The following is a 47,153-nucleotide window of genomic DNA, read 5'->3' on the forward strand; positions in this document are numbered from 1 at the left end:
GATAGCCCTGGTCTTGCCGCGGTGGCGATGCCCTTCTTTGGGCGGCAACCGGCGATGCTTGACCGCACCTTCCCTATCCGTGATCCCCGCACGCTGCGCGATGAGGTTGAGCAACTGGTCAGGGCTACCTATCCCGGCGCGACCAATGTGACCATCCCCGATCCGGCCTTGGTCTATTTTGTGAGCGACGCGGCGGTTGAGCAGGAGATCATGGAGCCGGTGCTCGATTTTGGGGCGATCGAGGTGACGGTTGATGGGGAAACGATTGTTCTGCGGAATATTACCGTGCCTCTGATCGAAGGTGGCGAACAGGGCCTTGGTGCAACGGTGCAAATCACGGAACCAGCCAATGATAGCCGTTTCCGCCCTGGCACAGCAGTGACCTTCCGTGGTACGATTGCTGATGGCGCGGCCCCGTACACCTACCAGTGGTTCATTGATGACAATGAGCCACTGAGCGATCCCGCTGTACGTGAGGCCGCTGGCGAGGTGACGCTCTTGACCGACCAGTTGCCGGTGCAGGGACGTGATGGCCTGCCGTCAGGTTCAACGGTCATGCTGAGGGTGACGGATAGTGTCGGTATCGTCCGTGAAGCAACGGTCTTTGTCGCCCCTGAGGTGATTCCTGCAGTCTATCTGCCGCTGGTTGTCCGCGGTGGCACAGCGGCCAGTTCGATCGCCCCTGCGGCCAACCTGGCCCAAGTCGGCTACACCTTCGGCATCGAGGCCAACTGGGATTACCCGCCTTATGGGCCGGGTGGCTCGGATCTGCCAGGGGTGATCCCTGATGTCAATGGGTTCCGCAATGGCATGACGAGTTATGGCTACACTTCGCGCTTCTTCTGGAGCAATGGCAGCGCCTGGGAGCGTGACTGGCGTGATTGCAGCATTGGCAATGGGCTTGATTGCACATCAGGCGTTGATCGGGCGGCCTTTGTCTACTATGCCGGGCATGGTGGGGCCGGTGGCTTGGGGATGGCGTCGAACAAGGATAGCACCTGGTTTGACGGATCGAATGCGCGGTATCAGAACCTACGCTGGGTCGGGTTTGCCTCGTGCCAGACCTTGCGGGTACAGGGCTACAGTGCCGGCAACGAACCGATTCGTCGCTGGTTCAATGCTTTCCAGGGCGCGCATATGTTGCTTGGCTTCAACAGCAATATGCGTGATATTGCCTTTGGCGGGCGGTTTGTTGACAACATGCGCATGCCGCGTTTCTTTGGCATTGACTTCCCGTGGGCGCAGCAAACGATTGCGCAAGCGTGGGTCAATACCGCTTTTCAGATGAATGCAGGCAAACCGGCCTATATTTATGCCCGTAGCGCAAGCGCCAATCCAATTAACGACAAACTGCCGCGTCCTGGGCAGCCGATGCCCCCACGCCCATTCCCGGTACAATCGTACCACTGGGTCTGGTGGAACTTTTAGAAATACGCAGAACGCCCCTGCCAGCAAAGCTGGCAGGGGCGTTCTGCGTCTTAGGGTTAGCTGCGGTATAATGAATTAACACACTCTTAACATCACATCATCATTTGTTAATCTAGCGCAGGTAACCTGAAGATGCTTTCGTACCGTCTGGCCGATCTGAGTGGGCCATTTTTTGATCCTGAGAAACCGTTTCGCAACTGGTCGTCGTTCCCCTACGATCAGCTTGATCTGCCGACGGCCCCGTATGTTGACCTACATCAACTCGATCAGGGGGTCGCACGGGCGTGTGCGCAACTTGATGTCTTGCACGCACAGGGCTACAATGGGGTTGTGGTGGATAACCTGGCCCACCTGGTTGCGTTTGATGGCCCTGGTGAACCAGTGTATGCTGCTGATAGCCCGGTGCGACGGCGTGCGCTTGTCTATCGCCGCGCCTTTGCATCGCTTGCCGAACATGCAGCCGCCCTTGGCATGCACTTTTTTGTGACCACCGATATGCAGTGGAGCACGCCGGAGTTGCGGCAGGCGGTTGGTGTCCTCGACGCTGGCAATCCACGTCTCGTGGCGCTTAATCAGCGTGCGCTCGCCGAGCTTTTTGCGGCTCTCCCGCAGGTGAGCGGGCTTGTGGTGCGCGTGGGCGAAGCGGGCGGGGCGCACAATCAGGGTGATACCTATACTGGCCATATGATCTATACAACGTCGGCGGCTTTGCGTATGCTGATCGAGCAGTTGTTGCCCGTGTGTGAAGAGTCCGGCAAGCAGTTGATCATCCGTACCTGGAGTGTCGGTATTGGCGAACTGGGTGATCTGATCTGTTCGCCTGCCCGTTATGCTGCGACGTTTGGTGGCCTCACTTCCCCCAACCTGCTTGTTTCGATCAAGCATGGGCCAGCCGACTTTTTTCGTCTGCTGCCAGCCAACCCGACACTGGGCTTGCCAGGCCCACGCCAACTGATCGAATTCCAGAATCGCCGTGAGTATGAACTCTTTGGTCTGGTGCCGAGTTCAATTGTCACCTTGCACGGTATGGCGCTAGCGCGTGCGGCGCGTGATCCACAGTGTGCTGGCTTCTGGGCGTGGAATAGTACCGGCGGCTGGGGCGGCGGGCAGGCTTCGCTGGGACAGAGCGGCTGGAACCTCTGGACTGAATTGAATAGTGCGGTAACGGCGGCGCTTGCCGATCAAGCCGCATTTGCGAGCGAAACCTTTGTCCGTGACTGGCTCCATACTCGTCTTGGGTTGGTGTGTAGCCCTGCTTTTGTTGATGTCGCTGCGGATCTCTATCGCGACTCGGCTCAGTTTCTTGAACAGGGTTGGTATATGAGCCACTTGCCACAGGCGGTCAACCGGCTTGGCGGGGTCTATCTTTCGCCTTTGCTCTGGGTCTGGTGGATGCGTCCGACGGCCTCACTCCCGATCTGGGCGTATTTAGCCGGCGCTGTGGCTTCGCCGCAGACGGTGCTCGAGGCGAGTGCGCGAGCGGTGGCGCGAGCAAGAAAGTATGCGGAACGTTTGGCAGAACTTGCGACTGAGGCCGCAGAGGTTCAGTTTGTCGTTGACAGTGCCCGTTATCTCGCCGATGTGCTGGCGCTGGCCTATGCGATCCGCGCATGCATGTTTGCTTTGTTGCAGCAGGCTCAGGCGGTAGAGCCGCGTTTGCGTAGCGATCTGCGCAAGGAAGTTGCGCAACTGATGGAGCAGATTGCTATGCACCAGGCAACCTGGCGGCAGCGACGTGATTTTCCAGCGTTGGAGCTTGAGGAAGTCGAGCGCTTTCTTGCCGAACTCCGTACGCATCCCCGGCGGTTAGAGCTGCAGGCCCGCTTTGCCCTGGCGGCCGTTGGTCTGATACGCCACGAACGCAAACGCGCACTTGCCGGCGCTGCGGGGCTCGTTGGGGCGACCGGTGTTGCCCTCGTTATGCTTGGGCATCGCCATGGTCGGCTTGGCCTCGCCAGCTTAGCGACAGGCTTGGCTTTGCTTGCGCCGTTGCGTCACCAGGCCTTTCAGGCATTGCTCCCCTGGTTCAGCGAGCGCTTCAACGTGTTACCGTCGATCTTCTTTGAAACTGGCCCGGCTCTGGGTGAGTGGGTCGAGGGATAATCACGTATGGCGAGGGCTGTCAGCCTTCGCCACACGCGATCAGCTTGCGTTCAGTCTTCTGTCGAAACATCTTCACCAAGGCTGGTGCGGATCAGGCGACCCAGGCGTTCGTGGGCCCGGTGTTGCAATGATTTGACTGCGCCAATGCTACGCCCTAGCTGGTTGGCGGTCTCTTCGAGTGAGAGGCCGTAGCTATGGCGGAGTAAGATGACCTGGCGCTGGGCTTCGCTGAGGTGAACGAGCGCTTCTTGGAGCGCTGCTTCATGGATGCGATCGGCAAGTTTCGTTTCGGGTCCTTCACTGATCGCGCACCATTCGCTGAGTGGGGTTTGTTTGCGCCTTTTGTTACGCCGCAGGGTGTCAACGGTGCGGGCGTGCGCAATGCTGTAGAGCCATGATCCGATTGACCATCCCCGGTCTTCGTAGCGTTCGATGCTCTCGAGCATGCGTAAAAAGACATCGGACTGGATGTCGCGGGCGACTTCGGCGTCACCAATGCGATAGTAAACATAGCGATAGATCCCGGGTGCAAAGCGTTCGTAAATGGTTGATAAGGCTTCGGGGTCGGCGGATCGCGCACGACGAACAAGATCCTCGGGGAGTGCTGTTGTGTTCATGGTCGTCTCTCTCGCCATTTGTAAGGATGCAAGGCTTGCATTGATGCGTATCGGGGAGTACAAGTCTTGTCCGACCTGAACTCCCGTATGCGAGATGCTGACGACGCTGGCAGCAGTGATCAATGGATGCACTGCTGAGTATAGCGAGGGGGGGGTTATGTTGGGGTTATGGATTTGTAATGAGTTAGTTCTGCGCCATGGGCGCTTTACGCGCCGGTGGCGTCTTCTTCAGCCTCAAGCTCGATCAAGTTGACCCCACCAGTGACGCTTGCTCCTTGCGCAAAGGGGAGACGGCGCACGATCCCGCTGTAGGGGGCCACCACCGTGTGTTCCATTTTCATCGCTTCGAGGATCATCAGGGCCTGACCCTCGGCGACCTGTTCGCCTTCGCTGACGAGCAGTTTGATCAGCGTGCCGGGCATTGGTGCGGTGAGTCCGGCGGCATCGTGGCCACCCCCCGGTCGCGTAGCGCTATCGGCACTGAGGGGCGCAGGTTGGGTGAGCCGGTAACTGTTGCCGCGCCAGCCGATCAAGAGGTTGCCACTGTGGTCGTGCGCAAATAAAAAGCGCTCGAATTTTTCTCCGAATTCGAGTACGCATTCGGTTGCGCCCTGGATCACGCGGCGTACCGGGTGGCTTGTTCCTTGGACGCTGATTGTCCAGTCATTTCCACGGTGCTGCGTATACGCAACCAGGGCGTGGTCGCCGCTCTGGAAGCGCACTGGCACACCGGCGTTGCCCATGCGCCAGTGCAGCGCAAAGGGATCGTGGCGAAGCGGCGTTGCCGAGGTGGGCTGAGAAGGATGCTGTGCAAGGATCGCTCCGGCCAGCACGACTTCCAACGGCGGCTCGGCAGGCTGTTCGATCTCCAGGGGATAATCGCTCAGAAAACCGGTATGGGTTGCGCCCGTCGCAAAAGCAGGATGGGCCGCAAGCGCACGAAGCAGGGCAAGATTGGTGGTCAGTCCGAGCACTACGGTTGACTCAAGGGCAGCCCGGAGGCGCTCGACGGCTGCGGTGCGGTCTTCGCCCGCGACGATCAGCTTGGCGATCATCGGGTCGTAATGCACGGTCACCTCATCGCCGCTACTCAAGCCGGCGTCGACGCGGATGCCCGGGCCAGTTGGTGGCGCAAAAAGCGCCAGTTGTCCAATGGCGGGCAAATACGAGACCGGATCTTCGGCATAGAGGCGTACCTCGATCGCGTGGCCGCGCATCGCGATCTCGCTCTGGGTCAAGGTGAGCGGTTCGCCCCTGGCGATAGCAATCTGCCAGCGCACCAGATCGAGCCCGGTCACCAATTCAGTCACAGGGTGTTCAACCTGCAAGCGCGTATTCATCTCGAGAAAATAGAACTGACCCTCGGGATCAAGGACAAACTCGACGGTACCAGCATTGACATACCCGGCGGCCCGTGCGACGCGCACGGCTGCCTCGCCCATCGTTGCGCGCAGGGCAGGACTCAGGGCGGGTGACGGAGCCTCTTCGAGGATCTTCTGATGGCGGCGCTGGATCGAGCATTCGCGCTCGCCGAGGTGCAGCACCGTCCCATAGGCATCGGCGAGCACCTGGATCTCGACGTGGCGCGGGCGTACGATGAGGCGTTCGAGCAGCACGGCATCATCGCCAAAAGCCGCGCGGGACTCGCGGCGAGCGCCGGCGAGCGCGTCGGTGAAGCCGGCGAGATCAGTGACGACCCGCATGCCCTTGCCGCCGCCACCGGCACTCGCCTTGATCAGCAGCGGCGTGCCAATGCGTTTGGCCTCGGCCAGTAAGCGTTCATCAGACTGATCCGGCCCATCGTAGCCTGGAACGACCGGCACACCGGCGGCCGTGGCGAGGTGACGGGCCCCAATCTTGCCACCCATGGCCTCGATCGCCTCGGGGGGCGGGCCAACAAAGATCAACCCCGCCTCGCGGCACATCCGGGCAAACGCCGCATTCTCGGCAAGAAAGCCATAGCCGGGATGGATCGCCTCGGCCCCGGTTGCCTGGGCCGCCGCAATGATCGCCTCGCCACGCAGATAGCTCTGGGTCGCGGCAGGTGGCCCAAGGCAGACGGCGGCATCGGCAAGGCGCACATGCATTGCGCTTGCATCAGCCTCTGAATAGACCGCCACCGGGCTAATGCCCAGTTCACGACAGGCCCGCAGAATGCGTACGGCAATTTCACCGCGGTTGGCAATCAACATCCGTTGCATCGTTTTTCTCTTGCCCATCCAGCGACGCTGGCTGGTCTTATCATCCTGTGCGACAAACAAGCCAGCGTAGCTGGCTTGTTTGTCGCACAAGGAAACATTCCCGTGGGCCGCAGGCCCCCTACGTCAGCTTTGGCAAGACATGCTCGCCGAAGGCCCGAATCCAGGCCTCCTGGTTGCGCCCGACGTTGTGGACATAGATCTTATCAAAGCCGAGATCGAGGAAGCCTTGCAGGTGGGCACGATGCTCGTCAAGGTTGGACGAGATGAGCACCCGTCCTTTGAAGTTTTCGGGGCGCACGAGACGCGCCATAGCCGCAAAATCTTCCGGACTGCGGACATCCTGTTTGGGAAAATTCATGCCACCATTCGGCCATTCAACCATGGCTGATTCCATTGCCTCTTCGTCGGTCTCGGCCCACGAGACGTGCAGTTGCAAGAGCTTGGGCATCCTGGCCGGATCTTTGCCTGCCTCTTTGGCCCCGGCGGCAAAGTTATCGAGAATGCCGCGCAGCTTGTCGTGGTTGGCCCCGGGCGTAATCAGACCATCACAGGTCTTGCCGGCCCACTTGAGCGTCTGAGGGCCAGTCGCGGCGACATAGATTGGCACCGGCTGTTCAGGCAGCGTCCAGAGCTGCACCTTATTCATCTGGAAGTAGCGTCCGCGATAACGGATTGACTTGCCGCTGAGTAATTTCTGCATCAACTCGGTCGCTTCTTGGAGCATCTCAAAGCGGATCAACGGCTCGGGCCATTCGCCGCCAACGACATTTTCATTGAGCAACTCGCCACTTCCGAGGCCAAGCCAGAAGCGACCAGGGAACATCGCGGCGAGGGTCGCGGCAGCATTGGCAATGACCGCCGGGTGGGTACGAAAACTCGGGCAGGTCACACCGGGGCCAAAGTCGCCCTTCGTGACCATGCCAAGTGCGCCCATCCAACTATAGGCATAGGCGTTGTGGCCCTGGGCAGGAACCCAGGGCTGAAAATGGTCAGCTGCCATTACGCCTTCAAAGCCATAACACTCGGCGAGCTTGCAATGCTCGATCAACTCAGTTGGGTGAAACTGCTCAAGGGCAGCAGAGAGGCCAATTTTTGCCAAAATGATTTTCCTTTCTTCAGGGCGTTGCCGCCAACCACGGTTGCTTGCGCTGAAAAAAAGCCAAGTACGCTGGCTTTTTTCCAGCGCAAGCAAGATTCTCGGGGACCGCAGGCCCCCTTACCCTTCACCGTTGAGGCAACGCAACGCTGTGTCGCAGAGAATCGCCACGCCCTGAGGCAGGCAGGCTTCATCAATATCAAAGCGAGGATTGTGATGGGGGAAGGCGGTCGCTTCATTGCTGCTCGACCCCAGGAAAAAGTAACATCCCGGGACTTTCGCCAGAACGGCCGAGAAATCTTCGCCCCCAGTGGTGCGGAAGGTCGTATTGATCTTCTCTTCGCCGAGCACGGCGGCGGCGGCTTGATAGGTGACAGCAGTTGGAGCAGGTGCATTGACGGTGGCATCCACCCCAAAGCGGATCTGCACGTCAGCGGTGGCCCCCAGGGTGTGCGCAATGCCTTCGGCGACCTCGCGGACACGGCGGTGCAGCAATTCCTGGATTTCGGGGTTGAAGCTCCGGATCGTTCCGCGCAATTCGGCGCTTTCGGCGATGACATTACCGGCCTCACCGGCTTGAAAAGCCCCGATAGTGACGACCCCCGTCTCTTCGGGGTTGAGATTGCGGGCGACGATCGTCTGGAGGGCGACCACAATCTGGGCCCCGACGAGCACCGCGTCGACCGTCTGATGTGGTTGGGCCCCGTGACCGCCTTTCCCGTGGACAATGATCCGGAAGGGATCTGATGCCGCCATCAACGCACCGTCGCGGACGACCGCAGTGCCGAGCGGATGGCCTGACGATACATGCAGGCCAAGCGCGATATCGGGAACCGGGCCTTCGAGCAGCCCGTCGGCAATCATCGCTACGGCGCCACCCAGGCCCTCTTCGGCGGGCTGGAACATCAGCTTGATCGTGCCTGGCAACTGGTCGCGGTGGCGGGCAAAGAGCGTGGCAACGCCGATGCCAACAGCGACGTGGGCGTCGTGACCGCATGCGTGCATCACGCCCGGTGTTTGCGAACGATAGGGGACATCATTTGCCTCATTGATGGGCAAGGCGTCCATATCAAAACGTAGGAGCACGGTGCGTTCGCCTGGCAGATCGCCCTGCAGGATGCCAACAACCCCCGTCTGACCAACGCCTGTCTGGACTTCGTAGCCCAGTTCATCAAGCTTTGCGGCGACGATCTTGGCAGTACGAAATTCTTGAAAGCCCAACTCGGGATGCATATGCAGGTCGCGTCGAATAGCAACCAGTTCATCATGCAGCGCTTCGGCCTCGTTCAAAAACGGAACGGACATACGGCTCCTCCAGAGACTATAGATGCACACAATTGGACAGATCAAGTATACCATGATCCCTCACACCTGCTGCTTCCCGTTATTCCCTCGGTTCCAGCACCTGATGGAGTAGGTTCAACAGCCGTTCAGCGGTGAAGGGTTTTTGGAGAAAAGCGATCGGACTATCATCGTGAAAATAGCTGGTCATCTCTTCGGTTGTGTAGCCACTCATTAACACCACTGGTAATGTGGGCCAGCGCTGACGTAACTGGTAAAAGACCTCTTGCCCACTCATCTGGGGCATGGTGAGATCGAGCAGGACAGCGCCAAGCGGTTGGGGCAGTTGATCGCAAATAGCGAGCCCCTGGATCCCATCGTTGGCGCTGAGCGTCCGATAGCCGCCCCGCTCAAGAATCCGGATCACGATGCTGCGTACATCACGTTCATCGTCAATCACCAGTATCAGTGGGCGATTAGGCGGTGGCGTTGGCGGCTTGCTTGGCCCTGATGGTCTCGAGCGCGTCTTGAGGAAGGTCGTCCCCGCCTGATCGACAGGCAGCAGGATGGTAAAACTACTCCCCTTGCCCGGTGTGCTCTTAACCGTCAACGCACCCCGGTGCCCGCGCACAATGCCCATTACCGCAGCTAAGCCGAGGCCGCGCCCAGCAAACTTCGTTGTAAAAAACGGGTCAAAAATACGTGACAAACTCGCTGATTCCATGCCAATCCCTGTATCAGTGACCATCAGACAAACATACGTACCCGCGGTTACCTCTGGGAACGTATGGAATGTCGCAAGATCGACCAACGTCAGTTCTCGCAAGAAGGTACTAATTGTCACCGTACCTCCAAGCTCGGCGAGGGACTCGGCGGCATTGACAATCAGATTCATCACTACCTGGCGAATCTGCGCGGCATCGGCTGCGATAAGGGGCAGATCTGGGGTCAGTTCCTGGTGCAAGAGCGCCTTTTTGTTGACTGAAATGCGGAGGAGACCGATCATCTCAGCGACAACCGCATTGAGATCAAGTGGTTGCACATCGAAATGCCCGCGTCCGGCATAGGCCAGCATCTGACCAACCAGATCGGCCGCACGACGGGTCACAAGTTCAATCTCGCGGGCACTCTGGTAGATCTCGCTCTCTTGAGGGAGATCGAGGAGCAGCAGACTCGCATTGCCGAGGATCGCCGCAAGCAGATTGTTGAAATCGTGGGCAATGCCGCCGGCCATCACGCCGAGGCTTTCGAGGCGTTGGGCCTCAAACATCTTGCGTTCGACCGCGAGGCGGGCTTCTTCGGCGTGCCGACGGGCGGTAATATCTTGCCCTACCACTAGCAACTCAATCGGCTTGCCCCGCACATCTTGCCGCCAGGTCAGCGACCAGAAGAAGGTGCGTTCACTGTCATTATCCAGCGCGATCGTTGTTTCAAGCGAGAACGGCTGTGTCCCGGTAGTTGTTGTGCGGGCAAGTTCGGCAAACGCGACGCGGTCAGCAGGGGCCACAAATGTCCGCAAATAATCGCGTCCGAGCGCTGCTTCACGGGCCATCCCAAAGACCCGTTCAGCCTCGCGATTGAACTCGGTCACCCGCAACATCGGGTCAAGACAGACAATCACACTGCCAGCCGTTTCGACCAGTGAGCGAAAGCGGAGCGCGGCATCCTCGACGCGAGCAAAGAGGCGGGCATTCACGAGGGCGACACTGATCTGATCGGCCAGAAGAGTGAGTAACTTCAGGTCATCATCCGAGAGCGCCGGCTCCCCTGAGGATTCGATGCTAATAATGCCTGCGACCTGCTGATGTCCATAACGAATCGGTACAAAGATACCCTGGGTTATCCCTGATACGGCATGCAAAAAATCTGGATCGGTCGAAGCATCACGCACAAAATAGGCCTTGCCATCGCGGACAGTGCGTCCGATCACGCCCTCGTTGAGATGGATCACCGGTAGGACATGCTCGTAGCCGATCCATGTCTGCAAGTGTAACTCTTCACCTTCACGCAAATAGATGCTGACAAAGGTATACCCAAAGACCTGGCTAAGCTGGTTGACGACCGTTTCACAGATCTGATCAAGCCGGACTGACGTGGTAATCGCCTGGGCCACGCGCTGGATCGTTCCCAACTCAGCGAGGCGCCGCTGGGTATCACGATAGAGGATCGCGTTGTCGACAACGACCGCAGCACGTCGGGTCAATTCCGTTGCCAGGGCCTGAAGTGCGGGGGTGAATTTCCGTCGCGACTCGGCCATCGTAAACGTGATGGCTCCCCTGGTTTGACCACGGACATTGAGCGGAACGGTGAATGAGGCATACGGCTTGAGTTGTCGGATCAGTTCAAGATAGTCAGCATCAAACGTATGCTGGCCAAAGAAATGGGTGCTAAAGTCCTCAATCAGTTCGGGTTGTCCGGTCGAGATGACGCGGGGAAAGAGCCAGGGGGCATTGGCAGGCAATTGATAACAACTGATTGTATCGGCGAGCGCCTGCTGATCCGGGCTGGCGCAGACGAGGGCGAGGCGTCGAGGAACCGAGGATGGTTCGGCGAGCGCGACCGCGCACCAGTCGGCAAGCAAGGGGACGGCGAGATGGGCGATCCGGCTCAGAACTTGCTCGTAGTCGAGCGATGAGGTCAAGACAACGCCCGCAGCGGCCAGAAAACGGGCCTGTGCATCATCCCACTGGCCTTCATCTGTCTTCTCTTCAGACCATCCATCTTCCAGTGAAGGTGTTAATGGTGTCATCATGGCGTCCAGGGTATTGTAACCAGGTTTTACGTGAGACATGATACAATCCTATAGGCATGTCAATCACGTCTGCTCTTGATTAAGTATAAACGGAAAGTTTGCCCTGATACAGGGCATCATGGGCAAGAAGGGGGTCAATATGGCGCAAGTGGCACAGGATGCTGCCGCGACGTCACGTGAATCCGCAGCTGAACAGGTCAGTGTGTTAACAGGGCTTACGGCAGCAACCCGTCATATTGCCCTGCTGAGTGCAATGCTTGCGACGTGCGGCAGCCTCTATTTCAGTGAAGTGTTACGCTGGATACCTTGTGAACTCTGTTGGTATCAACGCATTTTGATGTATCCGCTTGCGGTTGTCTTGCTGGTGGGCATCCTGCGTGATGATCGGGGACTTGCCTGGTATGGGCTGCCGTTCTCGCTGTCAGGTATAGCGTTGTCGCTCTACCATTACCTGCAAGTGATCCAGCTTATTCCGCCAGCGGCGTGTGTTGGTCTTGTTCCATGTGGCATTGATTACCTAACCCCTATTTTGACCGGGCCGCTCTCTTTTATCAAGATTCCGTTCCTGGCTCTGGTCGCCTTTGGGCTGATCAGTGTTATGCTGGGCAACTATGCTCTTGCAGGGGCACCGGTGCCTTCTGCTCAGGGTCGTCGTGGCTCACGCGTTGCGGCGGTGGTCATTGTGGTCGTGACGATCCTGGTCTTTGTGGGCCTTGGTCTGCTTGTTGGGCTTTAGCGCCGTCGCCCTAAAAACTCCCGCTTGTGGTGGCGCAAGCGAGATGGGAGGAGAACAACACATGTGTGGTATTGTCGGCTACATCGGTTCACGTTCGGCCACGGAGGTCATTATTGGGGGGTTGCAGCGCCTTGAATACCGAGGGTATGACTCGGCAGGGATCGCGATTTATGATGTCGAGGCCGGGTTGCAATTGCGCCGCAGTGTGGGCAAGCTCAGCAATCTGGTTGCCCGGGTCACCCACGAGCCTGCCGTTGGAACCATTGGCTTGGGCCATACGCGTTGGGCGACCCACGGCGGTGTAACTGAGGCAAATGCCCATCCCCATCGTGATGCCAGTGGCTCAATTGTTGTCATCCAGAATGGCATCGTCGAAAATTATCTCGAACTCAAGTCGCGGCTACTTGAACAGGGCGTACCGTTCCAGTCGCAGACCGATACCGAGGTCATTGCGCATCTACTCGCGTATCACTACCAACGCGAAGGTTCGCTTGCCCCGGCCCTCCGCCAGACGATGCTTGAACTGCGTGGTGGCAATGCCGTCGTGGCCTTCTGTATCCATGAGCCTGATCGTTTTGTTGCCGCCCGTCTGGGCAATGCTGGCGGGGTTGTGCTCGGTTCCGCCCAAGGTGAGCATTTTGTAGCTTCTGATGTCCCGGCGATTCTTGACTATACCCGTGACCTGATCTTTCTCGAAGATCGCGACCTGGCCGTGGTCAGTCGCGATGGCATTGCGCTTAGTCGGTTAGATGGGAGCCAGGTGGCGCGCCCGACGGTGACGGTTCCCTGGGATCCCATTGCCGCCGCCCGTGGTGACTATAAGCATTTTATGGAGAAAGAGATCCACGAGCAGCCGCGTGCGCTGGTGGATGTGTTGCGTGGGCGGATCGATCACGAGGCTGGCCGCGTTGATTTAGAGGATCTCCGCCTTGGTGACGCCGATCTGCGGCGCGTTGAGCGCATCTACATCACCGCTTGTGGCACGGCATGGCACGCTGGCCTCGTCGCCAAGTTTATGATCGAGCGCCTTGCCCGCGTGCGGGTCGAGGTGGATTATGCCAGCGAGTTTCGTTACCGCGAGCCGGTGCTGGGCAAAGACTCCTTGCTACTGACTTTTACCCAGAGTGGTGAGACGGTGGATACTCTTGCTGCGATGGAGCAAGCGCGTGACCAGGGGGTGCCGAGCGTGGCGATTGTCAATGCGATTGGGAGCCAGGCGGCGCGGGTTGCCGACGGTGGCCCTATCTATCTGCATGCCGGCCCTGAAATTGGGGTTGCTTCGACTAAAGCCTTTACCTCGATGCTGGTCTCGGCCTATCTCTTTGCCGTGCGTCTGGCCCAGGCCCGTGGCACCATGACGCCCGATCAGATCCGCCCGCACCTGCAAGCCCTAGTGGAGCTACCGGGCAAGGCGGCCACGATCATCGAGCGGGTGATCCCCCAGTGTGAAGAACTGACGGAACACTATCACCGTGCCTCGAATGCGCTCTTCCTGGGGCGACAACAGAACTATCCAATTGCGCTTGAGGGTGCCCTCAAGCTCAAAGAGATCAGTTACATTCACGCCGAAGGCTATCCGGCTGGCGAGATGAAGCACGGCCCGATTGCCCTGATCGACGAAGATCTGCCGGTCGTCTGCATTGCGCCACGCGATGACATCTATCCCAAAATGGTCAGCAATATCGAGCAGGTGCAGGCACGCCATGGCCAGGTGATTGCCATTATCACCGATGGTGACGACTTCCTGCCGACCAGAGCGCGTCATACGCTCAGCGTCCCGCCGACGATCCCGCTGCTCCAGCCCGTCTTGACCGCGATCCCGCTGCAGATCTTTGCCTATACCATGGCTGTACGGCGCGGATGCGACGTTGATCAGCCGCGGAACCTCGCCAAGAGTGTGACGGTTGAATAGAGCGGGGCTTCAGCACACACAAACGCGGTATCCTGTCACCAGGATACCGCGTTATGGAATGGAGCGGGAGACGAGACTCGAACTCGCGACAGCCTGCTTGGGAAGCAGGTACTCTACCAACTGAGTTACTCCCGCACTTCGGATGGAAGTATAGCACCCACTGTTATGCTTGTCAATGTTTCAAGATGTCCGCTACCCAAAAGCCAGCGTAGCTGGCTTTTGGGTAGCGGACATCTTCATGCCATCAGGCGGTAGCCGACCCCCCACTCGGTGAGGAGCAAGCGGGGCTTGCGCGGATCTTGTTCAAGCTTGCGGCGCAGATGCCAGATATAGACCTTGAGATAATCGTTGTCGCGGCTAAATTCCTGCCCCCAGACTGCTCTCAGCAGGGTCTCGTGATCGACCACCATCCCGGCTTTTTCTGCCAGAATGATGAGCAGATGGTATTCGGTTGGTGTCAGATCAATTGGTTCACCGCGCACCATCACTTCACGCGCCTGCTGGTCAATGGTGATCTCCCCTTTGCCGGCGGTGAGGGGGCGGTATGAAGGAGGGACGCGACGCAAGAGGGCGCGGATCCGGGCGGCCAGTTCATCAATGTCAAAGGGCTTGGCTAGGTAATCATCGGCCCCATGATCCAGCCCAGTAATAATATCGTTACTCTGGACCTTGGCGGTCAGCATCAGAATCGGCAACTGGGAAAATTGCCGAATCTGGCGACAGGCTTCTATCCCATCCATTTCAGGCATCATGATATCGAGCAGAACCATATCGGGACGATGCTCGCGTACGGTGGCGATGCACTCTACGCCATTGGTTGCGGTCAGAACTTTGAAACCCTCGTATTCCAGATTGATCCGGATCAAATCTCGCAGATTCTGGTCATCGTCAACAACGAGGATGGTACGCTTTTCCATGCGCTACCTCTGATATTATGGCGTCTCAAGGGCTGACGCTTCCCCTTTGAGTTCGGTAAAACGACTAACAATGTCGTTATACTTTAGCTCACTGATATGGACATAACGAATCTGCCCCTCGGGATCGATAAAGAAACTAGTTGGCAAGGGAAAGACGCGATAGGCATTGGTGATGTCACCTTCAAGATCGAGCACAATAGGGAACGTCACCCCATATTGATCAAGAAAAGCCTGAACATCATCAGTATCCTGCCCCCGGCTCAATTCATCGCGCGTCAGGTTGACGCCGATGACCGCAAACCCCTGATCGCTAAGGTCGTTATGGGCTGCCTGCAAGGCGGGCAGTTCACGTTTGCAAGGCTCACACCAGGTTCCCCAGAAGTTGAGCAGAATGACCTTGCCACGATACGCTTCCAGGTTGAGCGTGCTTCCGTCGAGCGTTGGTGCATCGAAGCTAGGGGCGGTGCGCCGCATTTCTGCCATCGCCTGGGTTTCAGGTTGGCTTTCACCACCTGTCACGATCCAGATCGTTGCCACAAGCAGGATCGCTGCCACGACACCAGTGATCGCGAAGCCGATTTCGCGTGGGGTTAGCCCCCGGCGTTCTCCACTACCGGACGGTTGTTGCAGGCTTGCGTCGTAGGCCTGGCGCCGCTGCGGGTCACTCAAAACCCGATAGGCGCGTTCAAGTTCAGCGCTGCGCTCGGTCGCGATTTTGACCAGTTCAGGATCAAGTTCGGTCACTCGTTCGGGATTGTACCGTTCGCGCTGGTGCGCATACGCTTCGGCAATTGCGTCATCGCTCGCCCCGGGTTCGATACCCAAGAGCGTATAATACGTTACCATATCATATACTCCGCCTATCATTGTAGCATGAGCTTTTACCTTTTTGAACCCCCGCTTTGCGGTGGAGTCAAATGGCTCTTCGCGAGGGACACCCAGCCAACTCAGCTGGCTGGGTGTCCCTCACGAAGAGCCATGGCTGAGGTATGCGTCTGGCCTACGCCCTACCCTAACGGCTGTATTCCTGGATCAACTGGCGAGCCTGAAAAACGAGGTTTGGTTCGGCGTCAGGCATCACGACCAGCATCTGCCATTGGGCGAGGGCTTCGGTGATCTGTGGCGGCTCGTTGAAGGCATAACAGATGCCGGCACTGAGCAGGGCGCGCCCTTCGGTTGCATCAAGCTCAAGGGCTCTTTCGGCATGCGCAATGCCTTGCTCGACATAACTCATGTCACTGATATCTTGCCCGTAGTAACAGAAGCTAGCGGCCATATCGGCATAGGCCAGCGCACTCTGCGGGTCAAGTTCAGCAGCTTTTGCATAGGCATCGGCAGCCTCAAGCCAGCGTGGGAGGCGTTCGATATAGGCCTGGCGTGCAGTGGGGTCACCGCGTGCAAGTCGTTCGCGTACGACGACCACGCTGTCATACAGAGCATTGCCGAGTTCGATCCACGCATTGAAATTCTCGGGTACCCGTTCGGCAACCTGGCGTGCCGCTACAACCTGCCCCTCGAACTGGGCAATGACTGTGTCGAGGCTGGGGGTCGCCACGGCCGTTGGTGTCGTCAGACTCTCAAAGCCTTGCGGCCCTGCTGCCGGGGCCATGGCGTTATTCGAGTTGAGCAAGGTGATCACGAGTGTTGTCATCACAATGCCAAACGTCGCCAGACCGACGATCAATGAAGGCACAACCCAGATCGGCAGCCCACCAGCACTACGCTTGGTCGGGCGTCCCTTGCGCGTCTGGGGAGGCCGTGAGGTACGGCCGCCTTTGGGCTGAGCGTCGAAGCCTTCGGGGCGTTCACGACGCCCTGCCGGCGGCAAAGGCCGATAGTCAATGGCATTGTCATCGTCATCGCCTGCGGGCAGTTCAGGCTGATGTTGCGCCTGTTCGTGATCATAGGCCTCACGTCGTTGCGGATCGCGCAAAACAGCATAAGCTTGTTCGATCTCGTCGCGTCGCTGACGTGCCAGGGCCTGAATTTCATCAGCAGCCGCTTCAAGTTTGGCCGGATCATACCGCTCTCGTAGACGAAAATAGGCTGACTCAATGGCCTCGGGATCGGCTTTGGGGTGGACTTGCAGAGTCTCGTAGTAATCTTGCATTGATCTCTATGGCAAGGCGTTGCCTTGCGACTGATTTCTTTACACTTCCTTTTGCTGAGGCAAGTTGCCAACTTGCGCTGGAAGCTTGCCTCAGCAGAAGCTCTTCGCCTACTTGCCAACGCCACGTGAACCCAGACGCGGGGTCCAGGCTGGGAGGCCTTTGGGCAGGCGTACGCGCACACCCGCGAGCATTGCGCTACCTTCGAGGTACCGGCGCACCAGGGCGATGAAGCCACCGACAACGCTCATAATGACCCCCACCCACACCAGCAGGACGAGGGGCTTGACACTGACCGCAATCACTCCCTTGGCGGGAATAACGGGCAGATTTTCGAGCCCGGTGCCGCTCCCTTCAAGTAAGATGCGACGTGAGGCGGGATCAAGCGACACCACCGTCAACGACGCGCCGCCTGGCAATTCGGCAGGTACATAGATCAACTCTTGCTCGGCCGTCGTTGGATTGACCGCAACGCGGACATACGGCTCAACCTCAAGTTGCTCACCTTCATAGAGCACCGTCAACTGCGCCCCAACCTGCATATCGCCGGTTCCACTGCTCATCGCGGCGGTATCAAGATTGAACCCGTTGAAGGTGACGATATACGGGCCAATACTGGTTGTCTCACCCTGACCAAGCACCGGACGGCTTGCATCACGTTCGGGGTCATAGCCAGCTGGCGACACATAGAGGTCGTGCCAGAAGAAGCTATGGATTGATGGCTGCGTCGTCGTCAGGCCCATCTGCTGATTCTCATAGAGATAGGGCCGCGCAGTAAAGGTACGTGTGCCATCACTGACACTGAAATCGAGCACGCCACGCTGTTCTTCATCAAGCTGATAGCCATTGAAGATAAACTCGTACCCAAAGAGACGGGCGCTCTCACCGGGGGCGAGGCTCAAGCGAGTTTCGGGCGTGGCATAGGCACTCGATCCAATCATGCCGATTGCCATCACCGCAAAACCCATGTGGGCGAGATAGCCACCGATGCGCAACCAGCCGCCTTTAAGCGTCCGCAGCAGCATCACCAGATTGGTCCCGATCGCAAAGGTCGCCCCCGAAACATAGAAGAGCGACAGCAGATCGCGGACATCAATGAACATGGCGACAATCGCAGCAATCACTGCTGCCACGGCAGGCCAGCGCAGCGCCCGCAACAGATTGCGCATATTGCTATCACGCCACCCCATCAACGGGCCGAGGGTCATCAACACAATGATGATCAGCCCGAGGGGTGGGGTTGTCTGCTGATAGAAACTTGGGGCGAGGCTAAAGCGCCCATCCTCAAAGGGAAGGGCCTGTGGATTCATCAGCGTGCCATCATCAAGCTCGAAGGTTGCCCCCATCCAGCCCTGCAGGGTATGGCCAACCCCAGGGATCGCCGAAATCACCGGCATTGATGTACCGATGCCGATCACAAGGGCCACGAGGACAAACGAGAGAATAGCAAGCACAAAGAAGCTATCCCGCGAGAAGAATTTGTCACTCAGCGGGCGGGCCGGAATATCGCGCCATCGCCAGAAGAAGAGCGCGATGGAACCAACCGCAAGCAGCACCAGGAACGCCACCAGACCCTCAAAGATACCCTCGGCGACAAATGAATGCACCGAGAAATTGGCATAGACGCCACTGCGGGTAAGGAACGTTGCGTAAAAGACGGTCACATAGACCGTGAGCGCCAGGGCCAGATTGGTCTTGCGCAGGCCACCGTGGGTGCGTTGCTGCACCAAGCCGTGCATCAAGGCTGTGAGGATAATCCAGGGCACGAGCGACGAATTTTCAACCGGATCCCAGCCCCAGTAGCCCCCCCAGCCGAGCGTCTCGTAGGCCCAGTAGCCACCGAGCAAGAGTGCCAGGCCCAGAAACGACCATGCCGCGATTGCCCACGGCAGCGCCCGGGTAACCCAGGTATCATAATCGCGGCGCACCAGTGCCCCTACCGCAAACGCAAACGGAATCATGCTCAGGGCATAGCCGATAAAGAGCACAGGCGGGTGAATAATCATCCAGAAGTTGTGCAGCAACGGATTGAGTCCGCGCCCATCAACAGGAGTCAGAGGTAGCCCTGTGGTCGCATCAAGCAGTGGCTTGAATGGATTGAGAATCAGCACGAAGATCAGCAGACCTGCCTGGATCGCCTGAACAACCAGCAGCGTATAGGGTTCAAAATGTTTCGACCGGCGAACCAGCAGTGTAGCCGCAAGCGCCCCCCAGAGAATCCAGTTTAGGAAACTCCCTGGTTGCCCGGCCCAACTGGCGGCAACGGTGAAAAAGAAATCGAGGTCACGCGAACTATAGTTGTTGACATACTCGATATCGAAACGGCGCGCCACAAAGACGGTGATCAACAGGGTATAGACCATGGCCACGCTAGCCAGGGTTGCATAGACCCCAAAGCGTCCATAGGTCAGGGCAAGCCGATTGCCACGGATGACCAGTGCATAACTCACCACCGTCAGCAGGGCCATTGCCAGTGACGTGACAATCAAAAATGTGCCGAGAAGATACATACTGATCTTTCCAGATCTCAGAAGAGATAACGCCTACTGTTCCTGATACTTCGAGGGGCACTTGACCAGCAGTTGCTCGGACATAAAAGCCTGCTCAGCCGGGTCATACTGTCCAATCGCAACAATGCTAATGGCGTGCTCGAAATTGGCCGGTCGCGGCTCGTTCGAGATGACCTTGAGCAACTTGCCGTGCTCATCCTGAATCAGGAAGGTAAAACGCCCTTGCTCATCATACTCACCCGTACTACCCAGAAAACCCGAGAGTTGCACACTGCGGGTGGCCGCAACCGCTTCATCAATGCTCTGGGTATAGGAACGGAAGCCACTCTGGAAGCCAAAGGCACCATAGATGATGGCAATCACAATAATACCGAGACCCGCAATGTGGAGAGGCTTCAGTTCAAAACCACGCCGAGCAACGTGTGTCATTGATGTGGTAGACATAACCGTTCCTTACTTTTCGACAATCTCATGTTCGGGCGAACTCACACGTTTCACGGTTGCCCGTGGTGCCCTTGAGGCGGGCTGCTCACGCTGGCGTTCACGTTCCAGTTCGCGTTTAAGCACACGGGCCTGGGCATCAATGCGCCAGAGATACACAAAGATACCGAGCCAGACCGACAGGGCCACCGCCATCGCAACATAGATGGCAATCCCAGCCTCTAAAAAGGCTTCAGGGTTCATACACGACCTCCATCACGCTGAGCCAGAGCCCACTGAAGCCCCAGCAGATTGGCGCGTAGATTGAGCATCCAGAAAAAGAGCGCCGTAAAACCAGCAATCGAGGCAAGAAACGTAAAGAGGGTGATCCGATTATCGAGTACCCCCGTTCCGGGGGCTTCGATATTCAACAGCCCGCTGGTTATCGAAGGATCGACATATTCAAGGCCCAGTTGGTACCGTACGCCAGGAAACTCGGGGCGATCGGCCATCGTGCCGGTCGCCAGATTGAAACTGGGTCGCAGCGTTGTCTCACTACTCAAGCCTGGTTCGCTGACAATCACCTCGGCCGTCACCAGATCGCCTTCGCGTTCTAGCGCGATCAACTGGATCTTGCGGTCGCCGAGCAAACCAATCTTGCCCACATCGAGGGTAATGCCATCGCAGGTACTGCCCTGGATAAAGACACAGTTAGGGTGTAGGGTGCTATCAGCGATGCGAGGGGCGACAAAGATCAAGAAGGGTACGGTGACAAACGCAAAGAGTGAATAGACCGCACTGAGTTGGCGACGGCGCTGCACATCATCAATGGCGGAGCGGAGCGCAAAGAGGGCGGCGTAGATCAGCAACAGCACAAAAATAGAGGTCTGGCGTGGATCCCAGTTCCAGTAGATCCCCCAGACGACCTGCGAAAAGATCATGCCGGTCACGGTTGCGAGGGCGGTAAAGAGAAAGCCCCCCTCGGCGGCGGCGACGGCATAATCATCATAGGTAGGATTGCGCTTCCAGAGGTAGAGACCACTAAAAATTGCCGAAATGGCAAACGCCAGCACACTGACCCAGGCGGTTGGCACATGCATAATAATAATGCGTCCTGCATTGCCCAAGCCCTCGTACTGAGGAATCACCAGAAACATCACGATCGTCACGCCAGCCATCCAGAGCCCGATGAGCAGTTTGCCGACCTGGGCCATCTGCTGCACCATAGATGTACCTTTCCAGAACCAGAAATGTGTCATGCTGCGACATACCAGCGGTATGAATTGTCAAGCTTCTACTCAGAAGACATTATATCCACAAGAGGGTCATGTTCGCCAACATTGTAGCATGTTCCATAGGTCATGTATGAGACATGTATCACATACAATGGTATCGTTGTGAGATTAAAACCATCCTCTACGCTTCCCAGACAAAGCGAAAGAGCAACAATGACGCGACGAACATGGCGACGCTGTAGGCGATCAGGAATTGCAGGGCGGGCAAGGCGACTACTCCCCCACCGTCGGCAAGCGTGGCCGCGGTGCCTTGAATAGCGATAATGAGCGGAGGCACAAGGAGCGGAAAGGCAAGCACAGCAAAGAGGGCATTCTTGAAACTGGCCCGGGTGATAATAGCCGCAAGGATCGTGGTTGAAGTCGCAAGACTGAGGCCGCCCGCGGCGAGCATGCCGAGAAAGGCCAGGGGACTCCCAACTTGAACGCGCACAAGCACGATGAAGAGCAGGCTCGTGATGAGGCCAAGCAGGGCAAGCAGGGCAAGGTTGAGCAAGAATTTGCCCAGGTAGACGGCAATCGCTGGGGCGGCAAGCCGCAAGGCCGCGAGGGTGCGCGTCTCCTCTTCGTGAACAAAGCCCCGCGACAAGCCGCTGATGGCTGCAAAAAGGAGTGCAATCCAGAGGAGCGAGGCCTGGATCAAGAGGGCCTCTTCGGTGCGCCGTAACCCGATAAAGGTCGTCCCGATGCTCACCATCATGGCGGTACAGGCTGCAAAGAGAACCATCGCATTGATGGCATAACGGGTGCGCAGTTCGATCCGCAGATCTTTGACAAAGACCGCCCATGCTGCCTGCAGGAGGTCAACGATACGCTGCTGCGCTACTGGTTGCTGGGTGGTCAACGTCAGACCAGGATCTTGTTCGGTACTTGAATGCCCGGCCATCAGGTGCTCCCAAACTCTAACACAAGATCACCGTAGCGTAGTTCGCGGGGATCATTGGTGGCAATGACCACAATGCCGTGGCGGCGCTGGGCGTTGATCACGGTGTCAACCACCTCGGCCCCACGTTCATCAAGTGTGACGGTTGGCTCATCAAGCAAGAGGACGGGGGGGTGGTGGATCAGGGCGTACGCATAGCGCATGCGCTGGGTCATCCCCGATGAATAGGCCGCCAGGCGGTCATCGCTGCGCCCGGCCAGTCCAACCCGGGCGAGCACCTCATCAATTGCGTGATCATCAAGGCTGATCCGGCGTACGGCAGCGAAAAAGCGGAGGTTCTCGCGGGCGGTGAGATCCCGATAGAGCATCAGGTCGGGGGCTACCCAGCCGATGAGGTGCCCGGCATCACGTGGGTCAAACGCTTCATTGCCGGCCAGATAGGTGATCTGGCCGGCATCGGCCCGTTGCAAGCCAGCCAGCAGGCGCAAAAAGGTACTCTTGCCACTGCCGTTCTGTCCGCTGACCACCATCGTTTCGCCCGCGCACAACTCGACCGACACAGCGGCAAAGACATTGCGGGTACCATAGCTAGCGGCAACTTCTTCAACTATCAGTCGAATGTCCACACAGGGATTGTAGCACAGGTAGGGGAGTTCATTCTCACGTCAAAGGCCAGCGAAGCTGGCCTTTGACGTGAGATCTGTATGGGTGGGTAGGTGCTAGCGAGCGATTGCTTGGTGTTCGGTGCGCAAGCCCTGCCAGACGCGGTCAGGGCTCGGCGATTTTCCCGCGGTGAGGAAGCGAAGCAAGACTTCATTGAACTGTGCGGCTTCGTCGAGGAAGGGGAAGTGGCGACTACGGGGCATCGCGAGCACTTCGGCCATCGGGTTGTGGGCAAAGAGCTTGAGTTGATTTGGGTTCACGACATCGTCACGCTTGCCGTGGATGATCAAAGCTGGCACCCGCAGACGTTCGAGCTCGGGGCTGAGGTCGGTGCGCCACATCGAACTGATGGCGTAGCGCATCGTATCGGCATCAGATTTGATACTATCATCAACCATTTCGCCTACGGCAAACTGGTGTGTTTGCCCGAGGAAAAAGCGAAAGAGCCTACGGCGTACCCAGGGCAACCGGGCGGCCGCATCGGCGAAGAGGGGGCGATCCGTCAACTTGAGCAACCAGGCCAGTGAATTGCCGTCAATTGGTGCGCCAACCGTGGTCACGCGCAGAATGCGTTCGGGATGGTTCAGCGCGGTTTTGAGGGCCACCATTCCGCCCATTGAATGGCCCACCAGCATCACGCGTTCAATCCCTAGTTCATCGAGAAACCGAATCACCTGATCGGCATAGGCCTGAATGCTGGCCTGGGTCTGTTTGCGGCGGGAATCGCCGAACCCCCAGAAATCAAAGGAGTAGGTGCGAAACTGTTCGGCCACCACTTCCATCGTGGGGAACCAATAGCGCCAACTGCCGAGCCAGCCATGGAGAAAGAGCACAGGTTGCCCCCGGCCCAGGACTTCGTAGTGGACGACCTGGTTATCAATGACGATGATGCTCATGACGTTCTAACCTTGCTTAGTCGGCGCTGCTGCCTGCATGCGAGCGCAGGCTGCCGAGATCGTTGTCGCGTTCCGTCACCGAGGCGCGTAGCCGCCACTGGAGGGTGGTAATATCATCAGAAATTGAACGCAACTGGGCCATTTCTTGTTCGAGTTCGGTGAGTAACTGATGGGCCTGGTGCCCGATTCTGGCGTTGGGATGCAGATCCGAGAGTGCGCCGACCCGTTCCTGGATGGCGGCAAGCAAGCCCATCAGATTGGCCCACGCTTCATTGTCTTGCAATTGGGCATTGCGTTGACGGACACTACGATGCTCAAGCCACTGCTGGATCTGGAGTTGCAGCGTTCCGATCCGCTTTTCAAGGACGTGCAGTACCTCTTGATCGGCCAGCACCGTAATCCGCTGATCGGCATTGGCGGGTACGGTGATCAGGGTCTGCTCGAGTTGATCTTGCAGGTGGGCGATCGATGTGGTCAATTGCGCCTGGCGGCGTGCGACCGCCTCTTGCTCTTCGAGCAGATCAGTCAGCATGGTGCGCAGGGCCGCCGCCTCACGGGCGTTCCGTTGCGCCTGTTGCTGTAACAGATGGGGAACAAACCAGAGCATCAACATCAACAGGGTGATGATCGCGATGCTCAGGGTTACAAACAGAGCTTGCATGAGCGTGCCTCCTCAATCCTCTCTTTAGTATAAAAACGTTAAGCACGCTTAATCCAGAGCATTCCATGACAGCAGGATTACAGCTTGAGGTCGCAGGGTGAGAACGCCAGTTACGCTGGCGTTCTCACCCTGCGACCGCTCAGTGTTTTATTATTCGAGGGTTGCGCAGATGACGCGTTCGTGACTGGCGAGGTCGCGGTGGAGGCTGAGGCTGGCCTGGGGGAAGGCGTTGCGGATCAGGTCGCTGACGATCTGGCCTTGCCATGCGCCAATTTCGAGCAGGATGGCACCGTTGGGGCGTAGGTAGTTGGGGGCAGCGGCAAGGAGGCGGCGATAGACATCGGCCCCGTCGGTTTCGCCGCCGTCGAGGGCCAGGTGGGGTTCGTGAGCCCGGACGTTGGCGTCTACCTCGGCGAGGATGGTGTAGGGTGGGTTACTGATGAGCAGATCGACTGGTGCTGGTAGGGGTTCGAGCAGATCGCCCTGGAGCAAGATGATGCGTTCGCTGAGTTGGTACGTGCGCACGTTGCGGGCGGCAACGGTCAGCGCTTCGGCTGAGACATCGGTGGCGTAGATCAGGGCGTCAGGCAGGTGTTGTGCGAGCGCCACGGCGATGGCCCCGGTACCGGTGCCAATGTCGGCGATGGTCAGCGGTGTGGCGCGGTGAAGGCGGCGCGCTTCGGTGAGGGCGAGATCAACGAGCAGTTCAGTTTCGGGCCGTGGGACAAGGGTGTGTTCGTTGACAAAGAGATCGATGCCGTAAAATTCTTTGTGTCCTACGAGATAGGCTACGGGGAGTTGGGTGCCCCGCTGTGCAACAAGGCTGGCAAAAGCAGCACATTCAGCGGGCGTTGGCTCGTAGTCGCGTTCGGCAAGCAGTTGCGTCCGCGGCCAGGCGAGGACATGCGCCAGCAGGATCTGGGCATCCAGGCGTGCGGTTGGACTGACCGGTTCAAGCTGTGTCTGAGCCTGCCGGAGCAGGCTCAGCACGGTGATGGGCTGGGCTCTCATTGGTTAATCAATGCGGCGTTCGGTGAAATCACTGCCATCGAAGGAGAGCAGACGCTTTTTGTCGTCGATGATGGTTTCGAGGTGAATCGGGCGTGTCCAAATGCGGTGCAGGTTGCGCATCGTATCCCGCGCATAGTCCATCTTCAGATCGACACCTTCGTGACGATGGCGGAGATAGAGCTCGCCCCGGTTGTTGTAGTTGCCGTCTTCGACCATGATCGAGGGTTGCCCGAAGTTGGTGAGACGGAAAAGCAACTTCTCTTTGATCTCGCGGAATTCGCGTGAGGCGATTTCGTAGAGATCGGTGTCACGGTTGTAGCGGAAGGTAAAGAGCTTATTTTCGATGACAAACTCGGGGGTGAGAAATTCGTCGATGAAAGTGACGTCGTTATAGAGCTTGCGGATCTCGAAGATCTTCTGGCGACCGAGGCCAAGTCCACGATCCCAGGTGCGTTTGGTGGCAAGGTCGTCGCATTCGTCATATTCTTTGCCAAATTTGCCTTTATTCCAGCGATCTTCGATATCGCGCAGCAGTTCGAGGCCCACTTTGTAGGGGTTGAGCCGTCCTCCGCTGGTAGCGACGACCCCGCTATGGAGATCGGCGAACGAGATGATTTCAGAGGCGTCGGCAACGTGCTGGGTCATGATCGTCGAGTGCCAGTAGCTATTGTGGTTGATCAGACCTTGTGCGGCATACCGATGGGTGACTTCCACCGAGATGTCGTAGACATCAGCGCGGCCATGCGCAAGCGCGACTACGCTATCTGTCCAGGGCGCGGGGGCAAGCGTGGGCTGACTTGCGAGGTTTTTTTGCAGCGCCTGCCTTTTAGCGGGTTGGTCAAAGCCAATTTGGTCGGCAAACGTGCGGAGCGCTGCCCCCGCGATGCTGATCTGCCAGGTGCCATCGGGCTGTTGCTGGTTGCTGCTCAGGATGCCAACGTTGAGCAAGAGCAGTTGCACATGCTGGCTAAAGGTCGCCTCCCTGGTGAAGAGTACGGCACCTTGGGTGGCGACATCCCCGTTGGCGTCATAGAGACCCCGCAGGAAACTGGCGACCACCGGCTTCGGCGAGCGCATGACGGAGTCGGGGATCACCTGTGCGGCAAGAACCTGGTGCAACGCGGGCGCGGCTTCGCCCCCCTCCAGAACAATCTGCCACTGCTCGCCATCATCGTGGGTGACGAACCCAACGTCGGGGCACTGCGCTGCATACGAAAGCAGCGTCTGGACACATACCGCGTCACGGGTCGTCACCGTCAGGGGAGCGACGAGCGTGGTTGGCGGAGTCTGCCAACGGGGATGGTTTGGCGCGGCGAAGAGCGGCTCGTCGTCGGCCTCGTCAATTGAAGAACGCTGGAGCTGCAAGTTGTGGCCGGCGAGATAGCCAAGCAACGCCGCGAGCGGTTCATCGAGAACCGCAGGTGACGCAGGGCTGAGGGGAACATACGTCGAAGCCCAGAGATCCTGACCGCCGGCGAGTTGCACCTGGTCACCGGGTTGGAGTTGATCGAGGCGACGCCACGTGCCATCGGCGAGCAGCACACGATGGTTGACCGAGCCTTCGAGTTGGAAGCCGCGGCTGGTGGTCAGTTTGATCGTCGCATAATTGGCAAAGGTCGCCCAGTCGTAGATCCGTTGGGGGTGACTGCCATCGGCGGTACGCAGAGACAATTGACGCTGCACGACCTCGGCGAGGGGGAGCAACCCTTCTTCGGTGAAGAGCAACGCCGTACCGGTGAGGCAGGCCCAGCCCTCATTGAGAATCTTGGTCATGCCCTGCGGCGCGAAATAGTAGGCCTCATCGCGAACAATCTCGAGCACCGTATGTTGCCAGCGCTCGAGGGGCGCATAATTCATCAGAAAGAGCAGCACATCGCGCTGCGGATTTTCAGGAAAGCGACGCTGTTTCGCACGTTCCGCATCGAGTTTCTTGCGCTGATCTTCGAGGTACTCGGGGGGATTGATATACCCGCGCATATATTCGCGGTCAACTTTGAGACCCTCGACCACATCAGGTTCATCCTCACCGACAATGGGGCGATGGGACTGAGCTTCAGGGCGGCGGATATAGGGCGAATGGTAATCGATCAGATTTTCGAGCGAGAGACAGGTGTCAATAAAACTCTCAACGAGATCATAGCCCACGCGATCAATAATGCGCTGGATACGGGTTGCGTGATTTGCCATCGCATCAAGCATCTTGCGATTAGTATGGGCAAACCACATATTATGCTTGAAGAAATCGACGTGGCCGGTCACGTGGGCCATGACCATCTTCTGGGTCACATCCTCATTGCCTTCGAGCAGATAGGCATAGGAAGGATTGGTATTGATCACCATCTCATAGATCGTCGAGCCGGCCCAGACATGGCCCTTGAGCAACTGGTCAAAATCCATGCCAAAGCGCCAGTGGGGATAGCGGGTAGGAAAGCCGCCGAAGGCCGCAGTCTCATAGAGGGTACGATAATCGAGCACCTCATAGAGGATCGGGAAGAAATCGAGCCCATATGCGCGGGCGATGGCTTCGATCTCTTGGCGAGCCGCCTCGAGTTGGGTTGGCAGACGTGTACTCTTCATAAGCTATATATCACGTAAAGAAATCACTTGCCTTTACCGAGAAAATCCTTAATCGTATCGTAGACATCATCACGTTCAGTAATTTCAGAGATCACAATGCGGTCGTCGTTACTCAGATACTCTTCGAGATCGTGGGCAAAGCGCCCAGAGCCATAGAGCGACCGCACCTGCCCATAGCAGAAGAGATTGGCCTTGGGCAGCAACTCCTTCTTGAGCAACTCGATGCACTCGCGGGTATCGCCGCCGCCCCAATTATCGCCATCAGAGAAATGGAACGGATAGATATTCCATTCATTGGCGGGATAGCGCTCATCGATCAAGCGATTACAGAGCTTATAGGCCGACGAGATCTTGGTACCGCCGCCCTCGCGGATATGGTAGAACGTCTCCTGGTCAACCTCTTTCGCAGCGGCATCGTGGACGATATAGCGAATATCGATCTCTTTATACTGTGAGCGGAGCCACGTTTCAATCCAGAAGGCTGTAATCCGCACAAGTTCCTTCTGTTCCGAGCCCATCGAGCCAGAGACATCCATCATATAGATGATCACCGCATTGCTTTCGGGGATCATCACTTCTTTCCACGAGCGATAGCGCATATCATCGCGGATCGGTACAACGATCGGATCAACGCTATCATAATCACCGGACGAAATCTGGCGACGGAGGGCTTCGCGGTACGTTCGTTTGAAATGGCGCAGCGAATTAGGGCCAGTACGGCGGATGCCGCTATACTTATCCTTTTCGCTGATCAGATTCTTCTGGCCTTTGGGCTGAATATTGGGCAACTGCAACTCTTCGCCGAGGATTGCGGCGAGCTCCTCGAGCGGGACATCGACCTCGAGCACGTGCTGTCCCGGCTCAGAGCCGGCCTCGCCCTGGCCCTGCTGAGGATCGCCCTGCCCGATTGGATCGCCGACATCGCCCTCACCCTGGCCGACACCGCCGCCCTGTTTGGCCCCATAGCGAAACTGGGGCAAATCAATCTGGGGCACAGGAATCGAGACATAGCGTTTGCCCTGACGGCCGATCATCTCGCCGTGGGACATATACTTGCGCAGATCCTGCTTGATTTTCCCTCGGACAATCTGGCGAAAACGTCCGAGGTCACGGTCGACACGTTTCATTGACATAGGCGTACTGATGGGAGGCAGAACGACCAGCATCCTGGTTGTTTTGCCTGCTATGCGTTAAACACGATGTACAGGTTGACTCAGCGAGAGCAGTCCTATCTGGGTTACAGACAGGAGTGTCGGCTTTAGCCGGCTAAAGCCGGCACTCCTCAGGCACACGTCGTCTAGGACTGCTCTCGCTCACCTCACTAACCTGGCGTTATGTTAATAGGTTCCGCGGGTATCGCCACGGGCGAAAATCGAGGCCACATAGTTCAGGACATCGGTTGCACTCTGGTCATTATAGCCAAAGTCACGCACAAGGCGGGCCTTGACGACATCGATCTTCTCTTGCGTATCTTTATCGATCACCCGTGAGACAAGCGACGTCAGCTTGATGCTATCCTTCTGATCCTCAAAGAGCTTCAGTTCAAGGGCCTTATGGAGCCGCTCGTTGGTACGATAATCGAAGGTCTTGCCCTCGATCGCCAGGGCACCGATATAATTCATAATTTCGCGACGGAAATCGTCCTTGCGCGACTCGGGAATATCGATCTTTTCCTCGATACTGCGCATCAGGCGCTCATCAGGCTCTTCATACTGACCGGTATAGCGATTACGCACCTTCTCGCGCTGCGTATAGGCCTTAATATTATCAATATAGTTACCACAGAGCCGCTTGATCGCCTCTTCGTCAGCCGAGATCGCCCGTTGCACCTCATTCTTCACGATTTCGGTATACTCTTCGCGGACGACCGCGAGCAGATCGCGATAGTGCTTGCGGTCATCTTCCGAGCTAATCAGCGCGTGATTCTTGAGCCCACCTTCGAGCTCATTAATCACCATAAAGGGATTGATATAGCCCTCTTCCTGATTACTCACGAGCGCATTCGAGATTTTATCCTGGATATAGCGGGCCGAAATGCCTTCCATGCCCTCACGGATCGCCTCTTTGCGCAACTCCTTGATATTATCCTCGGTAAAACCGGGGAGGGACTTGCCGTTATAGAGCTTGAGCTTTTGCAAGAGCGTCAGATTGGGCTTTTTCGGCTCTTCGAGGCGGGTCAGCACGGCCCACATCGCAGCGACTTCAAGCGTATGGGGGGCGATATGAACCCGCACCTTCTTCTTATTGAAATCGCGCTCGTAGATGCGCACCTCATCGCGGAGGCGGGTGACATAGGGAATATCAATGCGCACCGTGCGATCCTTGAGCGCCTCCATGAACTCATTATTTTCGAGGCGGCGATACTCGGGCTCATTGGTATGGCCGATAATCACCTCATCAATATCGGTCTGGGCGAACTTCTTGGACTTAATGCGATGTTCCTGCGAAGCGCCGAGCAGATCATAGAGGAACGCCACATCGAGCTTCAGCATCTCGACGAACTCGATAATGCCGCGGTTGGCGATATTGAACTCACCATCGAAATTGAACGCACGAGGATCAGAATCGGAGCCATAGAGCGCGATTTTGCGATAATTGATATCGCCGGTGAGCTCGGTCGAGTCCTGATTCTTCTCATCCTTGGGTTGGAAGGTTCCGATCCCAACGCGATCCTGCTCGCTAAAGACAAGGCGGCGCACGCGGATATGGCGCACAACCTTGACCCAATCGCCATCATAGCGGCGCATCAGTTCACGGAAATGGAAGCGACAGACGGGGCAGAGATCGCCCGAGATACGGACATGATCTTCACTTGGGCGGCCCTCATTCATCCGAACGAGGAAGGCCTCGCGGTGATCAAGGGGAATGAGGTGGAGGGGCTCCTCGTGCATCGGGCACTTTTCCCACTCGGCCTCGGGCACCTGGCGAAAATCGAAACTCGCGTGGTCTTCGATCGTCCCGAGGTACCAATCGTAGGTAAAGAGGGCCCCATCATCGGTCTTGGAATAGTGTTCAAGGCCCTTTTTGATGCGGCGAACGATGGTCGACTTGGATGAACCGACCGGGCCGTGGAGTAAGAGCACCCGCTTTTCGGTGCCATAGCCTTTGGCGGCCCCCTTAAAGAAATTGACCAGCCGCATCAATGGGATCTCGAGGCCATAGATTGAATCATCGCCATCAAAGGTTGCATCAGAGAAGAACCGATAGCGAATCAAGCGTTTTTTGGCATCAATAAAGTCCTCGGTGCCATAGGACATAATCATATCGTAGATGCGTTGAAACGCATTACGGGTGACACGCGGTTCCTGGGCGACAAGATCCAGATACTCGCCAAAGCTTCCACGCCAATTCAGTTGTTGGAACTGCTTGCGATCCTGGATTTCGCCAAGAAATTCCATCAGCGAGCTACCGGTCACGGTTGTCATCGGTTATTCCTCCTGCTCAAGGCCCTTGTTCCCTTGTAATCCAGGCGCAGAGAGTGCCGCAACGGTCGTTACCCAGACGATCATCCGTCTGAGGAGAGCGTTGGGGCAAGCTCACGGCGCACGCCGTTGGCCTGGCGTCGGATCCTCGTGGAGCCAGCGGGCAGTTATGCTAACGTGCAGGGCATGCGATCTGCGCTGAGCGATCTCGCGGGTGCAGTGGTGGCGGGTAGCAGGGAGTACGTCTACGTAGTCCCTGTGCGACATCGCTATACAGCTTTCGATCTCTGGGAGTCTAAAAAGAGGAGATCCTGATTGGTCAGGTATTAGCATTATAACAACGCGCTAGAGGCGCGTCAAGGATAGTTTGGGCTGTTTCTTGCGTGGTTTGTCACAACATTCAGAAATATTTGTGCGACAATTGGCCAGTCATACTGTAGAAAGGGCACCCGCAAGGGGTGCCCCTACAGGGCCGGACCCGGTGTACGGGCACCCCTTGCGGGTGCCCTGGTGGGGTGCATGCACGGAAGATGCAATCGCCCTGACATCCTCGTTCGTGCGGCTTGACAGGTTGTGCATGCATATGGTAGCATACAGCCCGTTGGGTGATTAGCTCAGTTGGTTAGAGCGCCACGTTGACATCGTGGAGGTCAGTGGTTCAAATCCACTATCACCCACCAAAGCTCTGTTGCAAGCACCGCCCCATTGGGCGGGCTTTTTGTTTTCTGGCACGCACGAGTGCCGCTGTCGAGTGAGGCGACATATGCGGGTCTTGCTTACCGGGTTGACTGGTCCTGTTGGGAGTTTCCTCGCCGATTATCTGTTGACGCTCCCTGCGGTTGAGGTTCATGCTTTTAAGCGCTGGCGCAGCGATCCTCGGCCAATTGCCCATCTGCTTGAGCGGGTGACGATCCACGAGGGTGATATCGAGGATCCGTTTGCCATCGATCGCGCCATTGCCAAGGCTGCCCCCGAGCGCATCTTTCACCTGGCTGCCCAGAGTTATCCCAGTGCTTCGTGGGAGGCACCGATCCACACGTTGCGGGTCAATGTTGAGGGCACGGTCAATCTGCTCGAGGCAGTGCGGCGTCATGTGCCGACGGCGCGGGTGCATATCGCGGGGACGAGCGCCCAGTATGGCACGGTAGCGCCCGAGGCTATCCCTATTGGTGAGACGCACCCGATGCGTCCTGGTAGCCCGTATGGGGTGAGCAAGGTGGCGGCTGAGTTGACGGGGCTGCAATACCACGATAACTTTGGGTTGCACGTAGTGGTCACGCGCTCGTTCAATCATGTCGGGCCGCGCCAGGGTGACCGTTGTTCGATCCAGACCTTCTGTCGGCAAATGGCGGCGATTGAGCTTGGTCTGCAAGAGCCGATCCTGCGGGTGGGCAATCTTGAGCCACGCCGCGATTTTACGCATACCCGCGATGTTGCGCGTGCGCTCTGGCTGCTGCTTGAGCATGGGCAACCCGGTGAGGTCTATAATCTCTGTTCGGGGCAGGCGACGCGCATTGGCGATATTGTGCAGATGGTCGTGGAGCGCGGGCGGGTTCCGGTGGAGGTGCAGATTGACCCGGCGCGGCTGCGCCCGAGCGATGAACCGATCCTGCGTGGTGACAACCGCAAACTGTGTGCGGCAACGGGCTGGAAGCCTACCATTGGCATGGTCGAAATTGTCGAGGAATTGCTTGCCTACTGGCGCATGGAGTTGGCGCGGTGAGCGATGAAATTCTACCCGGAGGGCGGGGAACGCTCTTTCTGGTGGCGACGCCGATTGGCAACCTTGAGGATATCACGCTCAGGGCGTTGCGAATTTTGCGTGAGGTGCGCCTGATTGCCGCCGAAGATACGCGACATAGCCGAACCCTGCTCGATCATTATCAGATCAGCACGCCCTGCATCTCGTATCACGAACATAATAAACTCGCCCGGCTTGAGACGATCCTTGAAGCGTTGAGTCTGGGCAATGTTGCCCTTATTTCTGATGCGGGAACTCCGGCTATTTCCGATCCGGGTTTTGAACTGGTGCAGGCATGCCTGGCTGCCGGCTACACCATTGTGCCCATTCCCGGGCCGAGTGCGCCGATTGCGGCGCTGGTTGCCTCGGGATTAGCGACGCAACGCTTTGCGTTCCTTGGTTTTTTGCCCCGGCGCAGTGTTGAGCGGCGCACGCTTTTTGCGGATATGGCTGAGTTAACGCTGACCCTGATCTGCTTTGAAGCGCCGCACCGGTTGCTCGATAGCCTGGCCGATATGCAGGCGGTTTTTGGTGACCGGACGATCGTTGTAGCGAAGGATCTCACCAAGCGGTTTGAAGATCTGCGGCGCGGCACAGCGAGCGACCTGATCAGCCATTTCAGCACCCAGCGTCCGCGGGGCGAATACACGCTCGTGATCGAAGGCCGCCCCCCTGGGGAACACAAACGCGACCGCAACCGCCTCCAGGCGAGCGCCCATACCGGCGAACCGCCAACGGAGGCAGAGATCGCTGGGCGGCTGCGCCTCCTACGCGACCAGGGTTTCAGTGGCAGCAGTGCGGCCCGTGCGGTTGCCCGCGAACTCGGCCTGCAAAAGAGTGTGGTGTATGAGGTGTGGCTGAGCCTTGGTGCTGGCGAGTAGCCTGGGTACGCGGGCGGGACGCCCGCGTACCCAGGAATGCCAGAAAACTTTAGTGAATCAGACGTTGAAGAGAAAATGGCAGATATCGCCGTCCTGGACGATGTAGGTTTTGCCTTCCATGCGGACGGTACCCTGTTTTTTGGCTTCGGTCATCGAGCCAGCTTTGATAAGGTCGTCGTAGGCGACAACTTCGGCGCGAATAAAACCGCGCTGGATGTCAGAGTGGATCGCGCCAGCTGCTTCGACGGCTGGCGTCTGCTGGCGGATCGTCCAGGCACGCACCTCATCGGGGCCGGTCGTCAAAAAGCTGATCAGGCCAAGCAGGGTGTAACTCTGTTGAATAACGAGTTCGCGGGCGGGGGTCGTGATGCCCAGGTCTTCCATAAAAGTCTGCGCATCTTCGTCATCGAGTTGGGCCAGTTCGGCCTCAATTTTGCCACAGAGCGGCACAACGGCACTGCGCGGATGGGCATAGGTGACCGTGGGCGGCGCACTCAACTGATCTTCACCGACGTTGGGCACGAGCAAGAGTGGCTTGGCGGTGAGGAACTGATATCCACGGATGAGGCGCTCTTCTTCCTCGCTCATCTGCGCGGCGCGAATCGGTATCTCAGCCTCGAGGCCAGCTTGCAAGCGCAGTAGCAACTCGCGCTCGGTGATGCGTAGCTCTTTCTCGCGGGCGGCCATTTTTGTGATCTCGGCATTGAGGCGTTGCAAACGGCGCTCGATAATTGCGAGATCGGCAAACGCGAGCTCGAGATCGACGGCCTGCAGATCGCGCATCAGGTCAACTGAGCCTTCGGGGTGAGGCACCGCGCTATCTTCAAAGGTGCGGACGACGTGCAGCAGCGCATCAGCGGTGCCCAGGTAGTTGAGCAACGCAGGAGGCAAGCCCTCGCCCTCGCGGCGCGAACCACTGAGGCCGGCGACATCAACATACTGCACATCGGCAAAAGTGGTCTTTTTGGGCTTGAACATCCCTGTCAACACGGCGAGACGGTTATCAGGGACTTTGACGGTGGCCAGATTTGGTTCAAGTTGACCAGAGGCGTAGGCCGTTGTCTCGGCTGTTCCTCGCGTTAAGGCATTGAAGACGGTGGTTTTGCCACTATTTGGCAAGCCAATAATTGCGATTTTCATGTTTCTCTTCTCTGGTTGGTCACGGGTGTGTGTCCTGAGTTTGGGCAAGTATAGCGCCGGGGTGCGAAAGTTGCAACCCCGGTAGGGGTGATGCTTCGACGCAAAGACGCAAAGGCGCAAAGGCGCAAAGGCGCAAAGGGTGTTGAGAACGCCTTGGGATGGCAGATGTGTGACGAGTGGCTGTGCCAGAGGTGGAGCAGGAAGCGTGGTGCGTGCGACGCTGGGTGGGCCGAAGCACGCGCTATGGATTGCAGGCCGGTTGATGGGGGCTGCGGGGGGCGCGTGCTTCGGCCGTACGGGGGGGTGATTAATGTCGCTTTGGCTCAGGACGGGGTGTATAATGGAAGGGTGTTAGGGAAGTTTCCCGTGTGAAGGGTAACGCCTCATGGTCTATGCTACCCCCCAGATGAGTGATGCAATGCGCCCAGGCTTTGGGCAGCCACAGTTGATCTTTTTTTGCGAACTTGAGAGTGATGAGTTGTGGGTGTTGTTGCACGATGAGTTGCTGTTGGCTGAGTTGTCGGTGCATGGGTATGGTGTGGCGGTTGCGATGCGTCACTTTGATGAACCGACGGCCGCAGCGGTGCGGTTGCTGAATCAACATCGTATTCCTGCGATTGCGTGGTTGCTGCTTTCACCCGATGAGGGGTTCTGGTTCCATCTGCAAAATTATCCGCAGGCGGTCGAGCGGTATGCGGCATTTCGTGGTTGGGCGTTGAAGCACGGGTTGCATTTTCAGGCGATTGGGCTTGATATTGAGCCGCCGCGCAATGAGGTCGATCATATTCATCGCTGGGGCTTGCGTGATTTGACGCGACGGGCTTGGCTTGCGCGTGAGAATGTGCTTTTTGCTTCGGCACGCCTGGCTTATACTGAGTTGATTGCTCGAATTCATCACGATGGGGCTGAGGTGCATACGTATCAATTGCCGATTCTTGCTGATGATCGCCGCGCTGGAACGAGTCTGGCGCAGCGGGCGCTTGATATTGTTGATTTGCCTGCCGATGTCGAGGTGCTGATCTGCTATAGCAGTGCTCCGCTTGATACGCTTGGCAACGACCTTGGAGGGGCGCTAGTGGCAAGCTATGGCCCTGCTGCCGATAGCATTGCCGTTGGTGTGGTGCCGGGTACGTCGGGACGTGAGCGCTCAAGTGAAGCCCCGCCCCCGCTCTCGTGGGAAGCCCTTGAACGTGATCTCTTGCTTGCGGCACGCCATACCGATACAATCTATATCTACTCGCTCGAAGGCTGTGCGCAACGGGGGCTAATGGGGCGTCTTGCAACGATTAATTGGGATGCCGAGGCCCGGGTTGCCTTCTGGAAGCGGAGCCTTGTTGCGTCAGCGCGGAGTGGAATTTTGCTCTGGATGCTTGCGGCCCGGTTTAGTCGGGGGCTCTTTGCCTGGCTGGGCTGGAGTCTGTTTGCGGTGATGGTTGCGCGCCAGATGCGGCGGCGTACGCGGGGCTAGGGGTATTTATTTTGACGCAAAGGCGCAGGGGCGCAAAGGTTTTAGGGTAAGGGACTGGTTTTTTTGACGCAAAGGCGCGGGGGCGCAAAGGTTTTAGGGCATGTGCTTGACCTTCGCCTCGGAGTGCCGGCTTCAGTCGGCTGAGCGGGAAGCCGACTGAAGTCGGCACTCCGATGAGCGTAAATGGTAAAGTAGCCTAAATCCTTGTCTTAGGGAAGAAGGAAGAGATGCATGGCTGCTCAGGTTGAAGCGTTGTTGCGTGAAGAGATTGTGATGGTTGGGCGTCGGCTCTATGAGCGTGGGCTCATTGTGGCTGGCGATGGCAATATTTCGGCGCGTCTGCCCGATGGCTCGATCTTGATGACGCCTGCCGGTTTGTGCAAGGGTGAGTTGACGCCCGAGGATCTGGTGGTGATCAATCTTGAGGGCGAGTTGTTGCGGGCTGCTGCGGGTCGTCGGCAGTCGACCGAGCAGCATTTGCATCTGCACGTCTACCGGCGTCGCCCCGATGTGCTGGCCTGTGTCCATGCGCATCCGCCGATGGCGGTGGCCTTGACCCTCGTCGGGATTACGATGAGCGAACCGGTGCTGCCGGAGGCGATGCTGGCGCTCGGGCCGATTCCGACGGCACCCTATGCACGCACTGGCACCGTCGAGATGGGCGAGGCGATTGATCCCCTGGTTGCTGACCACGACTCGATGTTGTTGGCCCGCCACGGTGCCTTGACGCTGGCGCGTACCCCGACGGCGGCCTATTTTCAGATGGAGCAGATCGAACATTGCGCCCGCATTCTGCACGCGGCCCATCTGCTCGGCCCTCTTGAACCAATGCCTCATGAACGGATTGCTGAATTGTATCATTTGCGGGCGGCTCTTCGCATGCAAAATTAGTAGTGTTTCAACTGCACTTTCTGATATTCTCACGACTGTGTCATGCTGAGCGCAGCGAAGCATCTCTGCCGTGGGCACGCCTGAGACCCTTCGCTGCGCTCAGGGTGACAACAGATCGGGAAACTTCGTTGACAGACCAATTAGACTAGGAGAACAATGAAACTCTCACCTGAAAAAATCGAACAACTTTCAGCCGATCTTGTTGATGCGCTAGCCGATGTTGAGGGGGTGCTCTTTCAGGCGGGCGATAGTGAGTTGCGCATTGCGATCAAGCAGATCGTCACTGATGAGTTGCAGGTCGAAGAGCGGCTTGATGCCGAGATTCATGGTTTGCTGCAAGCCTACAAGTACGAGATTACGATGGGGCGCCTGAGCTACGATGATCTCTATCGTAAGCTCCGCCATAAGTTGATTAACGAACGCCGCCTGGTGTTGTAATGTCACTTGAATTTATTGAGAGTCCAACTGAGCAGACGACCGCCGGGACGGATGTGGTGATTGCGGCGCTGGCGCTGGGGTCGGCGACCTATCTTGTGCGCCATCGTACCTGGCGAGCGTATGTGTGGGGGGGGGCCTTTAGCGCCCTCGCTGCGGCTGGGGGGCTTGGGGCGGCTGCCCACGGGCTAAAAATTGGTCAGCGCACGCACGATCTGCTCTGGCGGTTGTTGGCGATCAGCTTTGGTTTGATGGTCGGCTGCTTTGCGTCGGCGGCGACGGCTGATGGCTTTGGTGAGCGGGCCGGTCGGCGGGTCTTGCCCTGGCTCTTGCTTGGCGCGTTCGGCTTTGACACCGTGACCCGTCGACTCTCCCGTGGGTTCATTGTCTTCATTGTCTACGAAGCAGCGGCGCTGCTCTATGCACTGACGATCTATGTGCGCCTGGCCCAGGGCGGGCGGATGCGCGGGGCGCAGATGACGGCGGCGGGGATTCTGCTCTCGCTGATTGCGGCTGCGATTCAGTCGTCGCGCCTGCACACGCAGATCGCGGGTCTCCCGTTTGATAACAATGGCATCTTCCATCTGGTGCAGATCGCCGCGATCCCGGTGCTTGTTGGTGGGATTGATGCCGGCCTGGTTGAGGATCATGGGGCGTAACATCTTTTTGCTCTGCGCCTGTTTCTTCTTCTTCGCGGCGTGCGGGATGCCGTCGCCCGCGCCGGAAGAGGAACTGACGCAGCAACAACAGACGATTGGCGATCTGACGATCGCCTTCGAGGGTGTGGCGGTGCCGCGCATCAATACGAGCCAACAATTTGTGATCACGTTGACTGATGAGACCGGTCAGCCGCGTGATGGGGCCGATGTCTACATTGATATGACGATGCCCGCGATGCCGATGGGGATCAACCGACCGATCGCCGAGCTAGAGGGCGAAGGGCGTTATGTCGCCTACAGCGCTTATACGATGGAGGGCGATTGGGAAATGATCGTGGTCGTCAGGCTCGGTGACGATGAATACCGGGCAGTTTTTCCGGTTGTGGCGGTTGAGTAGTTTTTTGACGCGAAGGTTTTTTGACGCAAAGGCGCAAAGGTTTTTTGACGCAAAGGCGCAAAGGCGCGAAGGTTTTTTGGATCGGTCTACGGTGCTTGGCGTCTTTGCGTCTTTGCATCAAGCCTGCGGCGCTTTGCGTCAAACTCGTTCGGAGAGCTCGGCCCAGCGGGTGTAGGCGGTTTCGATGGCTGCTTCGAGCGCGGCGAGGCGGGTTGCGAGGTCGGCGGCGCGGGTGTAGTCGGCGCCTGTGGTGGCGAGTTCGGCGATGATCTGGTCGCGTTCGGCTTCGTGTTGTGGGATGCTTGCTTCGAGTTGTTCGAGTTCGCGCCGCTCTTTGTAGTTCAGCCGCGTGGCCTGGGTTGGGCGCGCTGTGGGGGTGGGCGGAGTGTCGCTAGCCGTTGAGCCGGCCTGCATGCCGGCCCGTGGGCGCATGGGCTCGCGCGCAGCGCTCTTTTCCTGCTTCTTTGCATCGTCGTGAGCCTGCCGGTACTGGCGGTAGAGGGTGTAGCCACCGGGGTATTCGCGGAGTTTGCCGTTGGCTTCGAAGGCGACGGTGCGCTGGGCGATGCGATCGAGGAAGTAGCGGTCGTGGCTGACGACGACGATGGCACCCTGGAATTCGTCGAGGTAGTCTTCGAGCACGGTGAGCGTCTGCAGGTCGAGGTCGTTGGTCGGTTCGTCGAGCAGCAGCAGGTTGGGGGCTTCGATCAGTTGGCGGAGCAGGTAGAGCCGCCGCCGTTCACCGCCCGAGAGGGTGCTGATCAGCGCCCATTGCTGCTCGGGGCTGAAGAGGAAGCGTTCGAGCATCTGGGTAGCCGCGACTAGGGCCCCTTCGCGCCCGCGGATCAGTTCGGCAGCGTCGCGGATGTAGTCCACAACGCGCTGATCCAGGTTCAGACCCTCGGCTTCCTGGTCGTAGTAGGCGTGATGCACCGTAGCGCCAGTGATGATTTCGCCTGCGTCGGGGGTGAGGCGCCCGACGATCAGGTTGAGCAGCGTGGTTTTGCCGCTGCCGTTGCGCCCGATGATAGCGAGCCGGTCGCCGGGACGGATTTCGAGGTTGAGTTGGTTGATCAGAGGCTGGCCCTCGTAGGCATAGGTCAGGTTCTTGATTTCGACGACCCGCTTGCCGAGCCGTCGGCCCTGGGCGAGATCGATGGCAACCTGGCCCTGGCTCGCTTCGGGGCGCTGATCGATCAACTCGTAGACCCGCTCGACGTGGGCCTTTTGCTTGGTCGTGCGGCCCTGCGCGCCCCGCCGGAGCCAGGCAAGCTCTTTGCGCAACAGGTTTTTACGCGCATCAGTCGCGGCAACCTCTTGCTGGAGGCGTTCGGCTTTTTGTTCGAGGAAGCGTCCGTAGTTGCCCTGATAGACGGTTGCGCGACCGCGATCGAGTTCGAGCATGCGGCTCACGAGGCGATCGAGGAAATAGCGGTCGTGCGTGACGAGCAGCAGTGCCGTCGGAATGCGGGCGAGATAATCTTCGAGCCAGGCGACCGTATCGGTATCAATATGGTTGGTTGGCTCATCGAGGATCAGCAAATCAGGCCGATCAACAAGGGCGCGGGCCATGGCGGTGCGCTTGCGCTGCCCCCCCGAGAGCGCCTCAACGGGCACGTTGATCAGCTCGGCGAGGCCCAGTTCATCAAGAATGCTGCGCGCCGCCGTTTCGGCCTCCCACGCACCGAGCGCATCCATCTGGGGCGTCAACTGACCGAGTTGCGTGATGAGCGCGGCGTTATCGGGCTGGTGAGCGAGCGCCGTTGCGACCTGTTCGTAGGTACGGAGGAGCTGGATCGTCGGCGCAGGGCTAGCAAAGACCGCTTCGAGCACAGTGGCCCCTGGCGCAAAGAGGGGGGCCTGGGGGAGATAGGCCAGCGTAATGCCGTTGGCCGTCACCACGCGCCCGCTATCGGGCGGCTCGACGCCAGCAATCACGCGCAGCAGCGTCGTCTTGCCGCTGCCATTGACCCCGATCACCCCAAGGCGCTCACCCTTGAGCATGCCAAACGACACCTCTTCAAAGAGCGGGCGAGGGCCAAATTGTTTACTTATGGCTTCGACAGAGAGAATGGTCATCGGATGTTCTCACGGACGGTTATAGAAGAGAGGGCTACCGCAATCCGCTCGGCCTCTTTGCTTGGAGTATGGTATCCTGGCCTCCATGCTTCCAGCGAGAAGTTGCGGTCGAGAGGGTCTCAGGAAGGGCTTGCCCTCGCTGAAAAAACCACGCCTTCCCTCTTCCGCAAGGCAGCAAGCGCAGCTTGCAAGTATGTAGATTGCCAGCACATTGTACCAGACGGAGCGAGTATGTCGATCGAGCGTGCGTTGGAGGGGGTGCGGATTGTTGAGGTGGCGACCTATTTTCCGGGGCCGCTGTGTACGCAGATTTTGTTGGGCATGGGTGCGCAGGTGACGAAAGTGTCGCGTCCGGGGGGTGATCCGTTGAAGGAGTTGACGCCGCTTGATGCGACGTATGCGCTCTTTAATGGAGGCAAAGAGGAGCTGGAGCTTGATCTGCGTGCGCCCGAGGGTGCGGCGCGGTTGCGCGAGCTCGCGTCAGAAGCGGATGTCCTGGTTGACGGATTGCGTCCGGGGGCGCTGGAGCGGATGGGGTTGGGGGAGACCGCGCTGCGGGCGGCGAATCCGCGGTTGATCTATTGTGCGCTGAGTGCATATGGCAGCCACGGCCCTGAGCGCAGCCGGGCGGGACATGATCTCGATTTCGAGGCGCTTTCGGGGATGGTGGGGGCGACGCTTGCCAATGGCGAGCCAGCGATGCCGGGGGCGCCGTTGACCGATATGGTGAGCGGGTTGACGGCGGCGACGGGCATTCTGGCGGCGCTGCTGGCGCGCGAGAAGCAAGGGCAGGGCACGACCCTCGACGCGTCGATGGCCGGTGCATCGCGGTGGCTAATGGCACTCTGGTATAGCGTCGAGCGCCAGCGCCCGGGGGCGCGTCTGTTGACCGGCGAACGAGCCTACTACCGGCTTTATCGCACGGCGGACGGGCGGCATCTGGCGGCGGCGACGCTGGAACCGCATTTTTGGGCGCGCTTCTGTGGAGCATTGGAGCGCCCTGATCTCGTTGCGCGCCAGTTCGATGCCGACCAGGAGGCCGTGGCGCACGAGGTCGCGGCAGTGGTCGTGCAGCGCACGCTCGCCGAGTGGCAGCGCATCCTTGCGCCGTTGGACGCCTGTGTATCGCCGGTGCTGACCATTGCCGAAGCCGCCGAGGCCGCCGGGGAGATCAGCGTGCGGTTGCCGATTCGCGAGGGATAGGGGCACGGCGGGGGGCACGGGCAAGCCGTGCCCGTACGGCGGCGGGGGGCGCGGCGGGGATCGGGGATCGGGGATCGGGGATCGGGGATCGGGGATCGGGCGGCGGTGGGCACGACGCCATCGTAGGGCCGAAGCACGCGCCTGCTCAGGTGTAGGGTGGTGGCACGGGTGAGGGGCGCGTGCTTCGGCCTTACGGCGATGGGGTGGGCACGGGGCGATGGTGGTGTGGCGATGCGGGCGCAGGGCGCATGCCGGTCGCCAGGGATGGATTTGGGTGCGGGGCAGGGCGCAGCAGCGATGGTATGACGGTGTGGTTGAGAGGGGGCGCATGGGCTGCTGCGCCCCTCCATCGGGGATGGGCGGGGCGGGCGGGGGCGGGGCAGGGGCACGGGCAAGCCGTGCCCGTACATGGGGCGGGGCGGGGTGTAGGGGCACAGCAGCCCCTGGCGCGTCCGTTGGGGGAATGCCTCTCTGATTGCTGCTGCGCCCAGCGGCCTGTTGGTGGCGCAGCCTTCACCATGAGACAATAATGCCTCGTTGCTATGTTATACTGCGTCCAACACCAGATCGTATTGCTTCCACTGCCTAGCCATTGTTCATATTATGGTTGCTTTTGCCATCACCGCCCTTGGGCCAACCCATGCGCTTTTCCGTGGCCGCGAGGCGGAACTCGCGCGGCTGCGGCACCTCTGTCTCGATGATGTCGCGAGCTATCTGGTGCTCTATGGGGGGCGGCAGAATGGCAAGACGAGCCTGTTGCTGCGTCTGGAAGCTGCGTTGCGCTCGGATGCGCGGGTCTGTCGTGTTGATTTTCAGTTGATCAAGGGGGCCTCCGCCGATCGTGCGTTTGCTCATCTCGCGACGCGGATCGCGATCCCGGTTGGCATTGCTGCTCCGGCAGATGTGCAGGATGGCCCGACCTTTCAGCAATTTCTGACCGACGCGCTGGGGCGTGCCGAGATCAGTCGGTTTGTGTTGATGCTGGATGAGTGGGGTGCGTTGCCCGCGCCGACCCGCGAGGCGCTGGCGAATGCGTTGCGCTCGATCTTTCATACGCGGCTGTGGGAGCCGACGCTTGAGAAGTTGCAGGTGATCTTCAGTGGCGGCGTCGAGTTGTACGACCTGATCATCACCGAGGCGTCGTCGTTGCACAATATTTGTGAAGAGGTCTACCTGGGCGATCTTGGAGCGACCGAGGCGCTTGCGTTGATGCAGGATGGGCTGAAGCATCTGGGTCTCAGCGAAGCGGTTGTTGCCGATCTGGGCCGCGCTACCTACGAGCGTGTGAACGGCCACCCGTACCTGACGCAGCGCATCGGGCGCACGATGGTGCAGGCGCTGCAACCGGGCGCACCCCTACCGGCGAACGCGCTGGACCGCGCCATTGCCGAGATCCAGCGCGGCGACCCGTTGCTGCGACGCATCCGCGACGACCTGCGCGAACATCACCTGGAAGACGCGGCGCGCCGCCTGCTCAGTGATCCGCCACCCTTCACCCGCCTGGACGACGCGATGGCCCGGTTGGAACTGATCGGCCTCGCCAGGCCAGCGGGCGACACCTGGGCACCACGGAACGCCTTGCTCGCCGAGGTCTTTGGGCACTTGCTGGGCGTGGCTCCGCCAAGGGTCGTCGCGCCACCAGATGCGGGCGGCGCGACGCCTTCACCTGAGGTGGTTGTCCAGCCTTCAACGTCAGCCGCAGATGCGGGCGGCGCGACGCCTTCACCTGAGGTGGTTGTCCAGCCTTCAACGTCAGCCGCAGATGCGGGAGATGCGACGCCTTCACCTGAGGTGGTTGTCTATCCTTCAACGTCACTCACACGGGGCAAGGTGACGCCGTCGCCGCTGCCCGCGTGGGTGCCACCCCTCATCCAGATTCCGGCTGGCCCCTTTTTGATGGGGAGCAGCGATGCGGATCGGATGGCGGAAGATCGAGAAAAACCGCAACACACCGTGACGCTACCTGGCTACTGGATTGGCACAACGCCCGTGACCAACGCGCAGTTTCGGCCTTTCGTCGAGGGCGATGGCTATGCCAATCCCGCCTACTGGACGAAGGTGGGCTGGGCGTGGCGCGAGCAGGCAAAGATTGTCACTCCTCAATGGTGGAATGACTCGACCTGGAACGGTGCGCAGCATCCCGTCGTGGGCATCAGTTGGTTCGAGGCGGTGGCCTATTGCCGCTGGCTGAGTGCGCAGACCGGGCACGCGTTCCGCCTGCCGACCGAGGCTGAATGGGAGAAAGCCGCCCGTGGCCCCGACGGGCGCATCCGGCCGTGGGGCAATGCCTGGGAGACTGGGCGCTGCAATAGCGAGGAAGCTGGGCATAAACGCACGACCCCAGTCGGCCAGTATCCGACTGGTGCCAGCCCGTACGGGGTGCTGGATATGGCTGGCAACGTCTGGGAGTGGTGCGCGACCCTGTCCGGTAAGGGGTACCCGTATCAATTGGAGGACGAGTGGCAGGCAGCGTATCTAGAATCTGATAAGCTTCGAATACGACGCGGTGGATCGTGGTACCACGACCAAAAATACGTCCGGGCTTCGTACCGCAGCTACAACGACCCGCGCTACCGCTACTACGACGACGGGTTGCGGGTCGCCAGTCATTCTCCACTGCCCGGTTCTGAATCCTGATTGCTGTGGGCTGTTTTTGGGGATCGGGGATCGGGGATTGGGGATCGGGGATAGGAGCAAAGCTTTGCAGAGCGATGCAACAACGTTTTGTGCTGCTGCGCGTTGGCGTCAAACGAATTGTCTTGGTTGCATGGTATGGGGATAGTTTTTGGAGCACTCTATGTCTACCCACAGTGGTTTCGGTGATTTGCCGACGATCCAGGATGAGCTTGGTTTTGGGCCGTCGGCGGTGGCGCTTGCTGAGATTGTGCAGGGCGCGCATCTGGATGATACGCCGTTGACGATTGGCATCTATGGGCCGTGGGGCAGTGGCAAGACGAGCATTATGAAGATGATCTATCAGCCGTTTGATGATCCTGATGCGCCCCACCCCGAGGTGATTCCGATCTGGTTTGATGCCTGGCGCTACGCGCAGAGCGAGGCGCTCTGGCGGGCGTTGTTGATCAGTGTGATTGCGGAGATTCGTAAGCGGGTGCTCGGCAACGAGCATCGTTTGCGTACGCTTGTGGGCGCGCGTGCGCGGAAAGCCGGTGAGGTGCCGCCAGCCGATCCGAAGACGAAATGTGGCGAACTTGAACAGCAACTCGACGATCTGCTGGCGAGTCTCTATCAGACGGTTGAGCGTGAAGAGGTTGGGTCGCTTGCGCTTGATTGGGGCGAAGCAGGCAAAGCGACGGCGCGCACGGCGATCAGGATGGGCCTTTCTGCGCTGCCGTTTGTTGGCACGGTGAGCGATGCGCTGGGGGCCATTGGTAAGGCTGTGCAGGGTGAGGGGCTCAAGCGCGAGGAATTGGAAGGCTTTGCCAAGGCGCTTCGCCGTGAGCGATCAAAGGTCTATAGTGAACAGGTGCGCTCATTAGAGCAGTTCTATCGCCAGTTTCACGACCTGATTGAAGCGTGGGCCGCGCAGGCGGGGTTTCGCCTGGTGATCTTCATTGATGACCTGGATCGCTGTTTGCCCGAGCAGGCGATTGGCGTGCTGGAGGCAATCAAGGTCTTTTTTGATGCCAAAGGCTGCATCTTTGTGCTCGGTGTTGACCGCGAAATCATTGAGCGCGGCATTCGCGTGCGCTACAAAGAGTTTGCTCTCACTGAGAAGGTGACCGAGCCTTTTCCCGTCGCCGAGCGCGACTACCTCGAGAAGATCGTGCAGGTGCCCTTTACCTTGCCGCCGCTGGCTGCCGACACGATCAGCACCTTCTTGCAGAAGCGGTTGCCCGGTGTGTCGGATTTGAGCGAGGTAGAACGCACCCAGGTCGCAAGCGCAATGACCGCTGGGCTCCTGCGCAACCCACGCAAAGTCAAACGCAGCTTCAACATCTTCCGGCTCCACCTGATGCTCGACCGGGCGCATCAACGTCGAACACCCGCGGGACTCATCGCCAAACTGACCGTGATCCAGACTAGTTTTACCCAACTCTACGAACAGATCGCCCGCGAGCCATTGCTGCTGCGCAGCATCGAAGCGATTGTGCGCGGTATGCCGGGTGGCGTAGGGGGCAGCCCGATCCCAACGACCCTGCGCGAAGAAGTTGGGCAACAGGATGAGCGTCTGCGGAAGATGTTGCAGCATGAGCCGTGGTTCGCCGAGCTTGATGAGAACCAGATCCACGAGTTGGTCTACCAGAGCCGCGTATCGCAACAGGGGTAGCGGCGGGGGCGGGGATTGGGGTTCGGGGATTGGGGGATTGGGGGATCGGGGATTGGGGATTGGGGATCGGGCGGCGGCGGTGGGGCACGGCGTAGGGGCACGGCTCGCCCGTGCCCTTCCTTCCATGGGGCACGGTGGGGGCATGGCGGCGGGCCGGTGGGGGCACGGCGGGGGCATGGCGGCGGGCCGGTGGGGGCACGGGCAAGCCGTGCCCGTACGCGGGGTGCGGGCGGGGGCACGGCGTAGGGGCACGGCTCGCCCGTGCCCTTCCTTCCATGGGGCACGGCGGGGCATGGCGGGGGCACGGCGGGGCACGGCGGGGGCACGGCACCGCCGTGCCCGTACGCGGGGTGCGGGCGGGGGCGCGGCGTAGGGGCACGGCTCGCCCGTGCCCTTCCTTCCATGGGGCGGAATGTGTCAAGCACCTTTGGACACGAGTCTTGGTCAAATGCGGTGCATACGTGCCACCAGCGTCACGCCATCCG

36 protein-coding genes and 2 tRNA genes (1 of these 38 only partly in view) are annotated in these 47,153 nt (G+C 58.8%); 15 read left to right on the forward strand and 23 right to left on the reverse strand.

From position 1 onward, the window contains the following. Nucleotides 1-1,428, forward strand: partial view of a DUF6345 domain-containing protein gene (locus A9Q02_RS02025; protein WP_097650706.1) — the 3' portion only. 774 nt of this gene lie to the left of the window's left edge; 1,428 of the gene's 2,202 nt are visible here — the last part of the coding sequence; its start codon lies beyond the left edge, outside the window; it ends in the stop codon at nucleotides 1,426-1,428. Nucleotides 1,429-1,560: 132 nt separating this feature from the next. Then, nucleotides 1,561-3,531, forward strand: a complete 1,971-nt coding sequence (locus tag A9Q02_RS02030) for a coiled-coil domain-containing protein (protein WP_097650707.1) — start codon at nucleotides 1,561-1,563, stop codon at nucleotides 3,529-3,531. A 50-nt stretch (nucleotides 3,532-3,581) separates the two neighbouring features. On the opposite strand, the gene A9Q02_RS02035 is transcribed toward A9Q02_RS02030, so the two are convergent. The 5 genes from A9Q02_RS02035 to A9Q02_RS02055 form a co-directional block, all read right to left on the reverse strand. Continuing rightward, a complete protein-coding gene (locus A9Q02_RS02035) occupies nucleotides 3,582-4,148 on the reverse strand; it encodes an RNA polymerase sigma factor (RefSeq protein ID WP_245860196.1) in 567 nt (188 codons plus the stop codon). Between the two features lie 206 nt (nucleotides 4,149-4,354). Further along, on the reverse strand, nucleotides 4,355-6,349 hold the full coding sequence (locus A9Q02_RS02040; RefSeq protein WP_097650709.1) for an acetyl/propionyl/methylcrotonyl-CoA carboxylase subunit alpha: 1,995 nt from the start codon (nucleotides 6,347-6,349) through the stop codon (nucleotides 4,355-4,357). 118 nt (nucleotides 6,350-6,467) lie between these two features. After that, nucleotides 6,468-7,448 (reverse strand): TIGR03557 family F420-dependent LLM class oxidoreductase, encoded by a 981-nt coding sequence (locus A9Q02_RS02045; RefSeq protein WP_097650710.1) that lies wholly within the window; start codon nucleotides 7,446-7,448, stop codon nucleotides 6,468-6,470. Nucleotides 7,449-7,565: 117 nt separating this feature from the next. After that, nucleotides 7,566-8,750, reverse strand: coding sequence for a M20 metallopeptidase family protein (locus A9Q02_RS02050; protein WP_097650711.1), 1,185 nt, complete (start codon nucleotides 8,748-8,750; stop codon nucleotides 7,566-7,568). Between the two features lie 79 nt (nucleotides 8,751-8,829). Next, nucleotides 8,830-11,517 carry a hybrid sensor histidine kinase/response regulator gene (locus A9Q02_RS02055; RefSeq protein ID WP_097650712.1) on the reverse strand — a complete coding sequence of 896 codons (2,688 nt, stop codon included), beginning with the start codon at nucleotides 11,515-11,517 and terminating at the stop codon, nucleotides 8,830-8,832. Nucleotides 11,518-11,617: 100 nt separating this feature from the next. Here A9Q02_RS02055 and A9Q02_RS02060 point away from each other — a divergent pair, with 100 nt between their 5' ends. Further along, entirely contained in the window at nucleotides 11,618-12,214 is a 597-nt protein-coding gene (locus A9Q02_RS02060; protein ID WP_097650713.1) for a disulfide bond formation protein B, read from the forward strand. Between the two features lie 61 nt (nucleotides 12,215-12,275). Next, on the forward strand, nucleotides 12,276-14,126 hold the full coding sequence (gene glmS / locus A9Q02_RS02065) for a glutamine--fructose-6-phosphate transaminase (isomerizing) (RefSeq protein ID WP_097650714.1): 1,851 nt from the start codon (nucleotides 12,276-12,278) through the stop codon (nucleotides 14,124-14,126). Between the two features lie 59 nt (nucleotides 14,127-14,185). Here the strand turns inward: glmS and A9Q02_RS02070 are convergent. From A9Q02_RS02070 to A9Q02_RS02155, 16 genes are all read right to left on the reverse strand, one after another. After that, a tRNA-Gly gene (locus A9Q02_RS02070) sits at nucleotides 14,186-14,261 on the reverse strand. A gap of 101 nt (nucleotides 14,262-14,362) precedes the next feature. Next, nucleotides 14,363-15,043, reverse strand: a complete 681-nt coding sequence (locus tag A9Q02_RS02075) for a response regulator transcription factor (RefSeq protein ID WP_097650715.1) — start codon at nucleotides 15,041-15,043, stop codon at nucleotides 14,363-14,365. Between the two features lie 15 nt (nucleotides 15,044-15,058). Next, a complete protein-coding gene (locus A9Q02_RS02080) occupies nucleotides 15,059-15,889 on the reverse strand; it encodes a redoxin domain-containing protein (protein WP_097650716.1) in 831 nt (276 codons plus the stop codon). A 166-nt stretch (nucleotides 15,890-16,055) separates the two neighbouring features. Beyond that, entirely contained in the window at nucleotides 16,056-17,153 is a 1,098-nt protein-coding gene (locus A9Q02_RS02085; protein ID WP_097650717.1) for a J domain-containing protein, read from the reverse strand. Between the two features lie 108 nt (nucleotides 17,154-17,261). Further along, the gene (locus A9Q02_RS02090) at nucleotides 17,262-19,661 is read right to left on the reverse strand and encodes a heme lyase CcmF/NrfE family subunit (RefSeq protein WP_097650718.1); all 2,400 of its coding nucleotides are present in this window, start codon (nucleotides 19,659-19,661) and stop codon (nucleotides 17,262-17,264) included. 33 nt (nucleotides 19,662-19,694) lie between these two features. Beyond that, complete coding sequence (locus tag A9Q02_RS02095; RefSeq protein WP_097650719.1) at nucleotides 19,695-20,105, reverse strand: cytochrome c maturation protein CcmE domain-containing protein; 411 nt, start codon at nucleotides 20,103-20,105, stop codon at nucleotides 19,695-19,697. Between the two features lie 9 nt (nucleotides 20,106-20,114). Further along, nucleotides 20,115-20,345, reverse strand: coding sequence for a CcmD family protein (locus A9Q02_RS02100; protein ID WP_097650720.1), 231 nt, complete (start codon nucleotides 20,343-20,345; stop codon nucleotides 20,115-20,117). Continuing rightward, a complete protein-coding gene (locus A9Q02_RS02105; protein WP_097650721.1) occupies nucleotides 20,342-21,307 on the reverse strand; it encodes a cytochrome c biogenesis protein in 966 nt (321 codons plus the stop codon). The genes A9Q02_RS02100 and A9Q02_RS02105 overlap by 4 nt, the downstream gene beginning before the upstream one ends. Nucleotides 21,308-21,497: 190 nt before the next feature. Beyond that, nucleotides 21,498-22,259 carry a heme exporter protein CcmB gene (locus tag A9Q02_RS02110; protein ID WP_097650722.1) on the reverse strand — a complete coding sequence of 254 codons (762 nt, stop codon included), beginning with the start codon at nucleotides 22,257-22,259 and terminating at the stop codon, nucleotides 21,498-21,500. Beyond that, nucleotides 22,259-22,882 carry a heme ABC exporter ATP-binding protein CcmA gene (ccmA, locus tag A9Q02_RS02115; RefSeq protein ID WP_245860198.1) on the reverse strand — a complete coding sequence of 208 codons (624 nt, stop codon included), beginning with the start codon at nucleotides 22,880-22,882 and terminating at the stop codon, nucleotides 22,259-22,261. Before ccmA ends, A9Q02_RS02110 begins: the two co-directional genes overlap by 1 nt. Before the next feature lie 93 nt (nucleotides 22,883-22,975). Beyond that, nucleotides 22,976-23,815: an alpha/beta fold hydrolase gene (locus A9Q02_RS02120; RefSeq protein WP_097650723.1), complete on the reverse strand. Its 840-nt coding sequence runs from the start codon at nucleotides 23,813-23,815 to the stop codon at nucleotides 22,976-22,978. A 16-nt stretch (nucleotides 23,816-23,831) separates the two neighbouring features. Further along, complete coding sequence (locus A9Q02_RS02125; RefSeq protein ID WP_097650724.1) at nucleotides 23,832-24,476, reverse strand: hypothetical protein; 645 nt, start codon at nucleotides 24,474-24,476, stop codon at nucleotides 23,832-23,834. Nucleotides 24,477-24,626: 150 nt separating this feature from the next. Next, nucleotides 24,627-25,472, reverse strand: a complete 846-nt coding sequence (gene prmC, locus A9Q02_RS02130) for a peptide chain release factor N(5)-glutamine methyltransferase (RefSeq protein WP_097650742.1) — start codon at nucleotides 25,470-25,472, stop codon at nucleotides 24,627-24,629. An 18-nt stretch (nucleotides 25,473-25,490) separates the two neighbouring features. Further along, entirely contained in the window at nucleotides 25,491-28,064 is a 2,574-nt protein-coding gene (locus A9Q02_RS24765) for a SpoVR family protein (RefSeq protein ID WP_245860200.1), read from the reverse strand. 23 nt (nucleotides 28,065-28,087) lie between these two features. Next, a complete protein-coding gene (locus A9Q02_RS02150) occupies nucleotides 28,088-29,197 on the reverse strand; it encodes a DUF444 family protein (RefSeq protein WP_097650725.1) in 1,110 nt (369 codons plus the stop codon). 204 nt (nucleotides 29,198-29,401) lie between these two features. Then, nucleotides 29,402-31,489, reverse strand: coding sequence for a PrkA family serine protein kinase (locus tag A9Q02_RS02155; RefSeq protein WP_097650726.1), 2,088 nt, complete (start codon nucleotides 31,487-31,489; stop codon nucleotides 29,402-29,404). Between the two features lie 600 nt (nucleotides 31,490-32,089). Here A9Q02_RS02155 and A9Q02_RS02160 point away from each other — a divergent pair. The 3 genes from A9Q02_RS02160 (at nucleotide 32,090) to rsmI (ending at nucleotide 34,108) form a co-directional block, all read left to right on the forward strand. Continuing rightward, nucleotides 32,090-32,166 (forward strand) — tRNA-Val (locus A9Q02_RS02160). 83 nt (nucleotides 32,167-32,249) lie between these two features. Then, nucleotides 32,250-33,209 carry a GDP-mannose 4,6-dehydratase gene (locus tag A9Q02_RS02165; RefSeq protein ID WP_097650727.1) on the forward strand — a complete coding sequence of 320 codons (960 nt, stop codon included), beginning with the start codon at nucleotides 32,250-32,252 and terminating at the stop codon, nucleotides 33,207-33,209. Continuing rightward, nucleotides 33,206-34,108, forward strand: coding sequence for a 16S rRNA (cytidine(1402)-2'-O)-methyltransferase (rsmI, locus tag A9Q02_RS02170; RefSeq protein WP_245860202.1), 903 nt, complete (start codon nucleotides 33,206-33,208; stop codon nucleotides 34,106-34,108). The genes A9Q02_RS02165 and rsmI overlap by 4 nt, the downstream gene beginning before the upstream one ends. A gap of 57 nt (nucleotides 34,109-34,165) precedes the next feature. Here the strand turns inward: rsmI and ychF are convergent, their stop codons facing one another. Beyond that, nucleotides 34,166-35,248 (reverse strand): redox-regulated ATPase YchF, encoded by a 1,083-nt coding sequence (ychF, locus tag A9Q02_RS02175; RefSeq protein ID WP_097650728.1) that lies wholly within the window; start codon nucleotides 35,246-35,248, stop codon nucleotides 34,166-34,168. Nucleotides 35,249-35,633: 385 nt separating this feature from the next. On the opposite strand from ychF, the gene A9Q02_RS02185 reads away from it, so the two are divergent. The 5 genes from A9Q02_RS02185 to A9Q02_RS02205 all read left to right on the forward strand — a co-directional run bounded on the left by A9Q02_RS02185 (nucleotide 35,634) and on the right by A9Q02_RS02205 (nucleotide 39,098). Then, nucleotides 35,634-36,716 (forward strand): hypothetical protein, encoded by a 1,083-nt coding sequence (locus A9Q02_RS02185; protein ID WP_245860204.1) that lies wholly within the window; start codon nucleotides 35,634-35,636, stop codon nucleotides 36,714-36,716. A gap of 231 nt (nucleotides 36,717-36,947) precedes the next feature. Continuing rightward, nucleotides 36,948-37,607 (forward strand): class II aldolase/adducin family protein, encoded by a 660-nt coding sequence (locus tag A9Q02_RS02190; protein WP_097650730.1) that lies wholly within the window; start codon nucleotides 36,948-36,950, stop codon nucleotides 37,605-37,607. A 156-nt stretch (nucleotides 37,608-37,763) separates the two neighbouring features. Further along, nucleotides 37,764-38,045 (forward strand): DUF507 family protein, encoded by a 282-nt coding sequence (locus tag A9Q02_RS02195; RefSeq protein WP_097650731.1) that lies wholly within the window; start codon nucleotides 37,764-37,766, stop codon nucleotides 38,043-38,045. Next, nucleotides 38,045-38,701: a DUF6962 family protein gene (locus A9Q02_RS02200; protein ID WP_097650732.1), complete on the forward strand. Its 657-nt coding sequence runs from the start codon at nucleotides 38,045-38,047 to the stop codon at nucleotides 38,699-38,701. The genes A9Q02_RS02195 and A9Q02_RS02200 overlap by 1 nt, the downstream gene beginning before the upstream one ends. Further along, complete coding sequence (locus A9Q02_RS02205) at nucleotides 38,691-39,098, forward strand: FixH family protein (protein WP_172450534.1); 408 nt, start codon at nucleotides 38,691-38,693, stop codon at nucleotides 39,096-39,098. Before A9Q02_RS02200 ends, A9Q02_RS02205 begins: the two co-directional genes overlap by 11 nt. Nucleotides 39,099-39,236: 138 nt before the next feature. Here the strand turns inward: A9Q02_RS02205 and A9Q02_RS02210 are convergent, their stop codons facing one another. Continuing rightward, nucleotides 39,237-41,177 carry an ABC-F family ATP-binding cassette domain-containing protein gene (locus tag A9Q02_RS02210; RefSeq protein WP_097650734.1) on the reverse strand — a complete coding sequence of 647 codons (1,941 nt, stop codon included), beginning with the start codon at nucleotides 41,175-41,177 and terminating at the stop codon, nucleotides 39,237-39,239. 231 nt (nucleotides 41,178-41,408) lie between these two features. Between A9Q02_RS02210 and A9Q02_RS02215 the strand changes: the two genes are divergently transcribed. The 3 genes from A9Q02_RS02215 to A9Q02_RS02225 all read left to right on the forward strand — a co-directional run bounded on the left by A9Q02_RS02215 (nucleotide 41,409) and on the right by A9Q02_RS02225 (nucleotide 46,668). Beyond that, the gene (locus A9Q02_RS02215; protein WP_172450537.1) at nucleotides 41,409-42,380 is read left to right on the forward strand and encodes a CaiB/BaiF CoA transferase family protein; all 972 of its coding nucleotides are present in this window, start codon (nucleotides 41,409-41,411) and stop codon (nucleotides 42,378-42,380) included. A 603-nt stretch (nucleotides 42,381-42,983) separates the two neighbouring features. Beyond that, on the forward strand, nucleotides 42,984-45,017 hold the full coding sequence (locus A9Q02_RS02220; RefSeq protein ID WP_097650736.1) for an SUMF1/EgtB/PvdO family nonheme iron enzyme: 2,034 nt from the start codon (nucleotides 42,984-42,986) through the stop codon (nucleotides 45,015-45,017). 160 nt (nucleotides 45,018-45,177) lie between these two features. After that, a complete protein-coding gene (locus A9Q02_RS02225; RefSeq protein WP_097650737.1) occupies nucleotides 45,178-46,668 on the forward strand; it encodes a KAP family P-loop NTPase fold protein in 1,491 nt (496 codons plus the stop codon). Nucleotides 46,669-47,153: the final 485 nt, after the last annotated feature.

Origin of the sequence: Candidatus Chloroploca asiatica, assembly GCF_002532075.1 — a bacterium.
Taxonomy (GTDB): Bacteria; Chloroflexota; Chloroflexia; order Chloroflexales; family Chloroflexaceae; genus Chloroploca; species Chloroploca asiatica.

Bases quoted from the DNA above. Each gene is read 5' to 3' on its own strand.
- A9Q02_RS02185 (WP_245860204.1), top strand. From the start codon at position 35,634: ATGGTCTATGCTACCCCCCAGATGAGTGATGCAATGCGCCCAGGCTTT.
- A9Q02_RS02035 (WP_245860196.1), bottom strand. From the start codon at position 4,148: ATGAACACAACAGCACTCCCCGAGGATCTTGTTCGTCGTGCGCGATCC.
- A9Q02_RS02205 (WP_172450534.1), top strand. From the start codon at position 38,691: ATGGGGCGTAACATCTTTTTGCTCTGCGCCTGTTTCTTCTTCTTCGCG.
- A9Q02_RS24765 (WP_245860200.1), bottom strand. From the start codon at position 28,064: ATGAAGAGTACACGTCTGCCAACCCAACTCGAGGCGGCTCGCCAAGAG.
- A9Q02_RS02060 (WP_097650713.1), top strand. From the start codon at position 11,618: ATGGCGCAAGTGGCACAGGATGCTGCCGCGACGTCACGTGAATCCGCA.
- A9Q02_RS02190 (WP_097650730.1), top strand. From the start codon at position 36,948: ATGGCTGCTCAGGTTGAAGCGTTGTTGCGTGAAGAGATTGTGATGGTT.
- A9Q02_RS02195 (WP_097650731.1), top strand. From the start codon at position 37,764: ATGAAACTCTCACCTGAAAAAATCGAACAACTTTCAGCCGATCTTGTT.
- A9Q02_RS02105 (WP_097650721.1), bottom strand. From the start codon at position 21,307: ATGGTGCAGCAGATGGCCCAGGTCGGCAAACTGCTCATCGGGCTCTGG.
- A9Q02_RS02155 (WP_097650726.1), bottom strand. From the start codon at position 31,489: ATGACAACCGTGACCGGTAGCTCGCTGATGGAATTTCTTGGCGAAATC.
- A9Q02_RS02215 (WP_172450537.1), top strand. From the start codon at position 41,409: ATGTCGATCGAGCGTGCGTTGGAGGGGGTGCGGATTGTTGAGGTGGCG.
- A9Q02_RS02030 (WP_097650707.1), top strand. From the start codon at position 1,561: ATGCTTTCGTACCGTCTGGCCGATCTGAGTGGGCCATTTTTTGATCCT.
- A9Q02_RS02220 (WP_097650736.1), top strand. From the start codon at position 42,984: ATGGTTGCTTTTGCCATCACCGCCCTTGGGCCAACCCATGCGCTTTTC.
- A9Q02_RS02150 (WP_097650725.1), bottom strand. From the start codon at position 29,197: ATGTCAATGAAACGTGTCGACCGTGACCTCGGACGTTTTCGCCAGATT.
- A9Q02_RS02055 (WP_097650712.1), bottom strand. From the start codon at position 11,517: ATGTCTCACGTAAAACCTGGTTACAATACCCTGGACGCCATGATGACA.
- A9Q02_RS02090 (WP_097650718.1), bottom strand. From the start codon at position 19,661: ATGTATCTTCTCGGCACATTTTTGATTGTCACGTCACTGGCAATGGCC.
- A9Q02_RS02110 (WP_097650722.1), bottom strand. From the start codon at position 22,259: ATGGCCGGGCATTCAAGTACCGAACAAGATCCTGGTCTGACGTTGACC.
- A9Q02_RS02050 (WP_097650711.1), bottom strand. From the start codon at position 8,750: ATGTCCGTTCCGTTTTTGAACGAGGCCGAAGCGCTGCATGATGAACTG.
- A9Q02_RS02100 (WP_097650720.1), bottom strand. From the start codon at position 20,345: ATGAACCCTGAAGCCTTTTTAGAGGCTGGGATTGCCATCTATGTTGCG.
- A9Q02_RS02080 (WP_097650716.1), bottom strand. From the start codon at position 15,889: ATGGTAACGTATTATACGCTCTTGGGTATCGAACCCGGGGCGAGCGAT.
- A9Q02_RS02085 (WP_097650717.1), bottom strand. From the start codon at position 17,153: ATGCAAGATTACTACGAGACTCTGCAAGTCCACCCCAAAGCCGATCCC.
- A9Q02_RS02165 (WP_097650727.1), top strand. From the start codon at position 32,250: ATGCGGGTCTTGCTTACCGGGTTGACTGGTCCTGTTGGGAGTTTCCTC.
- A9Q02_RS02210 (WP_097650734.1), bottom strand. From the start codon at position 41,177: ATGACCATTCTCTCTGTCGAAGCCATAAGTAAACAATTTGGCCCTCGC.
- ychF (WP_097650728.1), bottom strand. From the start codon at position 35,248: ATGAAAATCGCAATTATTGGCTTGCCAAATAGTGGCAAAACCACCGTC.
- glmS (WP_097650714.1), top strand. From the start codon at position 12,276: ATGTGTGGTATTGTCGGCTACATCGGTTCACGTTCGGCCACGGAGGTC.
- A9Q02_RS02095 (WP_097650719.1), bottom strand. From the start codon at position 20,105: ATGTCTACCACATCAATGACACACGTTGCTCGGCGTGGTTTTGAACTG.
- A9Q02_RS02120 (WP_097650723.1), bottom strand. From the start codon at position 23,815: ATGAGCATCATCGTCATTGATAACCAGGTCGTCCACTACGAAGTCCTG.
- A9Q02_RS02225 (WP_097650737.1), top strand. From the start codon at position 45,178: ATGTCTACCCACAGTGGTTTCGGTGATTTGCCGACGATCCAGGATGAG.
- A9Q02_RS02075 (WP_097650715.1), bottom strand. From the start codon at position 15,043: ATGGAAAAGCGTACCATCCTCGTTGTTGACGATGACCAGAATCTGCGA.
- A9Q02_RS02125 (WP_097650724.1), bottom strand. From the start codon at position 24,476: ATGCAAGCTCTGTTTGTAACCCTGAGCATCGCGATCATCACCCTGTTG.
- A9Q02_RS02200 (WP_097650732.1), top strand. From the start codon at position 38,045: ATGTCACTTGAATTTATTGAGAGTCCAACTGAGCAGACGACCGCCGGG.
- A9Q02_RS02040 (WP_097650709.1), bottom strand. From the start codon at position 6,349: ATGCAACGGATGTTGATTGCCAACCGCGGTGAAATTGCCGTACGCATT.